This window comes from Devosia ginsengisoli (assembly GCF_024707105.1).
Lineage (GTDB): Bacteria > Pseudomonadota > Alphaproteobacteria > Rhizobiales > Devosiaceae > Devosia > Devosia ginsengisoli_A.
In genome coordinates this window covers 168722-226392 of sequence record NZ_JANQAJ010000005.1, presented here as the reverse complement: position 1 = coordinate 226392, position 57671 = coordinate 168722, and the positions used below count along the sequence as shown (strand labels likewise).

50 protein-coding genes and 2 pseudogenes (2 of these 52 running past the window's edge) are annotated in these 57671 nt (G+C 64.1%); 20 read left to right on the top strand and 32 right to left on the bottom strand.

Annotated elements, in window-relative coordinates:
- From NVV79_RS02535 to NVV79_RS02445, 19 genes are all read right to left on the bottom strand, one after another.
- On the bottom strand, positions 1 to 370 hold the 5' portion of the coding sequence (locus tag NVV79_RS02535; RefSeq protein ID WP_303985950.1) for a hypothetical protein. Its footprint begins 11 nt before the window's first position; 370 of the gene's 381 nt are visible here — the first part of the coding sequence; the start codon lies at positions 368 to 370; the stop codon falls past the left edge of the window.
- Between the two features lie 74 nt (positions 371 to 444).
- Positions 445 to 1356: a LysR family transcriptional regulator gene (locus NVV79_RS02530; protein ID WP_303985947.1), complete on the bottom strand. Its 912-nt coding sequence runs from the start codon at positions 1354 to 1356 to the stop codon at positions 445 to 447.
- Positions 1357 to 1391: 35 nt separating this feature from the next.
- Positions 1392 to 2129 (bottom strand): TSUP family transporter, encoded by a 738-nt coding sequence (locus tag NVV79_RS02525; RefSeq protein ID WP_303985945.1) that lies wholly within the window; start codon positions 2127 to 2129, stop codon positions 1392 to 1394.
- Between the two features lie 260 nt (positions 2130 to 2389).
- On the bottom strand, positions 2390 to 4288 hold the full coding sequence (locus tag NVV79_RS02520) for an ABC transporter ATP-binding protein (RefSeq protein ID WP_303985943.1): 1899 nt from the start codon (positions 4286 to 4288) through the stop codon (positions 2390 to 2392).
- Positions 4285 to 6141 (bottom strand): ABC transporter ATP-binding protein, encoded by a 1857-nt coding sequence (locus tag NVV79_RS02515; RefSeq protein ID WP_303985941.1) that lies wholly within the window; start codon positions 6139 to 6141, stop codon positions 4285 to 4287. Before NVV79_RS02515 ends, NVV79_RS02520 begins: the two co-directional genes overlap by 4 nt.
- A gap of 219 nt (positions 6142 to 6360) precedes the next feature.
- The gene (locus NVV79_RS02510) at positions 6361 to 7341 is read right to left on the bottom strand and encodes a heparan-alpha-glucosaminide N-acetyltransferase (RefSeq protein WP_303985939.1); all 981 of its coding nucleotides are present in this window, start codon (positions 7339 to 7341) and stop codon (positions 6361 to 6363) included.
- Positions 7341 to 9149, bottom strand: a complete 1809-nt coding sequence (recQ, locus tag NVV79_RS02505; protein ID WP_303986390.1) for a DNA helicase RecQ — start codon at positions 9147 to 9149, stop codon at positions 7341 to 7343. Before recQ ends, NVV79_RS02510 begins: the two co-directional genes overlap by 1 nt.
- Positions 9150 to 9257: 108 nt before the next feature.
- Positions 9258 to 10121, bottom strand: coding sequence for an SDR family oxidoreductase (locus NVV79_RS02500; protein WP_303985938.1), 864 nt, complete (start codon positions 10119 to 10121; stop codon positions 9258 to 9260).
- Between the two features lie 10 nt (positions 10122 to 10131).
- Positions 10132 to 10449 carry a plasmid stabilization protein gene (locus NVV79_RS02495; protein WP_303985936.1) on the bottom strand — a complete coding sequence of 106 codons (318 nt, stop codon included), beginning with the start codon at positions 10447 to 10449 and terminating at the stop codon, positions 10132 to 10134.
- 206 nt (positions 10450 to 10655) lie between these two features.
- A complete protein-coding gene (locus NVV79_RS02490; protein ID WP_303985934.1) occupies positions 10656 to 11204 on the bottom strand; it encodes a DNA-3-methyladenine glycosylase in 549 nt (182 codons plus the stop codon).
- A 74-nt stretch (positions 11205 to 11278) separates the two neighbouring features.
- Positions 11279 to 12289: an ABC transporter ATP-binding protein gene (locus tag NVV79_RS02485; RefSeq protein ID WP_303985930.1), complete on the bottom strand. Its 1011-nt coding sequence runs from the start codon at positions 12287 to 12289 to the stop codon at positions 11279 to 11281.
- The gene (locus NVV79_RS02480) at positions 12271 to 13242 is read right to left on the bottom strand and encodes an ABC transporter ATP-binding protein (protein WP_303985929.1); all 972 of its coding nucleotides are present in this window, start codon (positions 13240 to 13242) and stop codon (positions 12271 to 12273) included. Before NVV79_RS02480 ends, NVV79_RS02485 begins: the two co-directional genes overlap by 19 nt.
- Positions 13232 to 14176: an ABC transporter permease gene (locus NVV79_RS02475; RefSeq protein WP_303986388.1), complete on the bottom strand. Its 945-nt coding sequence runs from the start codon at positions 14174 to 14176 to the stop codon at positions 13232 to 13234. The genes NVV79_RS02480 and NVV79_RS02475 overlap by 11 nt, the downstream gene beginning before the upstream one ends.
- A gap of 107 nt (positions 14177 to 14283) precedes the next feature.
- Positions 14284 to 15255 carry an ABC transporter permease gene (locus NVV79_RS02470; protein ID WP_303985926.1) on the bottom strand — a complete coding sequence of 324 codons (972 nt, stop codon included), beginning with the start codon at positions 15253 to 15255 and terminating at the stop codon, positions 14284 to 14286.
- Positions 15256 to 15339: 84 nt separating this feature from the next.
- Complete coding sequence (locus NVV79_RS02465; RefSeq protein WP_303985924.1) at positions 15340 to 17016, bottom strand: ABC transporter substrate-binding protein; 1677 nt, start codon at positions 17014 to 17016, stop codon at positions 15340 to 15342.
- A 170-nt stretch (positions 17017 to 17186) separates the two neighbouring features.
- Positions 17187 to 18194: a LacI family DNA-binding transcriptional regulator gene (locus NVV79_RS02460; RefSeq protein WP_303985921.1), complete on the bottom strand. Its 1008-nt coding sequence runs from the start codon at positions 18192 to 18194 to the stop codon at positions 17187 to 17189.
- 266 nt (positions 18195 to 18460) lie between these two features.
- Complete coding sequence (locus tag NVV79_RS02455) at positions 18461 to 19522, bottom strand: D-TA family PLP-dependent enzyme (RefSeq protein ID WP_303985919.1); 1062 nt, start codon at positions 19520 to 19522, stop codon at positions 18461 to 18463.
- A complete protein-coding gene (locus tag NVV79_RS02450) occupies positions 19519 to 20298 on the bottom strand; it encodes an SDR family oxidoreductase (RefSeq protein WP_303985917.1) in 780 nt (259 codons plus the stop codon). The genes NVV79_RS02455 and NVV79_RS02450 overlap by 4 nt, the downstream gene beginning before the upstream one ends.
- A gap of 150 nt (positions 20299 to 20448) precedes the next feature.
- Positions 20449 to 20832, bottom strand: coding sequence for a RidA family protein (locus tag NVV79_RS02445; protein WP_303985915.1), 384 nt, complete (start codon positions 20830 to 20832; stop codon positions 20449 to 20451).
- Between the two features lie 193 nt (positions 20833 to 21025).
- Here NVV79_RS02445 and NVV79_RS02440 point away from each other — a divergent pair.
- The 3 genes and pseudogenes from NVV79_RS02440 (at position 21026) to NVV79_RS02430 (ending at position 25103) form a co-directional block, all read left to right on the top strand.
- Positions 21026 to 22484 (top strand): annotated as a pseudogene (locus tag NVV79_RS02440) (M81 family metallopeptidase).
- A 142-nt stretch (positions 22485 to 22626) separates the two neighbouring features.
- Entirely contained in the window at positions 22627 to 23361 is a 735-nt protein-coding gene (locus tag NVV79_RS02435; protein WP_303985913.1) for a GntR family transcriptional regulator, read from the top strand.
- A 329-nt stretch (positions 23362 to 23690) separates the two neighbouring features.
- A complete protein-coding gene (locus NVV79_RS02430) occupies positions 23691 to 25103 on the top strand; it encodes an aminomethyltransferase family protein (RefSeq protein ID WP_303985911.1) in 1413 nt (470 codons plus the stop codon).
- A gap of 192 nt (positions 25104 to 25295) precedes the next feature.
- Here the strand turns inward: NVV79_RS02430 and NVV79_RS02425 are convergent, their stop codons facing one another.
- Positions 25296 to 26087 (bottom strand): crotonase/enoyl-CoA hydratase family protein, encoded by a 792-nt coding sequence (locus NVV79_RS02425; protein ID WP_303985910.1) that lies wholly within the window; start codon positions 26085 to 26087, stop codon positions 25296 to 25298.
- Positions 26088 to 26181: 94 nt separating this feature from the next.
- On the opposite strand from NVV79_RS02425, the gene NVV79_RS02420 reads away from it, so the two are divergent.
- The 8 genes and pseudogenes from NVV79_RS02420 to NVV79_RS02385 all read left to right on the top strand — a co-directional run bounded on the left by NVV79_RS02420 (position 26182) and on the right by NVV79_RS02385 (position 35327).
- Complete coding sequence (locus NVV79_RS02420) at positions 26182 to 28035, top strand: feruloyl-CoA synthase (protein ID WP_303985908.1); 1854 nt, start codon at positions 26182 to 26184, stop codon at positions 28033 to 28035.
- Positions 28032 to 28791 (top strand): annotated as a pseudogene (locus tag NVV79_RS02415) (SDR family NAD(P)-dependent oxidoreductase). The gene NVV79_RS02420 and the pseudogene NVV79_RS02415 overlap by 4 nt, the downstream one beginning before the upstream one ends.
- Positions 28788 to 30395: an acyl-CoA dehydrogenase family protein gene (locus tag NVV79_RS02410; RefSeq protein WP_369684694.1), complete on the top strand. Its 1608-nt coding sequence runs from the start codon at positions 28788 to 28790 to the stop codon at positions 30393 to 30395. The pseudogene NVV79_RS02415 and the gene NVV79_RS02410 overlap by 4 nt, the downstream one beginning before the upstream one ends.
- Before the next feature lie 494 nt (positions 30396 to 30889).
- On the top strand, positions 30890 to 31381 hold the full coding sequence (locus NVV79_RS02405; protein ID WP_303985906.1) for a MarR family winged helix-turn-helix transcriptional regulator: 492 nt from the start codon (positions 30890 to 30892) through the stop codon (positions 31379 to 31381).
- Entirely contained in the window at positions 31381 to 32259 is an 879-nt protein-coding gene (locus tag NVV79_RS02400) for an amidohydrolase family protein (RefSeq protein WP_303985904.1), read from the top strand. The genes NVV79_RS02405 and NVV79_RS02400 overlap by 1 nt, the downstream gene beginning before the upstream one ends.
- Positions 32260 to 32339: 80 nt before the next feature.
- Positions 32340 to 33461, top strand: coding sequence for a C4-dicarboxylate TRAP transporter substrate-binding protein (locus tag NVV79_RS02395; protein ID WP_303985903.1), 1122 nt, complete (start codon positions 32340 to 32342; stop codon positions 33459 to 33461).
- Positions 33462 to 33528: 67 nt separating this feature from the next.
- Positions 33529 to 34026, top strand: a complete 498-nt coding sequence (locus tag NVV79_RS02390; RefSeq protein ID WP_303985902.1) for a TRAP transporter small permease — start codon at positions 33529 to 33531, stop codon at positions 34024 to 34026.
- Positions 34023 to 35327: a TRAP transporter large permease gene (locus NVV79_RS02385; protein ID WP_303985900.1), complete on the top strand. Its 1305-nt coding sequence runs from the start codon at positions 34023 to 34025 to the stop codon at positions 35325 to 35327. The genes NVV79_RS02390 and NVV79_RS02385 overlap by 4 nt, the downstream gene beginning before the upstream one ends.
- Before the next feature lie 64 nt (positions 35328 to 35391).
- Here the strand turns inward: NVV79_RS02385 and NVV79_RS02380 are convergent, their stop codons facing one another.
- The 4 genes from NVV79_RS02380 to NVV79_RS02365 form a co-directional block, all read right to left on the bottom strand.
- Positions 35392 to 36171: an SDR family NAD(P)-dependent oxidoreductase gene (locus NVV79_RS02380; protein WP_303985898.1), complete on the bottom strand. Its 780-nt coding sequence runs from the start codon at positions 36169 to 36171 to the stop codon at positions 35392 to 35394.
- Between the two features lie 53 nt (positions 36172 to 36224).
- A complete protein-coding gene (locus NVV79_RS02375) occupies positions 36225 to 37655 on the bottom strand; it encodes a M81 family metallopeptidase (RefSeq protein WP_303985895.1) in 1431 nt (476 codons plus the stop codon).
- A complete protein-coding gene (locus NVV79_RS02370) occupies positions 37655 to 38842 on the bottom strand; it encodes an MFS transporter (protein ID WP_303985893.1) in 1188 nt (395 codons plus the stop codon). The genes NVV79_RS02375 and NVV79_RS02370 overlap by 1 nt, the downstream gene beginning before the upstream one ends.
- 197 nt (positions 38843 to 39039) lie before the next feature.
- The gene (locus NVV79_RS02365) at positions 39040 to 39522 is read right to left on the bottom strand and encodes a hypothetical protein (RefSeq protein WP_303985890.1); all 483 of its coding nucleotides are present in this window, start codon (positions 39520 to 39522) and stop codon (positions 39040 to 39042) included.
- A gap of 376 nt (positions 39523 to 39898) precedes the next feature.
- Between NVV79_RS02365 and NVV79_RS02360 the strand changes: the two genes are divergently transcribed.
- The 7 genes from NVV79_RS02360 to NVV79_RS02330 all read left to right on the top strand — a co-directional run bounded on the left by NVV79_RS02360 (position 39899) and on the right by NVV79_RS02330 (position 48402).
- A complete protein-coding gene (locus NVV79_RS02360; RefSeq protein ID WP_303985887.1) occupies positions 39899 to 41053 on the top strand; it encodes a Gfo/Idh/MocA family protein in 1155 nt (384 codons plus the stop codon).
- Positions 41054 to 41064: 11 nt separating this feature from the next.
- Positions 41065 to 41952 (top strand): carbohydrate ABC transporter permease, encoded by an 888-nt coding sequence (locus NVV79_RS02355; RefSeq protein WP_303985885.1) that lies wholly within the window; start codon positions 41065 to 41067, stop codon positions 41950 to 41952.
- Between the two features lie 107 nt (positions 41953 to 42059).
- A complete protein-coding gene (locus NVV79_RS02350; protein ID WP_303986385.1) occupies positions 42060 to 42902 on the top strand; it encodes a carbohydrate ABC transporter permease in 843 nt (280 codons plus the stop codon).
- An 83-nt stretch (positions 42903 to 42985) separates the two neighbouring features.
- Entirely contained in the window at positions 42986 to 44194 is a 1209-nt protein-coding gene (locus NVV79_RS02345) for an ABC transporter substrate-binding protein (protein ID WP_303986383.1), read from the top strand.
- Positions 44195 to 44283: 89 nt separating this feature from the next.
- Positions 44284 to 45366: an ABC transporter ATP-binding protein gene (locus NVV79_RS02340; protein WP_303985882.1), complete on the top strand. Its 1083-nt coding sequence runs from the start codon at positions 44284 to 44286 to the stop codon at positions 45364 to 45366.
- Between the two features lie 28 nt (positions 45367 to 45394).
- Entirely contained in the window at positions 45395 to 46261 is an 867-nt protein-coding gene (locus NVV79_RS02335) for a MurR/RpiR family transcriptional regulator (RefSeq protein WP_303985879.1), read from the top strand.
- Between the two features lie 218 nt (positions 46262 to 46479).
- A complete protein-coding gene (locus NVV79_RS02330; protein WP_303985876.1) occupies positions 46480 to 48402 on the top strand; it encodes a beta-N-acetylhexosaminidase in 1923 nt (640 codons plus the stop codon).
- Positions 48403 to 48412: 10 nt separating this feature from the next.
- Here NVV79_RS02330 and NVV79_RS02325 read toward each other — a convergent pair whose 3' ends face one another.
- From NVV79_RS02325 to NVV79_RS02315, 3 genes are read right to left on the bottom strand one after another with little or no spacing between them, the layout of a single operon-like run.
- Positions 48413 to 49264 (bottom strand): NAD(P)-dependent oxidoreductase, encoded by an 852-nt coding sequence (locus NVV79_RS02325; protein WP_303985873.1) that lies wholly within the window; start codon positions 49262 to 49264, stop codon positions 48413 to 48415.
- A gap of 12 nt (positions 49265 to 49276) precedes the next feature.
- Positions 49277 to 50134, bottom strand: coding sequence for a formyltetrahydrofolate deformylase (gene purU, locus NVV79_RS02320; RefSeq protein WP_303986381.1), 858 nt, complete (start codon positions 50132 to 50134; stop codon positions 49277 to 49279).
- A complete protein-coding gene (locus NVV79_RS02315; protein ID WP_303986379.1) occupies positions 50131 to 51090 on the bottom strand; it encodes a VOC family protein in 960 nt (319 codons plus the stop codon). The genes purU and NVV79_RS02315 overlap by 4 nt, the downstream gene beginning before the upstream one ends.
- A 225-nt stretch (positions 51091 to 51315) precedes the next feature.
- Here NVV79_RS02315 and NVV79_RS02310 point away from each other — a divergent pair, with 225 nt between their 5' ends.
- Positions 51316 to 52236 carry a methylenetetrahydrofolate reductase gene (locus tag NVV79_RS02310; protein WP_303985870.1) on the top strand — a complete coding sequence of 307 codons (921 nt, stop codon included), beginning with the start codon at positions 51316 to 51318 and terminating at the stop codon, positions 52234 to 52236.
- A 71-nt stretch (positions 52237 to 52307) separates the two neighbouring features.
- Positions 52308 to 53474 (top strand): 5-methyltetrahydropteroyltriglutamate--homocysteine S-methyltransferase, encoded by a 1167-nt coding sequence (locus NVV79_RS02305; protein ID WP_303985867.1) that lies wholly within the window; start codon positions 52308 to 52310, stop codon positions 53472 to 53474.
- A 154-nt stretch (positions 53475 to 53628) separates the two neighbouring features.
- Here the strand turns inward: NVV79_RS02305 and NVV79_RS02300 are convergent, their stop codons facing one another.
- From NVV79_RS02300 to NVV79_RS02280, 5 genes are all read right to left on the bottom strand, one after another.
- Positions 53629 to 54342 (bottom strand): ABC transporter ATP-binding protein, encoded by a 714-nt coding sequence (locus NVV79_RS02300; protein WP_303985864.1) that lies wholly within the window; start codon positions 54340 to 54342, stop codon positions 53629 to 53631.
- Positions 54335 to 55093 carry an ABC transporter ATP-binding protein gene (locus tag NVV79_RS02295; protein ID WP_303985862.1) on the bottom strand — a complete coding sequence of 253 codons (759 nt, stop codon included), beginning with the start codon at positions 55091 to 55093 and terminating at the stop codon, positions 54335 to 54337. Before NVV79_RS02295 ends, NVV79_RS02300 begins: the two co-directional genes overlap by 8 nt.
- Positions 55093 to 55992 (bottom strand): branched-chain amino acid ABC transporter permease, encoded by a 900-nt coding sequence (locus NVV79_RS02290; protein WP_303986377.1) that lies wholly within the window; start codon positions 55990 to 55992, stop codon positions 55093 to 55095. The genes NVV79_RS02295 and NVV79_RS02290 overlap by 1 nt, the downstream gene beginning before the upstream one ends.
- A gap of 99 nt (positions 55993 to 56091) precedes the next feature.
- On the bottom strand, positions 56092 to 56955 hold the full coding sequence (locus tag NVV79_RS02285) for a branched-chain amino acid ABC transporter permease (RefSeq protein WP_303985859.1): 864 nt from the start codon (positions 56953 to 56955) through the stop codon (positions 56092 to 56094).
- 295 nt (positions 56956 to 57250) lie between these two features.
- Positions 57251 to 57671 carry the 3' portion of an ABC transporter substrate-binding protein gene (locus NVV79_RS02280; protein ID WP_303985857.1) on the bottom strand. The gene runs 758 nt beyond the window's last position, so only the last 421 of its 1179 coding nucleotides appear in the window; the start codon falls outside the window, past its right edge — the gene reads right to left on this strand; it ends in the stop codon at positions 57251 to 57253.

Sequence of the window (57671 nt, the reverse complement as noted above, 5' to 3'; positions counted from 1 at the left end):
CCGGAGGGCCGCGCGGGCCGGATGGCGGCGCGATGGCACGCGGCAGGAAGGCGGGGAACGTCGTGGCGAGCGGGGCGGCCAGTGCGATCTGATGGCTGACCGGCACGGCGTCGAGCAGTGGCAGGACCAGGTCGGTCTTGCCGACGCCGGTTGCCGGGCATTTGGCGACGAGGACGTCATTTTCCTGGCCATTGGTGCCCGATGGCGTGCAGAGGACCCAGCTCGCCTGTGTCGTGGCGTAGCCCAGCTCTTCGAAGGCGAGCTGGCTGGCGCGGGCATGATGCATCGGCGCCAGCACCGTCAGCAGATAGATGGCCAGCACGGCAAAAGCCGTCCCGATCTCCCTGCCGATGCTGCGCGAAGTGCTCATGGCGCCATTCCTAGGGGCGATCGATGCGTCGCTCAAGCACCGATATGTCGCAGATGGTTGATCGGGGCAAAAGACTACACGCTCGGCACATAGGTTTCGCTGCAGAGGGCGATGAAGCTCTTCATGGCCGCCGACAAAGGCGAGGTCTTGCGGCGGGCGACGAGCAGTTGCCGCAGGGCCCAGGGCTCGGCCAGGGGCGCGCAGACGAGGTCGGTGCCGGCCAGCAGATGCAGGCTGGTGGAGCGCAGGAAGCCGATGCCGAAGCCGGCTTCGACCATGCGCACCAGAGCCGGGAAGCTCTCGACACGGACGCTTTCGGCGAGCGGCTTGCCGGCCTTGCGCGCCGCCTCGGCCACCAGCCGATCGAGCGAGCCGGCCTGGTGGATGCCGACGATGGGATAGTCGATGACGGTATCGAAGCCGATATCCTTGCGCGGCTCGATCTGCCCGGCCAGGGGATGGTCGGGCGGGGCCAGCACCCAGACACGATCATCCTCGAAGGCTTTGATCTCGAAACGGGTGAAATCGTAATTGTCGGAGACGATGGCGATATCCGCCCTGCCCTCGTCCAGCGCCAGCAGCGCCTTGGCAGCGCCCATTTCCTGGATGTCGAGAACGATGCCGTCATGCTTGGCGGCGTAGCGGGCCAGCAGCTCCGGCAGGCGGCCGGTGAGGGCCGAGCTGGTGCAGGCCAGGCGCAGGCTGCCGCGCAGGCCGGCGCCGAAATCGGCCATGACGGCATCGAGATCGGCGATGGCACGCAGCACGGTACGGCAACCTTCGGCATAGGATTCACCGGCATTGGTGAGCCTGACGCCATGGGCCGAACGATCGAACAGCACGACGCCCAGCCGGCTTTCGAGATCGGAGACGCGCCGGCTCACGGCCGAGGAGGCAATGCCCTCGCGCTCGGCGGCGCGGCCGATGGAGCCGGTTTCGGCCAGCAAAAGAATAAGGCGCGCCGTGACGCTGTCGAATGGTGCCATGTCGTCTCCCTGAAAAGGCACCATACTCATCGGCGTCAGATCAGCAAGAAGATGCCGCGCAGCAGGTAATAAATACCGATGGCGGTGACCAGCAGGCGCGTCCAGGATTTGAAATTGGCATCGGTCAGGCGCTGCAGCACCCAGTAGCCGGCGCTGGTGCCTGCTACGGCGAAGGGTGCGGCGAGCGCGACGGCACCCCATTCCCAACCCGTCAGCACCATGGTCGCGTTCCAGTAGAAGGCGATCTTGCCGGCATGGTTGACCACCTGGGCGGCCGCCTTGGTGGCGATGATGGTGCGCCGGTCCATGGCGGTGCGGATGAAGAACATGTCGATGGTGGGGCCGGCGACGCCCACGGCCAGGTTGATGCCGCCGCCCATGAAGCCGCAGATGAAGGCGTGATGCGGCTTGCTGGCATCGAGCGACAGCCAGGATTGCGGAATCCACAGGAGGATGGGCAGGAGGCCGATGACAATGCAGACGGTGGCCAGATCGGGCACATAGCGCAGGATGAAAAGCAGGATGCCGGCAGTGACGAGGCCCATGGTCATGATGGCGAGCACGCGCCAGTCGATGAAGGCGCGGGAGAACCAGGCGCGCGAGCCATTGGCGATGATCTGGATGGCGCCCTGCACGGCAATGGCCGTGCCAACAGGCAGGATGAAGAGCAGGATGCCCAGCAGCACCAGCCCGCCCGCCATGCCGAAAATGCCCGACAGCATGGAGGTGAGGAACACCACCACCAGCAGACCGGCGGCAACCAGAAGACTCATGTGATTTTCCCCAACATGGAGGTGTCATGCGCCTATCGGCGGGATGGCGCCATGACGGATGCGGCAAGAGGGGGTGCCGAGCGGGCGTTGGCGTTTGCGGCGGCATACCCCCACCCTCATTCCCTCCCCACAGGGGGAGGGAGGCGCCAGATCGACCTTCAAGGGTCATCTCAAATATCCAAGCCGTTGCGGAGAAGGCTTCCCTCCCCCTTGTGGGGAGGGAATGAGGGTGGGGGTATCACGTGCACCGCATTCGGAGCCTAAGTAGAGGCCGCCCGTGCATTGACCTGCGCCACCAGTTCGTCCGGGATGTCGTCGAAGCTGGCATAGTTCATGTTGTAGAGCTTGGCGTAGAGGCCGTTCTTTTCCATGAGCTGGTCGTGGTTGCCAGTTTCGATCAGCTCGCCATTCTGCAGCACGATGATGCGGTCGGCGCCTCGGATCGTGGCGAGGCGGTGGGCAATGACCATGCCGGTGCGGCCTTCGAGCAGGGTCAGCAAGGCCTTCTGGATCTGGCGTTCGGTGTAGCTGTCGATATTGGCCGTAGCTTCGTCGAGCACCAGAATCTTGGCATCGGCCACCAGCGCGCGGGCGAAGCTCAGGAGCTGACGCTGGCCGAGCGACAGGTTGGAGCCGCGCTGTTCCAGCATGCCGTCATAGCCGCCCGGCAGGCGGGTGATGAAGTCATGCGCGCCGACGGCCTTGGCGGCCGCGATGACATCCTCGCGGGTGGCCGAAGCCTTGTTGTAGCGGATGTTTTCAAAGACCGTACCGGTGAAGAGAAACGGCTCCTGCAACACCATGGCGACCTGTTCGCCCAGCGATTCCTGGGTGACGTCGCGCACGTCGTGACCACCGACCAGCACCGCGCCGGACTGGACCTCGTAGAAGCGGTGGACCAGCGACATGGCCGATGTCTTGCCCGAGCCGGTGGGGCCGACCAAAGCGACGGTTTCGCCCGGATTGACCTTGAAGCTGACATTCTTCAGCACCGGGCGATCGGCGGCATAGCCGAAGACCACGTCGCGGAATTCGACCGAGCCATCCATATCGCCCGTCAGGGTGACGGCATCCGGCTTGTCGTTGATCGAAGCCGGAATATCGAGCACTTCGGTGATGCGACGGCCCGAGGTCATGGCGCGCTGCATGATGGAATATTGCATGGTCAGCGAGCGGATCGGATCGAAGAAGCGCTGGATATAGAAGATGAACGTCACGATGACGCCGATCTCCAGGCTCCCATTGAGCACCAGCGAGCCACCCACTACCACGACGATGGCCATGGCGATGCCGGTGAGGCTATCGACGATGGGCACCATGACCTGGGCATAACGCGAGCCGGTGAGCTGGGTCTGCAGGTTGGTATAAGCCTTGTCGTCATAGAGGTCGAAATTGACCTTCTGGCGATCGAGATTCTGCACGGTGCGGACGCCGTTGATGCCTTCGGCCATGGCGCCGGCGGTGATCGAATTGGTTTCATGCGCCGCCCAGAAGGCGCGCTTGGCCGGGGGCAGCCAGAAGATGCGCACCACGAACAGCACCGGCATGGTGGAGAGCGTCAGCAGGCCCAGGCGGAAATCGAGCGAGAGCAGCACGAAGACGATGCCGGCCAGCAGCACCATGTCGCCGACCGAGATCACCGAGGTTTCGAGGAATTCCTGCATGGAATTGACGTCGCCCTGCAAGCGGCTCATCAGCCGGCCGACTTCGGTCTTGTCCATGAAGCTCAATGAGACGCGCTGGAGCTGGGCGAACATGGCGCGGCGCATGTCGAACAGCACATTCTCGGCCACCTGCCCCACCTGGCTTTCCTGAATCCAGGAAGCGGCGTAGTTGACCAGAACGGCGACGGCGAAGCCGGCCACGGCCCAGGCCAGGTTGGTCGAATTGCCGCCCTCGGTCATGCCGCTATCGATGGCGCGGCCGATGATGAGCGGTATGGCGAGCTGGCTGGCGGTGAAGACCAGGACGGCGGCCACCGACAGGTAGATCTTCATGCGGTAGGGTCGCACGAAGGCCCAGATGCGGCGCACGGTCCTGGGGTCATAGGCCTTGCCGAAGATTTCCTCTTCGATGCGGTGGCTGCCGACGCTGGCGCGTGGCGGGCGCTGGCCCGGAAAGGCGGCGACTTCGCGGTCGTCCTCTTCGATGGCGCTCATTGGGCGGCGCTCCCGATTTCGATATCTTCGGTGGGGCGGGTCTGCAGGTCATAGAGCGCGCGATAGCGTCCGCCCTGGGCCAGCAATTCCTCGTGGCTGCCCTGCTCGACAATCTTGCCGTCCTCGAGGAAGAGGATGGTATCGGCGTGAAGGAGAGAGCTCAGCCGGTGGGAGATGACCAAAGTCACCCGGTTGCTGGCATAGCGGCGGATGGCGCTGCGGATGCGGTGTTCGGTGCCGGCATCGATGGCGGCGGTGGAATCGTCGAACACCATGACGGCGGGCTTGAGCACGAGGCTGCGGGCGATGGAGAGACGCTGGCGCTGGCCGCCGGACAGCGACACGCCGCGCTCGCCGACCACCGTGCCGTAACCCGAAGGCAGGCCCATGATGTAGTTGTGCAGTTGCGCGCTTTCGGCAGCCTTTTCGATCTTGGTTTCCTTGGACCACGGATCGCCATAGGCGATGTTGTTTTCGATCGTGGTGGTGAAGAGGAAGCTGTCCTGCTGCACCACGGCCACGGCGCGGCGCAAGGATTGCAGGGACACCTCGCTCACATCCTGCCCGTCGATGGTGATGCGACCGCTCGTGACGTCGTAGAAGCGCGGGATGAGGTGGGCCAGGGTCGACTTGCCGCTGCCCGGGGCGCCGACAATGCCGACGGTCTGGCCGGCGCGCGCCTCGAAGCTCACGCCATCGAGCGTGGGATGGGTGGCGCCCTCATAGGTGAAGTGGACATCCTCGAAGCGCAGGGTGCCCTCGGTGACCTTGAGGTCGGGCACGCCGGGCGCATCCTCGATGGCCAGGGGTTGGTCGAGGAAGGCGTAGAAGCGCTCGCCACAGGTGGAGGCGCGGGCATAGGAGTTGACCATCAGTCCGAGCTGGCGCACCGGCATCTGCAATATGGTCATGAAGGTCAAAAAGCTGGCCAGCGTGCCGACGCTCATTTCGCCGGCAATGACCTTGTTGCCGCCGAACCATAGCACCAGGCCCATGGCGGCAAAGAAAGAGAAGGTCATGGCGCTGGTATTGCGCACCCGCACATGCACGCGCTGATGGGACAGCTCCAGGGCTTCCTTGCTGGCCGCATCGAACTTGGCGAGCTCGAAATCCTGCCCGGCAAAGGCGCGCACCACGCGGATGCCGCCCAGGTTTTCCTCCATAACGCGGCTCAGGGCCGAGAGCTTCTTCTGCAGCACCAGCCAGGTGGCGCGCAGGGTCAGTTGCGCCACCGAGGAGCGCCAGGCAACGAAAGGCACGAAGCTCAGTGCCAGCAGGCCCAGCAGGACATCGGTGGTGAGCAGCATATAGGCGCCAACCCCGATCAGCACGGCCAGCAGGATGGTGCGCACAAGGCCGGTGGAGAAGAACATCCGCACGCCATCGAGATCGAGCAGGCCGATGGTGATCAGATCGCCGGTATGGACCTTGTCATGGTAGGAATAGGACAGGCGCTGCACCTTGTCGTAAAAGGCCAGCCGCAGTTCGTAGCCGACATGGTGGCCCACCGATTCCGAATAATAGTTCTGCACCAGGGTGAAGAAGCCGCGCGCCACCGAGACGGCCAGCAGGGTCATGGCGCTCCAGAACAGGGCCTGTTCGGCGCCTTCCATGCCGCTGCCGAGAATATCCTGGGCCTGGTCGACCGCGTGGCCCAATAGCCGCGGGATCAGCAATTGCAGCACCGAGGCGATGACGGTGGCGCCGATCGCGGCGGCCGCCTGCCAGGGGTGGCGGAGGGAATAGAGGGCAATCCGCGTCAGCGGCCCACGCCCCTTGCCGGCGTGAGCGGCGGCCACATGAGCCAGAGCATCGCCGCGTGAATGGACGCGGCCAGCCGTGTCGGTGGTCAAGGAAGTATCCAGACTTCAATATGTGTGGGGTCCGAACGGCGGGAGCCAACCTTCGGACCAACCGCCCTTCAGCTCAGGCTGAGCCGAATGGCGACCAATCCTAGCCGAAGCTCGGACAAATCAACTCGCAGTGATTAATGAACGCTCATTCGCGCTGCCATTCAAGATCGATTTTGCGCAAAAACCGCAAATAGTAACGTTCCAATGCAACCTATGGGCTCATTGAGCCAAATTCAGCTCCGGGTAGATCAGGACCGAGCATTGCCGGTTCTGCGCATCGAGCAGGGCCTGTTCGGATGCGGTGACCATGCCGGTCTCGATGGCGTTCCAGAGATCGTTGGTCTTCACGCCTTCAAGGCCGCACTGGCAATAGGTGACGCACATATCGGCAGAGGTGCCGCCGGCTTCACAGGTGCTCTGGCAGGAGCGCAGGAAATCGGTGTCGCGCATGGCGACTTGCGGCTGCAGCCAGGCGGCGGCGGGATAGACCAGCCCGAGCAGGATGGGCTGGTGCAGCAGATAGATCAGCAGGCTCCAGCGGCCGAGAAAGGCCAGCAGGCGTGGCAGCCGGCCTGGCGGCGCGATAGCAGCGAGGCGCGCGGAGAGATTCGAGGCCAGCACGAGGCGCGTGGCGATGATGCCCAGCAGTACGGCGCCGAACCAGGGGAAGACGGGCACGAGATCATTGGTCGGCGGCGGCACCTGCCAGAAGCCGAGCCAGGACCAGACCTTTTCGTTGAACAGCGGATCGGAATGGAAGAATGGCAGGGCGATGACGACGACAGCGACCACGACGGACAGCCAGAGCGGGGTGCGCACGAAGGCCAGACCGAGCAGGCTGAACAGGGCAATGGCGTGCAGCACGCCGAAATAGACGAAGCTTTGCGGGAAGACGAAATATGTGGCGACGGTGATGATCAGCGCACCGGCGACCACGAAGACCCAGCGGCGCCAGAAGCTGCGCCAGCGGATGCCATTGCCATGGCCCAGCACGAGGCCGATACCGACGAGGAACAGGAAAACCGCAAGAATGGAGCGGGCGATGAACACCCATTGCGGGTCGTAGCCGACATCGGCTGGTATGAAGCGGAAATAGCTCAGGTCCCAGCACAGGTGGTAGGCCACCATGGCGATGATGGCGACGCCACGGGCGATATCGACGATGGCGAAGCGGGGGCGGGAAGTTGAGGTTGCCGACATCAACCCGCCACCTGCGCCCGCACCACGGCGAGGAAATCCTCGCCGTAGCGGTCCAGCTTGGCCTGGCCGACGCCGGGCAGGTTCAGCATGTCATGCGGTTGCGTGGGCCGGGCGAGCGCCATGGCCTTGAGCGTACTGTCGTGGAAAATGACATAGGGCGGCACGCCCTGGGCCTTGGCCAGGTGCAACCGCGCCTCGCGCAGCGCTTCGAAGAGTGGGCGGGCATGCTCGGGAACTTCGGTGGACCGCGCCAGAGCGCGTCGCACCTCGACCGATTTCCGGGGCCGGTCCTTGCGCAGCGTCACCACCCGTTCCCGCTTGAACACGGCATGCGCCGCTTCAGCCAGGGTCAGCGCGCCGTGATTGGCATGGTCGACCACGATCAGGCCCATGGCGGTCAACTGGCGGATGACGGACTGCCAGACCTTGGCGTCGAGATCGGCGCCCTGCCCGAAGACCTTCTGGTGCTGGTGGCCGAAGCGCTCCACCTTTTCAGTTTCCTTGCCCATCAGCACGTCGATGACATGGGCGGCGCCGAAGCGCATGCCGGTGCGATAGATGGCGGCCAGCACCTTGATGGCGGCCTCGGTGCCGTCCCAGGTTTCGACGGGGGAGCGGCAGGTGTCGCAATTGCCGCAATTGCCGGCATGGGCCTCGCCGAAATGGTTGAGGATGGCCTTGCGACGGCATTCGGCAGTTTCGCAGACGCCGAGCAGGGCATTGAGCTTGCCGTGTTCGAGGCGCTTGACCTCGTCGGGGGCATTGCCCTCGTCGATCATGCGGCGGCGCTGCACCACATCGGCCATGCCGTAGCTCATCCAGGCATCGGCCGGCTGCCCGTCGCGCCCGGCGCGGCCGGTTTCCTGGTAATAGGCCTCGATGGAGGCCGGCAGGTCCATATGGGCGACATAGCGCACATCGGGCTTGTCGATGCCCATGCCGAAGGCGACGGTGGCCACCATGCAGATGTTCTCTTCCTTGAGGAAGGCATCCTGATTGGCGCTGCGGCGTTCGGCGGAAAGGCCGGCATGATAGGGCAAGGCGGGGATGCCCTTGCCGCTCAACCAGTCGGCCGTGTCCTCGACCTTGGCGCGGGAGAGGCAATAGACGATGCCCGAACTGCCCTTGTGCGCGGCGAGGAAGGCCAGCAACTGGTCGCGCGCCTTGTCGCGCTCGACGATGGAATAGGAGATGTTGGAGCGATCGAAGCTTGATGTGAAGACCTGCGCCTGTTCGAGCCCCAGCCGCTCGATAATGTCTTCGCGCGTGGTCGGGTCGGCCGTGGCGGTCAGCGCGATGCGCGGGACGCCGGGGAAGAGCTCGACCAGATGGATCAGCTCGCGATATTCGGGCCGGAAATCGTGGCCCCACTGGCTCACGCAATGGGCCTCGTCGATGGCGAAGAGCGCGATATCGATGCCTGACAGCATATTGGCGAAGCCCGGCGTCGCCACCCGTTCGGGTGCGACATAGAGCAGGTCGAGCTGGCCATTGCGCAGCTTGCGGCGGACGTCAGCGGATTCCTCCGATGTCTGGGACGAGTTGAGCGCCGCGGCGGCGACGCCGGCCTGCTTGAGCGCCTCGACCTGGTCGCGCATCAGCGCAATGAGCGGGGAGATGACGATGCCCACGCCCGGCCGGCAGATGGCGGGGATCTGGTAGCACATGGACTTGCCAGCGCCGGTAGGGAACAGCACGACGGCGTCGCCCCCGCCCACCACATGATCGACCACGTCGCTCTGCTGCCCGCGGAAGCTCTTGTGGCCGAAGACGTCGCGCAACACGACCAGCGGGTCGCGCGGCGCCATCCGCGGGCCCGTACCGAACAGATCAAGGCTCGATTCAACAGTGCTCACCCCGCCCTTGGATCACAGGGGCGGGGTGAGCCGCAAGGCGGCAAAAATCACAGCCCGGCGCTATCCACCGGTGATCTCACCGCCATTCGGGTGCAGCACCTGCCCGGAAAGGTACGAGCTTTCGTCGCAAGCCAGGAACAGATGGCAGGTGGCCACTTCATTGGGTTGGCCGGGCCGCTTCATCGGCTGGTCCGAGCCGAATTCGGCAACCTTTTCGGCATCGAAGGTGGCCGGAATGAGCGGCGTCCAGATCGGGCCGGGCGCCACCGCATTCACGCGGATGCCCTTGTCGACCAGATTGCCGGCAAGCGCGCGGGTGAAGGACACGATTGCGCCCTTGGTAGCGGAATAGTCGAGCAGGGTGGGCGAGCCACGATAGGCGGTGACCGAGGTGGTGTTGACGATGGCGGCACCCTTGCCGAGATGGGGCATGGCGGCCTGGGTCAGGTAGAAATAACCGAAGAGGTTGGTCTCGAAAGTCTGCTGCAACTGCTCGGCGGAAATGTCGGTGATCTCGTCCTGCGGATGCTGCTCAGCAGCGTTGTTCACCAGCACGTCGAGTTTGCCGAATTCCTCGATCACCTTGTCGACGACAGCGTCGCAAAAGGCCTTGTCGCCCACATCGCCACGCAGCAGCAAAGCCTGCTTGCCTTCGGCCCGGACGGCGCCGGCGGTGATGCTGGCATCCTCGGATTCCTCGAGATAGACCAGCGCCACTTCGGCACCCTCGCGGGCGAAGAGTACGGCGCAGGCGCGGCCGATGCCGCTATCGCCGCCAGTGATGATGGCGACCTTGCCGGCCAGCCGGCCATTGCCGGGGAATTTCGGCATATAGTCGGGCTTGGGATGCATCTCGGTTTCCCGCCCCGGCTGATGATCCTGCTGCTGGGGCGGATTGATCCTGTTTGCTGCCGAACCGTCCATTTGGTGGCTCCTAGTGGTGCGCGTGGTGCTCGGCATTGCGCTTGCGGGTGGCGGCAGCCTTTTTCGCCGAGGCGGAGCGTTCGGCAGCAGAGCGGCTGGCAGATGCCTCGCCACCTTTCCTGCCGCCTTTGTGAGCGGCGGGATTGCCGGTCTCCTTGCCGCGGCCGGAGCCGGATTTATTGCCGCCGCCATCGTCCTTGTTGACCGTGGCCCAGGCGCGGCGTTCGGCTTCGTCGTGGGACACGCCGCGATCCTCGTAGCCTTGCTCGATATGCTCGGCCTTGCGTTTCTGCTTGTCGGTATAGGCGGATTTGTCACCCTGGGGCATGGCACGTCTCCTTTATACGGACGAGGCCGGTACGGGTGGGACAAGGGCTCGGCTGCCATTTCGTTGGCCGGACCGGGAAACCGGAAAAACCAGCCCGTTCCCCATACCACCATGTCCGGTTGACGCGGACCGGCCTCTTTGGGGCCAATCGCTTGGGGCGGGATTTGGTTCCTTCACAACGCGCGGTCGGGCGGCAAGATTGATCGCTATTTCAGCGGCTTGCTGAGGAAGGGCGAGCCGCGGCGCACGAAGCGCCATGGGGTTTCGACGCCCTTGGTGATGCCGATGCGCGGGCCGGTGGCGATATCGTGGCTCTGCTCGGCCGGCAGCAGGTCGAACGGGGCGGCATCGAGCGGCAAAGCATTGTGGGCGATGGTGACGCCCAGGGCCTGGCAGAGCTTGCCGGGGCCGGAACAGAGCTGGCGGTCGGGGAGACCCCCGCGGCGCTCCTGCATCCGGAGCAGGCCATGCTGGGGTTCGAGGGCACGGATCAGCACGGCGCTGCCGGGCTGGCAGACGAAGTTGAGGCACCAGTGAATGCCGTAAATCTTATAGACATAGGCATGCCCCGGCGGCCCGAACATCGCCGCGTTGCGCGGCGTGGGGCCGTTGAAGCTGTGCGAAGCCGGATCGGACTGGTCATAGGCCTCCACCTCGACCAGCGGGCCGCCGACGCCATCGACCAGCAGGGTCATGCCGATGAGATCGGGGGCGACTTCGGTGGCGGGGCGGGCGAAGAAGGCAGGTGGGATCATGAGTCGGACATCTACCATGCCACGCCCTCGTGGTTCGAGGCGCTGAAGAAGCGCACCTCACCATGAGGGCGTGTCTAGATATGATGGCACCGCACCATATGGGCCGACCCGACCGGCGTGGGGGCGGGCATGACCTCCTTGCAGATGGCGGTGATGCGGGGGCAGCGGGAGACGAAGGGGCAGCCTTTGCTCTGGGCGGTCCAGAGGGGGATATCCACCGCGCGGCGGGTGCGGGTGGTGGATATCTTGCGGGCGGGATTGGGCACGGCTTCGATCAGCAACTGCGTATAGGGGTGCTGGGGGCGCTCGGTGATTTCCTCGCTCGGCCCCTGCTCCACCAGATGGCCGGCATAGAGCACGGCCGTGTCTTCGGCGAAGTAGCGGGCGGTGGCGATGTCGTGGGTGATGTAGAGCGCAGCGAGCTGGCGCTGCACCTTCATGTCTTCGAGCAGATTGAGAATGCCCAGCCGCACCGAGACGTCGAGCATGGAGGTCGGCTCGTCGGCCAGCAGGACCACGGGCTGCACGGACAAAGCGCGGGCAATGGCGACGCGCTGGCGCTGGCCGCCGGAGAGTTCATGCGGGCGGCGCTTGAGGTAGTCAGCCGCGGGACGCAGGCCGACGCGATCGAGCAGGGCCAGCATTTCCTGTTGCACGGCCTTGCCTGACAGGTCGGGGCGGTGGAGTCGCAAAGGACGTTCGAGATGGTAGCCGATGGACTGGGTGGGGTTGAGCGAACCGAACGGGTCCTGGAACACCATCTGTACGTCGGAGCGATAGCGGTCGAGCCGCTTGCCGGTGAATTTGGTGACGTCCTCGCCCTCGAAGGTGATGGTGCCGCGGGTGGGTGTATAGACGCGGGCCAGCATGCGGGCACAGGTGGATTTGCCGGAACCCGATTCCCCCACCAGCGCCAGAGCGCGGCCGCTAACCAGCTTGAGCGAGACGCCGGACAGAGCCCGCAGCACGGTCTGGTTGAAGAAGGTGCCACCCAGGACAAAGTCCTTGTCGACGCTGTCCATCTCGACAACGGTGCGGCCGGTAGTGGCGGCGACGCCTGTGCTTTCTAGTTCAGCAAGTGACATGCCGCCTCGCTTTCATGCTCGGGGTAGAAGCGCAGTTCGGGCGCGGTTTGGGCGCAGAGTGCCATGGCGTGGGGGCAGCGCGGCGAGAAGCGGCAGCCTTGCGGCAGGGCCCGCAGGTCGGGCGGGGAGCCGGCAATGCCTTCGAGGCGCTGGCGCGGGCCTGACAGCGGCGGAAAGCTGCTGCCCAGGGCGCGGGTATAGGGATGCTGGGGATTGGTGAGGATGGAGCTGGCGGGGGCGACCTCCACCAGTTCGCCGGAATACATGACGCCGATGCGGTCGCAGAATTCGATCATCAGGCCCAGATCGTGGGTGATGAACAGGACCGAGAAGCCGAGACGGGACTTGAGCTCAACGATCTGCTCGATGATGTCGCGCTGCACTACCACGTCGAGCGCGGTGGTCGGCTCGTCCATGATGATGAGGCGCGGATTGAGCGCCAAAGCGATGGCGATGCAGATGCGCTGGCGCATGCCGCCGGAAAACTGGTGGGGGAAATCGTCCAGCCGCTGTGGCGGGATGCCGACCAGTTCGAACATTTCGACGGCGCGGGCGCGGGCGCCCTTTTCGCCCAGTTCGGGATTGTGGGTTTCGATAACGTCCATGATCTGCTCGGAAACCGGGATCACCGGATTGAGCGCATTCATGGCCGACTGGAAGACGAAGCTTACCTCGCGCCAGCGATAGGCCTTGAGGCGGGCCTTTTCGAAGCTCAGCACTTCCTCGCCCTGGAAGCGGACCGAACCGCCCGAGACCAGGCCCGGCAGGCGGGTCAAGCGGGCCAGGGCGAAGGCGACGGTGCTCTTGCCGCAGCCGCTTTCCCCTGCCAGGCCGAAGGCCTCGCCCTCGCGAATGTCGAAGTCGATGCCGTTGACGGCGCGGGCGATGGAGTTGTCGCCGACGTAATCCACCGTGAGGTTGCGGACCTCGAGCAGGACGCGATCAGAAGACATCGGCGCTTCTCCCGCGACGGCTGAGGAAGCGCCTGATGCGACCGATCTTGCGGCTGGCCTTGAGCTGGGGATTGGTAATTTCGTCCACGGCGAAATTGATCAGCACCAAGGCCGCACCGGTCAGCATGATGGCGATGCAGGGCGGCCAGATTTCCCACCAGGCGCCGCTTTGCAGGGCCAGGTTCTTCTGGCCCCAATAGAGCATGGTGCCCCAGGTGACGGCATTGGGATCGCCCAGGCCAATGAATTCGAGCGCGGCTTCCGCCAGGATGGCGGCGATGGTGCCCAGCACCAGGCCGCCCATGACGAAGCTGAGCATATTGGGGAAGATTTCGATCAGGATGATGCGCCACTTCTTTTCGCCCATCAGCTCGGCCGCCAGCACGAATTCGCGGGCGCGCAGGGCCAGGGTCTGGGTTCTGATGGTGCGCGCCGCCCAGCCCCATCCGGTCAGCGCCAATACGAGGCCGATGACCATGGGGCCGGCGGTTTCGACCATGGTGGCGATGACGATGATGAGTGGCAGTCCGGGCAGCACCAGCACCACATTGACGAAGAAAGTGATGACGTCGTCGGTGCGGCCGCCGAAATAGCCGGCGGAAATGCCCAGAGCCAGGCCGATCATGGCCGCCGCGAGGCCGGCACCCATGCCCACGGCAAGGCTGACGCGGCCGCCATAGACGAGCTGGGTGAAGACATCCTTGCCCATGCGGGTCGTGCCCATGACATGCTCGTAGCCGGGCTGGACATGGGGTTTGCCGGCGCGGCGATTGGGGTCGTAGCTGGTCAACAGCGGGGCGAACAGCGCCGTGAGGATCAGCGCCAGCAGGATGATGACGCCGACCATGCCCTTGCCATTGGTGACGAAGGCGGCGAGGCCGGAAGGCAGGCGGCTGGTCCAGCCGGGGCGCGACTTGAGGCCGAGTTCGGCCATCAGTTCGGCCTGGCTGGGCGGATGGAAGCCATAGGCGGCGCTTTCGGCGCGCAGAGGTTGCGACAAAGCCGGCGTTTGGGTGAGTTCACTCATCTGTCGGACCTCTCTCAGGTTCGCAGGCGTGGATCAAGGATGACATTGGCGATGTCGGACAGGAGGTTCGCCACCAGCACCGAGGCGGTGAGCAGCAGCAACTGGCCCTGGATGAAGGAGTAGTCGCGGCTGCCGATGGCGGTGAAGGTGAACTTGCCCAAGCCCGGATAGTTGAACACCTGCTCGGTCACCAGCGCGCCGCCCAGCAGAAAGCCGATGGACAGGGCCAAAGCGGTGATCTGCGGCAGGATGGCGTTGCGCGCGACATAGCGATAGCGCACGCGGCGGTCGGACAGCCCCTTGGCCTTGGCGAGGATGACGAAATCCTCATTGAGCAGGTTGATCATCACATTGCGCATGCCCAGGTGCCAGCCGCCGAAACTGACCAGGAAGATGGAGAGGACCGGCAGGGTGGCGTGGTAGAGCACGTTGCCGATGAATTCGAAGGACAAAGCCGGCGAGATCGAGGTGCTGTGCGCCCGGCCCAGCGGGAACCACTGCAATTGCAGGGAGAAGGCATAGAAGAGCAGCAGGGCGACGATGGCCGGGGTGAAGGCATTCAGCATCACATTGATGGGCGTGAAGAAGCTGTCGAAGAAGCCGCCGCGATGCCAGGCGGCGTGAATGCCCATGAAGCTGCCGATGATGAAGGCGAAGAAGATGGCCAGGCCGACCAGGACCAGCGTCCAGGTGGCGCCGTAGAAGAGCAGCGAGGCGGTGGGCTCGGGGAATTGCACGGTCGAGATGCCGAAATCGAGCCGCAGGATCGAGCCGACATAGGTGATGTATTGCTCCCAGAGGGAACCGGTGAGGCCATAGGATTTGCGGATGGCTTCCACCTGGGATTCGTTCAGCCGCCCCTGGAAGGAGGCGATGATGCGCGCCGACGGATCGCCGGGCATCAGCCGCGGAATGAAGAAATTGAAGGTGACCGCCAGGAAGAAGGCACCGATGTAAAAGGCGATGCGCCGCGCCAGGAAGATCATGTCGGCTCCTTTCCGTCGCCCTTCGCAGGGAGAAGAAATGACCGGCGGGCCCAGAGTGGCAGGTCCGCCGGCCTTCTCGGGAGGTTACTCGATGGGCTGCAGCGAGAGAGCGTGCAGCACGCGCTCGCGGGTGCCGTCATGCACCTGCGGGCGGAAACGCGGATCCGCCTCGGTCACCCAGCCGGTGAAGCGGCGGGTGGAATATTCATACCAGATCGGGTTGGCGAAGAGCGAGATGACCGGCACATTCTCGGCCACGAGCTGGTGCACCTTGGCCATATCGGCGAGCTGCGCGCCGCGATCCGAGGTGCTCTTGAAGGCGGTCAATGCGTCTTCGATTTCCGGGATCTGCATCTGGTGCATGGCCTGGAAGTCGATCCGGCCGGGCACCATCTGGCGCGGGTTGAACATGGGCTGATACTGGCTGAACGGGGTGGCGCCGCCATTGGTCCACATGACGTAGACGTCGAAATTGCCCTGCGGCACGGCATCGAACCAGGCGCCCTCGTCCATGGTCTTGAGGCTGGCATTGATGCCGACATCCTGCAGGTTCTCGGCCACGGTCTGGCCGGTATTGACCCAGTCGGTCCAGCCCGACGGCATGGCGATGCCGAACTGGATGGGGGTGCCATCGAGATTGTCGCGCCAGCCGTCGCCGTCGGCATCGACAAAGCCGGCGGCATCGAGCAGTTCCTCGGCCTTTTCGGGTGTGTATTGCATGAGCCAGGTATAGGGCTCGAGCGCGGCTTCGTCGTACCAGGTGTTGAACATTTCACCGGTGCCGATGGGGAAGCGGGTATGGGTGGTGAGGCCGAAGGTGGAAATGTCGACCAGGGTATCGCGGTCGATGGCCACCGACATGGCCTTGCGGAATTCGAGATTGTCGAATGGCGCCTTGGTGGTGTTGAGCTGCAGGTTCACGTCGGAGCCGGCGGGCAGCCAGTAATTGTTGAATTCGGACTGCGGCAGGAAGGTGATATCCGGATCGGTGAGGCCATCGCCAAGCCAGTCGAGATCGCCGGCCGAAAGGGCGGCCACGGTCTGCTCGTTGCCGTTCATCTGCGGGAAGCTCAGGCAGTCGATCTTGTTGTCGGCATTGTAATGGCTCAGCTCGTTGCGGCAGATTTCGTAGCCGCTGCGCGAGAAATTGCGCACTTCGGTCCAGGGGCCGGTGGCGACGGGGGTGGTATTGGCGAAATTCTTGGGATCGTCCACCGTGCTCCAGATATGCTCGGGCAGCGGGTAGATCTGGCCCAGGCCGTAGCGAGCCAGGGAATCGGGCTCGTGCAGGTTGAAGCGGACGGTCAGGTCGTCGATCTTTTCGGCGCTTTCGACGTTACCGGTGCCGGCTTCGGCGCTGTAGACGTCGATGCCCATCGGATAGTCGGGGTGCGCCTTGGCGTATTCGAAGGTGAACACGACATCATCGGCGGTGAAGGGCTCGCCGTCGCTCCATTTGGTATCGGGGCGCAGATGCCAGGTGACGCTCTTGAGGTCCTCGGCAATGTCGTAGGACAAGGCGAGGCCCGGCACGTCAGCGTCCGGGTTCCAGACATTCTCGATCCAGAGAGGCTCATAGGTGAAGTCGCGGGTGCGCTGCTGCGGGCCGGTGGGATTGTTGGGGTTGAAATTCTCCACCATGGCATCGGTGTGATAGGGCAAAAGGCGCAAAATCACCTCTTCCTGCCCGACGGCCGGCACGATGGCGCTGGTGGTCAGCAAGACGCCGGCCAGCACGGTCAATAGTCCGATCTTATGCAAGGTCTTTCCTCCTGTGGCGGGCCACTCACACTCCCATGTGAGATCGATCCCATAATTTCCCTGTTGCGGCCTCGGCAGCGCCGGTGGCCTGGCTGTTCGTCCCACTGTTACGGCTGGTGCTCCTTCACCGGCCGGCGAGACCGCCGTCCCTCCTCCCTCGCCTCCTTTCGCTAATGCCTGGCGGGGCCGACGCTGTCGCGCACGACGAGCGAGGTCCCGATGATGTTCTGCAGCGCCGCCGAGCCCGGCTCGCCCAGCAGTTGCAGCAGCAGATTTGCCGCGGTCTCGCCGATCTCGTCGACCGGCTGCCTGATGGTGGTGAGCGGTGGCCAGAGGTGGCGCGCGTGAAATGTATCGTCGAAGCCGATGACCGAAACATCCGATGGCACCGACTTGCCGGCGTGGCGCAAGGCCAGCAGCACGCCGGCCGCCATATCGTCGTCGCCGGCGAAGATGGCGGTGAAATCGTGTTGTTCGTCGAGCAGAGCCATGGTGGCGGAATAGCCGAATTCCTGGCTGAACTCGCCGTTAACGACGCGGATATCGGCCATGGACATGCCGTGGTCGGCCAGCGCAGCGGCGATGCCTTCGAGGCGAGCGACGGTATCGCCGAAATCGGCCTGGCCGGAGAGGTGGACAATTCTGCGATGGCCCTGTTCGAGCAGGAAATTGACGGCATCGCGGGCGCCGCCGAAATTGTCGAGCTGCACCGAACCGCGGGCGACCTCGCTGCCCATGCGGCCGATCATGACGACCGGGATGCGGGCGGCGCGGATGATCTCGACCACGTCGGGCCGGAGCGGGCGCTCGAGATAGAGCAGGATGCCATCGCAGGAGCGGTCGACCAGTTCGATGATGGCGCGGGCTTCCTCATCCTGGTCGGCATAGCCGGAGGAGACCATCAGCGCCTTACCGGCCTTGCGGGTGGCGCGCTGCAGGCCATAGACCATATTGGCGAAATAGGGCGTGCCCACATCGACCACCACGGCGCCGATCATGTTGGAGCGGTTGGAGCGCAGAGCCTGGGCCAGGGTGTTGGGACGGTAGCCGAGTTCGGCAATGGCCTTCTGGATAGCGCGGCGTTTTTCCTCCGAGACATAGCCGTTGTCGGCTACGACCCGGGATACGGTGGAGCGGGATACGCCCGCCCGTTTCGACACATCATCGATGGTCGCCATGCCGTCCCGCTCTCCTCCGCCGGTCTCTTGTGGGACCGATCCCACATGGTGAAATCGTTTGCGGGACAGAGTCAAGAAGACCACTTGCAGCCAGTGCGAATTTGATCTGGCTGTGCGAAACCACCGCCGGATGCGGGTTTGGGCGGCGCTAAGTGGCTAGAGCAGAAGCGGTTTTAGGCTAAGACGAAAGTATGAGACTGGTCGCGATAGGTATTAGAAACGGGGCGAAGTGGTTATAAAGTGGTATTAGTTTTGGGGATAAGTTTTCAATCCACCCTGCCCCGCGCATCCACGGCGACCGTCTCGACCACCCTATCATTGGAGATCAGTGTCACCCGATCGAACAGGTTGGAGACCACGCAGGCGTGGTTGGGGATGATGCGGAGCTTGTCGCCGATCCTGGGCTTGCTGGTGCAGGCGGAGAGATCGATGGTGCCGTGCTCTTCGCTCAACCCGGTGATAACGGCATCGGGATAGGCCTCGATGAGGCCGAAGCAGGTCATGCCGAGCGTATCGCTGGTCAGCGCCTTGGAGCCGGCATCGATGATGGCGCGATCCTCGGTGGGGCGGCTGACCACGGTGGCGAGCACCGTAAGGGCGCAATCGTCGAATGTGCCGACGCCTTTGGCGACCTGGTAGCGGTCCATATAGATATAGGTGCCCGGGCGATGCTCGGTGGCGGCGGCAACCTCGTGGGCGCGCCAGATGTCGGGGGTGCCGCCATTGGAGACAATGGCTGGCGGCAGGCCGGCCTCGGTCAGGGCGTGCTTGGCGGCGGCGAGCCAGGCGGCATTGGCTTCCACCTGTCCGGCGGCGGGATAGGTCATCAAACCACCTAAGGCCAGGCCGGGTGAATTGGCGATCTTTTCGGCGAGTGCGAGGGCGGCGGCGGGACTCTGCACGCCGCAGCGGCCCATGCCGGTATCGCATTCGACCAGCACTGTCAGCGGGGTGGCCGAACCGGCAAAAGTGCGCGAGAGGCCTTCGATGGTTTCGGCGCTGTCAGCAGTGACGGCGATGCGGATACGGCCATGCAGGGCCTTGAGGCGGGCCAGCTTGGCGGGGCCGATAATGTTGTAGGGCAGGAAGATATCGGTGATGCCGGCATCGGCGAAGACTTCCGCCTCGCCCAGTTTCTGCACGGTGATGCCGACCGCGCCCAGCGCGATGGCGCGTTTGGCGAAACGGGGCAGTTTGTGGGTCTTGATATGGGGGCGGAGCTTCAGGCCATGGCTATCTGCATAGACCTGCACGCGCTTGAGATTGGCCTCGACGCGGTCGAGATCGATAAGCACGGCGGGGGTATCGAGTTCGTTGATATCGGTCATTTGCCCCTCAATACTTCATCGACGAAACGCAGATTGCCTGATGTAAGCCCGGCATCGACCGGCAGCACCGTGCCCGTTATGCCCGAGGCCGCGTCTGAGCAGTAGAATACTGCGGCATTGGCGACCTCCGATGGCAATACCATACGCCCCAGCGGGTAGTGGGGGAGAACATTGTCGAGCAGGGTCGGATCGGCTTCCAGCCGATGGTCCCAGGCCGGGGTGCGCACCGAGCCGGGGCAGATGACATTGGCGCGGATGCCCTCGGCACCGCGCTCGACGGCGATGGCTTTGGCATAGGCGATCAGGCCCGCCTTTGCAGCGGAATAGGCCGGGTTGCCGAAATGGGAGAGGGCATTGACCGAGGAGATGAAGACCAGACTCCCCCTGCCCCGCGCGGCCATGGCCGAGACAACAGGGTCGGTCATGGCATAGGCGCCGTTGAGGTTGATCGACAGTTCGGCGGCCCAGACATCGTCATCGACCTGGCCGAAATGCTCGGCACGGGTGAAGCCGGCATTGGAGACCACGGCATCGGGGACGCCGTGGGTGTCGAGGTGGGCCGTAATGGCCGCGCGGGTGGCTTTGGGGTCGGCCTGATCGAAGAGGACGGTGCCGACGAGATCGAGTCCGTCCAGCATGGCGGCTTCGCGGTCGGCGCCGATGACGCTGGCGCCGGCCTCGCGGAAAGCCTTGACCAGCGACTGGCCGATGCCGCCGCCGGCGCCGGATATGAGGACGGTCTTGCCATCGAGGCGGAAGGGAGAATGGTCTGTCATTTCGTAATCCTCTGGCTCCCACCCCCACCCTCACTCCCTCCCCACAAGGGGGAGGGAAGCCTGATCGAGTCCCGCTGAACCATCAGTCGTCTCCCTCCCCTCGATGGGGAGGGATCAAGGGTGGGTGTGGCCGCTTGCGCGACGCTATGATCAAGGCCCCTTATAGGCCACGCAGTCGATCTCGACCTTGCAATCGACCATCATGTGGCTCTGGACGCAGGCGCGGGCGGGCGGATGCTCGCCGAAATAGCTTTTGTAGACGGCGTTGAAGCTCCAGAAATCTCTCGGGTCATCGAGCCAGACGCCGCAGCGCACGACATGTTCGAGACCGTAGCCGGCCTCTTCGAGGATGGCGATGATGTTCTGGATGGTGAGGTGGGTCTGCTCGACAATGCCGCCATGGACGATCTCGCCGTCCTTCATGGCGACCTGGCCGGATACATAGAGAAAACCACCGGCTTCCACGGCTCGGGCGAAGGGCAGGTTCTGGCCACCGGCGCCCGACTTTTCGGCACCATAACGTTTGATCGGCATAGGGACCCTCCTCGGTGGTTTCTGAAAGCCAATTTCGTAATTCTGGATCATAGCGAGGGTAAACGGCGATTTCCTCTGCAATTTCCGGTCACAAATGTAAATTTCTTACGTGATTGCCGCGCACCGCCTGTGCTAGCCTGATCCATGGGCGCCCTTCCCTGCCCCTGCCCGATGCTGACAATGCGAGTTCGCCTTGCGCCTGTTCACTGCCGCCCTGGCCACCGAAACCAATACATTCTCGCCGATAGCGATCGACAAGCGGGCCTTCGAGGCCTCGCTCTATGCCGGGCCGGGGGGCGCATCCGGCGACCCCGACCCTGTGCACCGCACCGATCACCGTGGGTCGCGAAGTCTGTGCGCGGGAGGGCTGGGAGCTGATCGAGGGCAGCGCCAGTTGGGCCGATCCGGCGGGGCTGGTGGCGCGGGCGACCTATGAGGAACTGCGCGACGAAATTCTCGAGCAGTTACAGGCGGCTATGCCTTTGGATGGCGTGGTGCTGGGGCTGCATGGGGCCATGGTGGCGCAGGGCTATGACGACCCGGAGGGGGACCTGCTGAGCCGGGTGCGGGAGATTGTCGGGCCGGATGTGCTGGTCTGCGCCGAGCTCGATCCGCACAGTCATCTGACGGAGAAGCGCGTGGCAGCGGCCAATTTCTTCGTTGTTTTCAAGGAGTTTCCGCATATCGACTTTGTCGACCGGGCGCGGGACCTGTGGGCTATCGCGGTGCGGGCGCTGAAGGGCGAGGTCAGTCCTGTGATGAGCGTGTTCGACTGCCGGATGATCGACGTGTTCCCGACCAGCAAGCAGCCGATGCGCGGCTTCGTGGATAAGCTGTATAGAATGGAAAAGTCAGAACCTGATGTGCTGAGCCTGTCGGTCATCCATGGCTTCATGGCCGGGGACGTGCCGGAAATGGGCACGAAAGTCATTGCCGTGACCGACGGGGATAAGTCGAAGGGCGACGGGCTGGCGGAAGAGCTGGGGCGGGAATTGTTCTCCATGCGCGGCACTTTCATGGTGCGCCAGGTGGACGAGAAGGTCGCGGTGGATGCGGCCGTAGCGGCGCCCAAGGGGCCGGTGGTCATCGCCGATGTGTGGGACAATCCCGGGGGCGGCACGGCGGGCGATGCGACGGTCATTCTGGCAGAGCTGATCGGGCGGGGGATAAGTGACGTGGCGGTGGGCACGATCTGGGACCCGATCGCGGTGCAGATCTGTTTCGCGGCGGGGGAAGGCGCGGAAATTCCGCTGCGTTTCGGGGCCAAATCGGCGCCCGATACAGGCAATCCGATCGACAAGCTGGTGACGGTCAAACGCCTGGTACACAATGCGGAAATGCGGTTTGGGGAGAGCTTTGCGCCCTTCGGGGATGCGGCGTGGATCAGCTTTGACGGGATCGACGTGATCCTCAATTCGACGCGGGCGCAGAGCTTCGATCCGAGCCTGTTTTCGGTGATGGGGATAGAGCCGACAGAGCGGAAAATCCTGCTGATCAAATCGACCAACCACTTCTATGACAGCTTCAGCAGGATCGCCGCGGAGATCGTTTATTGCGCGGCGGGGAAGCCCTATCCCAATACGCCGGCGACGACGCCGTATCGGAAAGCACGGCGGGATATCTGGCCGATGGTGGACGACCCCTGGGCTTAATTTGCGGTAGCAGATGGGTCGAATTGGGTAACGCATTGTCAGCATCGACGCGCTGAACGCGTGAATGCGGGCGGCCATGTATACAACGCTTTTGCGCGGTGACGGGGCGGTGCTATAGGATGGGCCGGAACAGGGAACGCCCATGAAGAGCAGTGAAGTCGCCACCCATGGCCGCCGCGCCGTCATCGAATTGCGCGAAAAGATCATTAATGGCGAATTGCCGGGTGGCATGCGGCTGTTCGAGGTGTCGCTGGCCGAGGCGCTGCAGATTTCACGCACGCCGGTGCGCGAGGCGCTGTCGCGGCTGGCCGAGGAAGGTTTGCTGGACCGGCTGCCCAATGGTGGCTTCGTGGTGCGCCGCTTCGGCTTTGCCGATGTGGTCGACGCCATCGAATTGCGCGGGGTGATGGAGGGGACGGCGGCGCGGCTGGCGGCGGAACGCGGCGTGGCGCCCGAAGCGCTGGCGCGGATCGAAGCTATCGTGACCCAGCTCGATGGCTGTTTCGGGCCGCATGAGGACGATGTGGATTTCGACGCCTATGCCGACCTCAATGCGGCGTTTCACTTCGAGCTGGCTGGGCTATCGGGCAGCGAGATCGTGCGGCGCGAGGTGGAGCGGGCGACGGCCTTGCCCTTCGCCTCGCCCTCGGCCTTCCTGCCCAACAAGATGGACATCGCTGCCTTCCGCCGTTCGCTGCGCACAGCGCAGGAGCAGCATCACGCCATGCTCAATGCCATTGCCGCGCGCGAAGGCACGCGGGCCGAATTCATCGCCCGCGAACATGCCCGCACGGCGCGGGGGAACCTCGAATATATCTTCAGCCAGGACCCTGAATTGCTGCGGAAGATTCCGGGACTGGCGCTGATCCGGCATTAGGGGTCGCCTCATTCTCAAACCCGGCCAACCCCTCCACTTGTGGGAGAGGGTGGAAATCCGCGTCCAGCGGATTTCCGCGTCATCCCATGCCTTAATGTCGGGGGTTAGCTCGGCACCCCCTCATCCGCCCTTCGGGCACCTTCTCCCACGAGGGGAGAAGGGGAAAGAGCCCAGACATCTGAAGGGAGCACCCCGCGACATGGGCACCGGCGACAGCCGCTGAGAATCCCCCAGCTTCCGTCCGCCATGGCCTGAAACGCTCTTGCAATCCCGTCTGCCTTCAGCGCATTATGTATACATCAATAGCAGTAAATGCGGGAGGAACGACCATGGTGGCATCCAGTCTTGGCGACATTTTAAGAGAAAATCCGGATATTGTGGGCCGGCTGCGCAATTCGCAGATCGGGATGTATGTATACCCGGTGGTGACGCCCGAATTCAGCAACTGGCGCACCGAGCAGGCCGCCTGGCGCCATTCGGCCGTGTTGTTCGACCAGTCGCACCATATGGACGAGTTGACCGTGGAAGGGCCGGATGCGGAGAAATTCCTGTCGCATCACGGCATCAATTCCTTCGCCAATTTCGACCTCAACCGCGCCAAGCATTTCGTGCCGGTGACGCCCAATGGCCACATTATCGGCGACCACATCATCTTCCGCGAGCGCGAGGACAAGTTCGTGCTGGTGGGCCGGGCGCCGACATCAAACTGGCTGATGTTCTGCGCCGCCAATGGCAAGTGGAACATCCGCGTCAAGCACGACCCGCGCTCCACCTCGCGACCCGAGGGCGAGCGCGTGCTGCGCACGCATTACCGCTACCAGATCCAGGGGCCGGAAGCGCCGAAGATCTTCGAGAAGATGCATGGCGGGCCAGTGCCCGACATCAAGTTCTTCCACACCGATTTCATCAATGTGGGCTCGAAGAAGGTGCGGGCTTTGCGCCACGGCATGTCGGGCGCGCCGGGGCTGGAAATCTGGGGTCCCTATGAGGACAAGAGCTACATCCTCAACTGCATCCTCGAAGCGGCGCGCGCTGCCAATGTCGACCTGGTGCGCTGCGGTAGCCGGGCCTATTCCACCAACACGCTGGAATCGGGCTGGATCCCCTCCCCGCTCCCCGGCATCTATACCGGCGACGGCATGCTGGCGGAATATCGTGATTGGCTCGCGACCGACGCCTATGAATCCATCGGCGCCATCGGCGGCAGCTTCGTCTCCGACAATATCGAGGACTATTACGTCCACCCGTTCGAATTGGGCTACGACTTCTATATCGGCTGGAAGAAGGACGACTTCGTCGGCAAGGCGGCGCTGGAAAAGATGAAGACCGGCAAGAACCGCAAGAAGGTGACCTTCGAGTGGAATGCCGAGGATGTGGTCGACGTCATCGCCTCGGCCTTCCGGCCCGGGGAAGATCACTACAAGTGGATCGACTTCCCGCAGCCCAACTATGCCTCGACCAGCGCCGACATGGTGCTGCGCGACGGCAAAATGGTCGGTATGTCGATGTTCAACGGCTATTCCTACAATGAGCGCTGCATGCTTTCGCTCGGCGTGGTGGACGCCGATGTGCAGGTGGGCGACGTGCTGACGCTGGTCTGGGGCGAGCCCGATGGCGGCACGAAGAAGACGTCCACGGAACGGCACAAGCAGGCGGAAATCCGCGTGCGGGTGTCGCCGACGCCTTATGCGGCCGAAGCGCGCGAGAACTATGCGGATAGCTGGCGCAGCAAGAAGCGCTAGTTTTACCAGCAGGTGGTCCGGTTCGTGTGACTCACCCCCACCCTCATTCCCTCCCCACAAGGGGAGGGAAGCCCGCTCCATGACTGGGGTGATATCCGGGACGACCCTTGAAGGCCGGCCCATCGCCTCCCTCCCCTTGATGGGGAGGGATTGAGGCTGGGGTGGAGTCATACGCACGGGGCTCCGAGGAGCCTACTCCGCGTCAGGCGCCTTGATCCTTGCCACGCGCTTTTCCAGGAAGGCGCGCAGTCTTTCCTCAGCCTCCGGGCTGGTGGCGGTGAAGGAGGCGATGAAGGATTCGACGAAGAGGCCGTCTTCCTTGGCCATGTCCTGGATGCGGGGCAGCGCATTGATGATGGCGTAGTTGGAAATTTCGGCATTGGTGGCCATGACTTCGGCCAGAGCATGCGCCTTGTCGCGTGCCTCGCCGGTCTCGACCACATATTGCACGAGGTTCCAGCGCTCGGCTTCGTCGGGGGAAATGACGCGGCCGGTCAGCATCATGTCGCTCATGCGGGCCACGCCGAGCAGGCGGGCGATGCGGACCGAGCCGCCACCGCCGACAAAAATGCCGCGCTGGCCCTCGGGCAAAGCGAAGAAGGAAGAGCGGTCGGAGACGCGAATATGGGTGGCGGCGGCCAGTTCCATGCCGCCGCCGATGACGCCGCCATGCAAAGCCGAGACCCAGGGAATGGTGCCATGCTGCATGCCCGCGGTGACGGCGTGCCAGCGGCGCGAGCCGCGGACGCCTTCGAAGGGAGTCTTTTCGACGTGTTCGGCAAGGTCGAGGCCGGCGCAGAAATGGTCGCCATGGCCGAAGAGGACCGCAGCCTTGGCCTCGTTCTCGGCGCGGGCAATGGCCTCGGCGAGCATATCGACGAAACGGTCGTTCATGGCATTGCGCTTTTCGGGGCGGTTGAGCCCGATATGGGCCACCGCGCCCTTGAGCTCATAGGTCACGAATGCGCTCGTCTCCGCAGCCATGGCAGCGTCCCCCCGGAAAACCATGCTTGATCGTTTACAGGTAGATAGTTTCCTTGTAAACAAATTTGGAAAGACTGACCGGGAGGGGAAGGTCATGGCCGAAAAGGCTGCGCGCAAGGTCAGGGTGTGGTCGCCAAAGCTCGCCTGGGAGGAACGGGCGAATGGCGAATTCATCATCTGGCGCGAGGACCCACTCGGGCCTTATCCGCGGCGGCTCAATGAGCGGCTGATCCACTGGGCGCAGGTGGCGCCCGATCGCGTGTGGATGGCGGACCGGGCGGGCGATGGCCCGTGGCGCGAAGTGCGCTATGGCGAGGCGCTGGACCTGGTGCGGCGCATCGGCACTTTCCTGCTCGCTGCGGGGCTTTCGGCGGAGAGGCCGCTGGTGATCCTGTCGGAAAATTCCATCGAACATGCGTTGATGGCGCTGGGCGCGCAGCATGTCGGCGTGCCTTCGGCCGCCATCGCGCCGGCCTATGCCAGCGCCGCGTCGGGTTTTGCCAAGCTGCGCGAGATTGCCGGGCAGATCGTGCCGGGCATGGTGTTTGCCGATGACGGGACGGCTTTCGCCCCGGCGGTCGATGCGGTGTTCGGCAGGGATATGCCGCTGGCCGCGCAACGCAACCTGCCTGATGGCCGCGGCAATACACACACGTTCGAGTCCATTGTCGCCACCCAGCCCACCGAGGCGGTGGATGCGGCTTTTGCCGCGACCGGGCCGGATACGGTGGCCAAATTCCTCTTCACTTCGGGCACGACGGGGGCGCCCAAGGCGGTGATCCAGACGCAGCGCATGCTGTGTTCCAACCAGGAGATGATCGCCGATTGCTATGCCTTCATGCGCGACGAGCCGCCTGTCGTGGTGGACTGGGCGCCGTGGAACCATACGGCGAGCGGCAACAAGGTGTTCAACCTCACGATCTATAATGGCGGCAGCTATTATATCGATCGCGGCAAGCCCAGCCCGGCACTGATCGGCCAGACCATCGCCAATCTGCGCGAGATTGCGCCGACCTGGTATTTCAACGTGCCGGCGGGCTTCGAGATGCTGATCGGCGCCATGCGCGAGGACGAGCAGTTGCGGCGCAGCTTCTTTTCGCGGCTCAACATGCTGATGTATGCCGGGGCGGGACTGGCGCAGCATAGCTGGGGCGCGCTGGTGGAACTGTCCGAACAGACGCTGGGCGAGCGCGTGCCCATGACCACGGGGCTGGGCTCGACCGAAACCGGCCCCTTTGCCCTCTATTGCACCGAGCCACAAGATGGGCCGGGCAATATCGGCATTCCGGCCCAGGGCGTCACCGTCAAGCTGGTGCCGGTAGGCGACAAATACGAGCTGCGGCTTAGGGGGCCCAATGTCACGCCGGGTTACTGGAACAATCCCAGGCTGACGGCGGAGGCGTTCGATGCGGAGGGGTTTTACCGGATCGGGGATGCGGTGAAATTCGCGACGCCGGGCGATCCTCGCGGGGGCTTTTATTTCGATGGCCGCACGGCGGAGAATTTCAAGCTCAATACCGGGACCTGGGTGGCGGTGGGCGTATTGCGGGCGCAGGTGGTCAACCAGTTCGGCGGGCTGATCCGCGATGCGGTCATTACCGGGGAGAACCGGGCCGAGCTGGGGGCGCTGGTGGTGCCCTTCATGCCGGCTCTGCGCGAGCTGGTGGGGGAGCCGGAGCTTGATGATGCCGACGTGCTGGAGCATCCGCGCGTGCGGGCAGCTTTGGCCGAGCGGCTGGCGGCGCATCAGCACGCGGCCAATGGGTCGGCGACGCGGATCCGACGGATATTGGTGATGCGCGAGCCGTTGCGCTTCGAGAAGGGCGAGGTGACGGACAAGGGGTCGATCAACCAGCGCGCGGTGCTGGCGCAGCGGGGCGAGCTGGTCGAGGCGCTTTATGCCGGCGGGCCGGACATCATCCAGGCAGACGGGGAGATTGCGGCATGAGGATCGAAGGCGCGAGCGCCGTGGTGACGGGGGGTGGATCGGGGCTCGGGGCGGCCACGGCGCGGCTGCTGGCACGGCATGGCGCGGTGGTGCATGTGTTCGACCGCAACCGGGAGGCGGCCGAGGCCGTGGCCGGCGAGATCGGCGGGGTGGCGCTGTTGGGCGATGTGACCAGCGAGGGCGATGTGGTGGCGGCGCTCGATGTGGCCAATGCGGCGGGAGATGGCTTGCGCATTCTGGTCAATTGCGCGGGCATCGGGGTGGCCGGGCGAATTCTCGGCAAAGCCGGGACGATGCCGCTGGCGGATTTCGAGACGGTGATCCGCGTCAACCTGGTGGGCACGTTCAATATGCTCAGGCTGGCAGCCGAGCGCATGGCGGGGCTGGGCGAGCGCGAGGATGGAGCGCGCGGCGTTATCGTCAATACCGCCTCGGTCGCGGCCTTCGAGGGGCAGATCGGACAGGCGGCCTATGCCGCGTCCAAGGGGGATCGTGTCGATGGCGCTGCCGGCGGCGCGGGAATTCGCCCGCTTCGGTATTCGCGTCAATACGGTGGCGCCGGGCATTTTCATGACGCCTTTGCTGGAAAACCTGCCGCAGGAAGCGCAGGAGAGCCTGGCGGCGGCTATCCCCTACCCTGCCCGGCTCGGCGACCCTGCCGAATTCGCCGATGTGGTGCGCTTCATCATCGAGAACCAGTATATCAATGGCGAGGTCATCAGGCTCGACGGCGCCATTCGCATGCAGCCGAAATGAGCTTTTCCGACCAGGCCCAGCGCACACTGTCCGCCTTGGCGCTGACGCCGGGCTGGCGGCGGATTCAGGCGCTGCGGCCCGATTGTGACGATGTGATCGTCGCTACCATGCTCGAGGCGGCGGCGGGATTTGCAGAGAGCGTGCTGGCGCCGCTCAATCCGGTGGGCGACCGGGTGGGCGCGCAGGTGGTCGACGGGCGGGTGAAGCTGCCGCCGGGCTTTGCCGAGGGATTCCGGCAATATGCCGAAGCGGGCTGGCTGGGGATCGATGCGCCGGCGGAATTCGGCGGGCAGGATATTCCGCTGACCTTGCAGGCGGCGTGCGGGCCGCTATTCGACCGCGGCTGCATGGCGCTGATGATGGCGGCGGGGGCGGTGCGCGGAGCCATTCATCTGCTGGCGGAGACGGCCGATGCGGCCACCGCCGCGGAATGGGGGCCGAAGCTGGTCGCGGGCGAATGGGTGGCGACGATCTGCATTTCCGAGCCGGAAGCGGGATCGGATATCGGGCGCATCCGGACGCGGGCGGAGTGGCGCGATGGGGCGTGGCTGATCAGCGGGCAGAAAATCTGGATTTCCTTTGGCGACCACGACATGGCCGGACGGATCGGCCATTGCCTGCTGGCACGCAGCAATGAGCAGCCGGGAACGCGGGGGCTCAGCCTGTTCCTGGTACCCGACCATGTGGATGGCGTGCCCAATGGGGTGGTGGTCGAGCGGATCGAGGAGAAGCTGGGGCTGCATGGCTCGCCGACCTGCGCCATGCGCTTTTGCGAAGCAAGGGGCATGTTGCTGGGGGCGGAAGGCCGGGGGCTGTCGCAGCTTTTTGCCATGATCGAGCCGATGCGGCTGCACACCGGCTGCCAGGGGCTGGGTCTTGCCTCGGCTGCTGCGGATATTGCCGAAGATTATGCGGGCCAGCGCCGGCAGGGCGGGCGGCCGGATATGGCACCGCCAAGCATTGCCAGCCATCCGGATGTGATCAGGCAATTGCACGATATCCGGTCTGCCACGGAAATCCTGCGCGCCGCCGTACTGGAGCTGGCGACGGTGATGGACCTGGCGCGGCTGGAGGGCGATGCGGGGCTGGGGGATCTGGCGGCCTGGATGTTGCCGCTGATCAAGACCTTCGGGGCCGAAACCGGGTTCGATACGGCCCATGCCGCCATGCAGGTGCTGGGCGGGGCCGGCTACACGCGGGATTACCCGCTGGAGCAATATCTGCGCGATGCGCGCGTCATGGCGATCTATGAGGGCACGACCGGCATGCAGGGGTTGGATTTTCTCACTCGCCGGCTGTGGCGCGATGAAGGGCGGGGATTGGCGGTGTTCCTGCGGCGGGCGCGGGCGGAGGTCGCGGCCGGGGCGGCGGCGCGAGGGGATGAGGCCCGAGCTGTGGGCGCCCTGCTCGATGGGTTCGAGGCGTTGAGCGAGCGGATGATGGCGATGCAGGCCGATGCCGAGGCGGGTCTCTATCGGGCCGACAGTTATATGCGCGCCGGTTGGGCGGCCGTATCGGGCGTGATGGCTTTTCGCATCGGGGCAGCGGAAGCGTTGCAGATGCAGGCGGCACGCTATGCGCTGCATGCCGCCCGCTGCGCGTGAGTGTCGGCTTTCCGGGGGGATCACTTCGGAGTTCCGTGGCTCCCGTCACCCCACCCTCAATCCCTCCCCATCAAGGGGAGGGAGGCGCCAGCTCGGAGGCCAGTGTTCATCGTCTCCCTCCCCCTTGTGGGGAGGGATCAAGGGTGGGGGTAAGCCACAAACACCGGATGCCCGCAGAAGATCGACATAAGCAGCGCGGTTTTCCGGGCATGGTATCGATTTCCCACTTGACGGCGGATTGTTTATTTCAGAATAATTTGAAAATGAACAATGTCGAGCCGTATGAAAGCCGGGGTTGGGGGACACCGGAGCGCGACGCCGACAAGGGGCAGATTTTTCGAACAGCCTAATCCGCGACCACCCTTGGGGTTGCCGCCGGATCGCGATGAGCGCGGCGACGGGTCGGCTGGTCTTTGCCGATATGGGTGTCGTAACTGTCGAAGCCCCGTGCCGGGCCTGCCGGCATCTATGAGTGAACCTGGAGAAGTGAAGTGATGGCGGTCCGTAAGCTCGACGAAGAGGACGTGGATGGCGCGGTCGGCAAGGCCGCCGTCTCGCTGGGCGAGCTCGAGAAGTCGGGCGGCTTCGTGCTGCGCATTGCCCAGCTCTCCGCCTTCGAGCGCTTCTTCACCGTGTTCGGCGAGAGCGAGATCCGGATTTCCGAATTCACCGTGCTGCTGGCTTTGTCGGAAAATCCGGGCATCCGCCAGGGCGTGCTGGCCGATGTGCTCAAGATCAAGTGGTCCAACATGACCAAGCTGGTGCGGGCGCTGGAGGATCGGGGCCTGATCGCCCGGCACATTCCGCATGACGACCGCCGCTCGGTGGTGCTCAGCGTGACCGAGGCCGGCAAGAAGCAGATCGATGCCACGGCGGAGAAGATGTACCGCTCGGACCGGGAAGCGCTGTCCATGCTCGATGACGAGGAGCATGCCCAGCTCATTGCCCTGTCGCGCAAGATTGCCGGCTGGCCGGAGGTCAAGTGATGGGGGCTAAGCTGAACCTCGACGACATGGTGGCGATCGACTTCCACACCCATGCCGAGGAAGCCTGCGGCATGCATGCCGATGACGGCTATGACGATCTGCAGCAGGCCATGGCGCAGTATTTCCACTCGCCCTTCAAGGCGCCGCCGACCATTCCGGAAACGGCCGAGTATTATCGGCAGCGCCGCATCGCGGCGGTGATCTTCCATGTCGATGCGGAGGCGGCCACGGGCCATCGCCGCTACAATAATGAAGAGATTGCCACGCTGGCGGCCGAGCATTCCGACGTGCTCATACCCTTCGCCTCCATCGATCCGGCCAAGGGCAAGATGGGGGTGCGCGAAGCGCGCCGGCTGATCAGCGATTTCGGTGTGCGGGGCTTCAAGTTCCACCCCACTTACCAGGCCTTCTATCCCAATGACCGCGCGGCCTACCCGCTCTACGAGGTGATCCAGGAGGCTGGCCTGCCCGCCCTGTTCCATACCGGCCAGACGGGCGTGGGCGCGGGCATGCGCGGCGGCTATGGCCTGCGGCTCAAATATTCCAATCCGATGTGCATCGACGATGTGGCAGCGGACTTTCCCGACCTCAAGATCATCATGGCCCACCCCTCCTTCCCCTGGCAGGAGGAGGCGCTGGCCGTGGCCACGCACAAGCCCAATGTCTACATCGACCTCAGCGGCTGGTCGCCGAAATACTTCCCGCCGATTCTGATCAAATACGCCAACAGCCTGCTCAAGGACCGCATGCTGTTCGGTTCGGACTGGCCCGCCATCATGCCCGATCGCTGGCTCGCCGACTTCGAGAAACTCGACATAAAGCCGGAGGTTCGTCCGTTGATCCTCAAGGAGAACGCACGCCGCCTGCTCGGTATCTAACCCAAGAAGACCGCGAAAAAGCGGCTCGAGACTAGAAACCAAGAGAGTGCGGCCGGACACCCGGCCGCGGGAGGACATAGATGAATAACCTGACCAGACTGCTTGCAGTTGCGTCGCTGGCGGCGCTTGCCGCCGGCACCGCGGAGGCGCGCGAATTGCGTCTCGCCTCGGGGGCGCCGCCGGCCCATCCGGCGACCGACCCGATGTATAACAGTTTCATGGAATTCCTGCCCGAGGAGACCGGTGGCGAGCTGACGGGCCTGATGATCGGCCCCGAAGTGGTTGGCATCGTCGCCGTCAAGCAGGCCCTGCAATCCTCGCTGGCCGAAGTGGGCAATGTGCTGCCGCTGTTCGCGGCGGGCGACCTGCCCAATACGGTGCTGACGGCCGACCTGGCCTTCCTGGCCACCACGCCCCATGCCATGGGCGCGGCGGTGACCGAATATGTCGTGACCTGCGAAGAATGCCAGGCCGAGTTCAAGGCCATGGGCGGCGTGTTCGTCGGGGCCGGCTCGTCCGACATCTATGTGCTGCTGACCACCAAGCCGGTCCATTCGCTGGCCGACCTGCAGGGGCTACGGCTGCGTTCGGGTGGCACGCCCTATGCCCGCTGGGCCGAAGCGCTCGGTGCGGCGCCGGCGCAGGTGCCGGTGAGCGACACGTTCGAATCCATGTCGCAGGGCGTGCTCGACGGCACCATGGCTTCGGTCTCGGACCTGATCTCGTATCGCCTGGTGGATGTGGCCAAATATATTATCGACGTGCCGCTCGGCACCTATCACACCACGTCCAACTTCACCGTGGCCGGCGGAGCCTGGGCCGAGCTGACACCGGAATTGCGGGCCGACTTCGCCCGCGCTGCTAACCGGTCCAGTGCGCTGTTCACCCAGAGCTGGGGCTATGACCGGGCCGCCGACGCCCGGCAGGCCGCACTGGATGCCGGTATCGAAATCATCCAGCCCGACCAGGACCTGCTCGACGCCACCAATGCGTTCCGCTTCAGCGATGTCGCCGATGCGGTCTCGGTGGCCGAAAGCCAGCTCGGGGTGACCGGCGCGGCCGACAAGATCGCCCGCTTCCAGGCGCTGGTGGAAAAGTGGACCGCCATCACCGATGCCGCCAATGGCGATGTCGATGCCATCGCCGCCGCGGTGCAGACGGAAGTCTGGGACAAGGTGGACTGGTCCACCTACGGCCTCTGAGCCACTGGCCCGCGGGGTGCTGACCCTGCCCGCGGGCTTCCTTGCCATCCGAGCGTGGAGTGAAGCGATGCGCGAGAGTCTCGACCGGCTCGTCGTCCGGATAAGCGACGGCCTGGCGCTGGTGGGCGCCATCGGCGTGGTGGCCATGCTGGTGCATATCACCGCCTATGTCATCACGCGGCAGTTCAGCCATGCGCCGGTTCCGGCCACCGTGGAGATCGTGTCCTATTATTACATGATCCTCATCGCCTTCCTGCCCCTTGCCTGGGCGGAGCGGCGCGGCGACATGATCTCGATCGAAATCTTCGCCTTTCTGATGAAGGGCCGCGTGGGCCGCATCAACGAAATCTTCGTGGCCCTGGTGACAGCAGGCGTCTATGCGATGCTCACCTACACGACGTGGCTGGTGGCGATGCGCGAATTTTCCGCCCGCAGCTTCGTCATTTCGCTCAGCGTCGCCATCCCGGTCTGGCCCAGCTATTTCGTGCTGCCGATCGGCTTCGGGCTCGCGGCCGTGGTCACGCTCTATCGGGGCCTGATGCCCAAGCAAGGAACAGCGAAATGAACCTGACACTGGGCCTTGCCGGCCTCGCCTTCCTGTTCGTGCTGCTGGCGCTGCAGGTGCCGATCGCCATCGCCATGATGGCCATAGCCTTTGTCGGGGTATGGGCCATGCTGGGGCTGGCGCCGGCCATCGGCGTGCTGGCCAATACGCCTTATGAATTCATCGCCAGCTGGACGCTGTCGGCGGTGCCGATGTTCCTGCTGATGGGGTTCATCGCCTATCACGGCGGGCTCACATCGGGCCTGTTCGATGCGGCCAAGCTGGGGCTACGCAAGGTGCCGGGCGGGCTGGGCATCGCCGCGATCGTCGCCTGTTCGGGATTTGCCTCGGTCTGCGGATCGAGCCTGGCCACCGCCGCCTCGCTCGGGCGTATCGCCATCCCCGAAATGGTGCGGGCCGGCTACAAGCCGAGCTTCGCCACCGGGGCGTTGGCCGCCGGCGGCACGATCGGTGCGCTGATCCCGCCGTCGATCCTGATGATCATCTATGGCGTCTTCGCCGAGACGTCGGTGACCAGCGTGTTCATGGGCGGGGTTTCGGTGGGGCTGCTCACCGCCGCGAGTTACATCATCGTCATCATGCTCATCGCCTGGCTGCGCAAGGACATCATTCCGGCCCGAGCGGTGGGGATCGACGATCTCGACGGCCGCAAGGTCATGCTGGCGGTCTGGCCGATCCTGGTGCTCATCGTCCTGGTGTTCGGCGGGCTGTTCTCGGGATTGTTCACCGCCACGGAGGCGGGGGCCGTGGGCGCGGCGGGCGCCATCGGGCTCGTGGCCATTACCGGGCGGCTGAACTGGCATGTACTGCGCCAGTCGATCCTCGAAACGCTGGGCACCTGTGCTTCGCTGTTCATCATCGGCGTCGGCGCGGTGATGTTTACCCGCTTCCTCGGGCTCAGCGGCGTGGCGGGACTGATCAGCGGCGCGGTGCAGGGATTCGAGCTCAATTATTTCGAACTGATGTTCGTCATCGTGGTGATCTACCTGATCCTGGGCATGTTCATGGAGCCGTTCGGCGCCATGCTGGTGACCCTGCCGGTGCTGATGCCGGTGCTCGACGCGCAGAATATCAACATGGTCTGGTTCGGCGTGTTCCTGGTGAAGCTCCTCGAAATCGGCATGATCACGCCGCCATTGGGGATGAATGTCTTCGTCATCCGAAACGTCGCCGGCGAATATGCCTCGCTGACCGACGTGTTCAAGGGTGTCACGCTGTTCCTGCTGGCGGACCTGGTGGTGGTGACCGCCATCGTGGCCTTCCCCGATATCGTGCTCTTCCTGCCGAATATGCTGCGGTAGGGGCGTGGTGCCACGCCCTCGTGGTTCGACGGGCTCACCATGAGGGCTACTCAGACCATTGGGCCTAGCGCAACAGGGACTGGCCGCCGTCGATATAGACGGGCACGCCGGTGACGTGGCGGGCAGCGTCGGAGGCGAGGAAGGCGATGACGTCGGCGACGTCTTCGGGGCGGCCGGGCTTGCCACCGGTAATGGGAATCTGCCCCTCGGGCCATTTGACCGGAATGGCCACGGATTCGACATTGCGCTTGTCGGTATTGTCCCAGATTTCGGTGTCGATGGCGCCGGGACAGACGGCATTGACGCGAATGCGGTGCTTGCCCAGTTCCAGCGCCAGTTGCTTGGTCATGGCGAGCTGGGCGGCCTTGGTGGCCGAATAGGCGGTGGCGCCGGCCGTGGTGAAGGTGCGGTTGCCATTGATCGAAGAGACGATGACCACGGCGCCGCCTTCGCGCCGGAGATGCGGCACGGCGAAATGCAGCGTCAGATAGGTGCCGCGCAGGTTGACATGCATGGTCTGGTCCCACTCGTCGGGGGTCAGTTCATCGATGGGCGCCCACATGCCGTTGATGCCGGCATTGGCCACGACGATATCGAGCCGGTTATAGGCGGCGATGGTGCGCTCGATAGCGGTCTGCATTTCCTTGGTGTCGGACACATCGGCCGTGACCGCCAGGGCCGTGCCGCCGGCGCCGACGATCTGGTCGCGGGTGGCTTCGATTTCGTCGGCGGTGCGGCTGAGCACGACGACGCGAGCGCCACCCGCGGCCAGCCGCAGGGCCGTCGCCTTGCCGATGCCCGATCCGGCGCCGGTCACCAGCGCCACCTTGCCTGGGAATTCCATTGCATGCTCCCGATGATTTCGTCCCTGCCGGAACGCATCGGGGGGCGATTAGGTTACGCGCGTTTTGACCACAGCACCTGCGGGGTGAAGGCAAAATCGGTGTCGAACGGATATTGCGGCACGGATTTATGCCTGCGCTCCAGCCGCTCGACGAACTGATCCACCACGCCAGGCGACAGGGCCATGAGGCTGGGATTGGCGATGGGGCCGAGATCGGGCGAGAGATAGCCTGACTTGACCGCGACGATTTTGGCAGCTCGCGGATCGAGGCCGAGGCGGGTGAAATCCGCCATATTGTGGAAGGGGCGCCGACGGGCGGTCAGGACCAGATCGATGCCACCGATGCGCACGACGGCTTCGCGCAGCAGGGCATTGTCGGTTTCGAGCAGGAAGCGGACTTCGGCCTGGGCCTCGACCGGCTTGCTCGATGTGTCGAGGCTCGCGCCGATGTGGAGGGGGAGCGATTTGCCCAGGCCAGCGGCATAGGCGGCGTCGGTCGCGGCGCGGTCGGCAATGCCGGCAAAGACCACGCCCTGCGCGTTGCGGGCGATCAGTTCGGCCAGCACTTCGGCGCGGTCGCCGACGCCGCCGCCGGTGGGGTTGTCGCCCGATTCCGCCAATACGGCGGGACCGGTGCCTGATGCCATGGCCCAGGCGACGCATTCCTCGATCGAGCCGACTTTCGTGCCGAAGACGAAGCCTTCGTGGATATTCCAGTAGTCCTGCGCCAAGTGGCGGGCGGCTGCTGCCATGGCGGCGCGGTCGGTGCCGGTGACGACGGCACAGGCGGTGGCGCGGGGTTCGTCGGCCCAGACATAGCCGACCTGGAAGGAGGCATCCCAGATGCCGGTCGGGTCTTCGACCGCCTGCAACTGGGAGTAGAAGCTGCGCGCCGGCTCGTCCTGGGTGCAGGTGCGTTCGCCCGGCAGCAGGACGGGTACGGGGGCCCAGGCGAGGACCGGCTTCTGCCCGGTGCGCAGGGCGCGGACCAGCATGGTGACGGCGCGGCGCATCGTATCGGGCACGTCGATATGGGGGGCGGTGCGATAGGTCGAAAAGATATCGAGATTATCGATGATGGCCTGGCTGATATTGCCGTGCAGGTCATAGCTGGCGGCGATCAGTACATCGGGGCCGACGACCGCGCGCACCGCGGCGATGAAATCGCCTTCGGCGTCGAACATGTTCTCGACGAACATGGCGCCATGCATGGCGAGATAGACGCCGTCGAGCGGCAGGGCGGCCTTCAGCCCATCGAGGATTTCCGCCTTCCAGCGCTCGTAGATATCCCGCTCGACCGGGCCGCCGGCAATAGCGCGGGCGTGGAGCACGGTGATGAACTCGGCCGGGAAATGGGTCAGGAAATCGAAATAGGCATCCTTGAGCATGGCGGGGCCGCGCAGGACGCGGAAATCGGCTTCGCGGGCAAGGACGGGATTGTAGGTGCTGCATTCGGTATGCAGCCCGGCAACGGCGATGCGCATCAGAGCACTCCGGGAATTTCGGCTTCGGGATTGGCTGTTGGGGCAGGCTTTCTGGTCGCCAGCCGGCCTGTCAGCAGCAGGCTGACCAGCAGCACCGGCACGAGGCAGGCAATGCCCAGCCGCATGTCGAAATGTTCGGCGACGAAGCCGATGACCGGCGGGCCGACGAGAAAGCCCAGCAGGGCGACGAAGCTGAGGATGGCCACATTGGCCGAGGCGGTGCGATCGGTGAGGCTGGCCGCAGCCGTGACGGCCAGCGGGAAGCCGACGGAGACGCCGAGGCCGATGATGGCGAAGCCGAACAAGGCAACCGGCGTATTGGGTGAAATGAAGAGGATCGCCGCGCCGGCGACCGCCAGCACGCCGCAGATGCGGGCCGTATTGACCGCGCCGAAGCGCCGCTTGAGCGTATCGCCGCCGAAGCGGCCGGCTGCCACCATCATGGCGAAGACCGAATAGCCCAGCCCGACAATGCCGCTTTCGGCGCCCAGCGCGTCGCGCAGGAAAATCGCCGACCAGTCGGCCATGGCGCCCTCGGTCATGGTGATGCCGAAGACGAAGAAGCAGATGCCGAGGAGAGCCCAACTGGGGAAAGCCCAGACCGAGCGCTGGTGCTCGCTTTTGGGCGCCTCGGGCGCCAGGACCGGCAGGGCATTGGACACGATGAGCGCCACTGGCAGTACGACAACGGCCACGAGCATAATGGCCCATTTCGCTTCGAGGCCAAGGGCGGCGAGGCCGGAGCCGATCAGGCTGCCGACCATGATGCCGACTGACCAGAAGCCGTGCGAAGTGGTCATGATGACGGAGCCAGTGGCTTTTTCCACCGCGTCGGCCTGCACGTTGAGGCCCAGTTCCACGAAGGAAATGGTCGATCCCGCCAGCATCAGGGCGACGAAGAGCATGACCGGGTTCATGGCGAAGGCCGGCAGGCTGGCGGCGATGGAATAGAGCACGAAGCCGGCGAGGATCGCCATGCGCGGACCGATCTTGCCGACCAGTGGACCGGCAAAGGGGAGGGTCAGCAAGGTGCCGCAAGGCAGGCCGAGCAGGGCGATGGCCAGCCCCTGCGGGCCCAGGCCCAGCGCCTGCTGCACATCGGGAATGCGCGGCAGCCAGGAGCCGAAAGCAATCGGCTGCAGGAAGAAGACCAGCATGGTGAGGCGTTGGGGGGAGAGGAGGGACATCGGGGTGGCTCGGTGTTTCGGTTTGGCAATCTTCCCTTCTCCCCTCGTGGGAGAAGGTGCCCGAAGGGCGGATGAGGGGGGCGCTGAGCCTTCCGTCAACATTGAAGCATGGGTGGGCGCAGCCCCCCTCACCCCTCGAAAATCCTCTGAACGAGGATTTCCTATCCCTCTCCCACAAGGGGAGAGGGAGACTCCACTCAGGCCTTCCCCATCGGATAGGGCAGATAGCCGGCAAAGCCGGTGAGTTTCCACACGCCATCAACCTTGCGGCAGAAGTAGAGGGTCTGCCAGTTGAGGGTGTCCTTGCCGCCGTCGCTCAGGGCGATGGAGCCGTCGAACTTCTTGTGGGCGATGGCGATGTCGCCGCTGATCTCGATCTCGGTGAGACTGGTGGCGCGGTGGATGCCCTCAAGCACGTCCTCGGCATAGTCGAGTTTCTGGCTCTCCCTGGCCTGGCGAATCCAGTCGTCGCGATAGGCTTCCAGCGTGGGAAAGCTGATGCGCCAGTCGTCGGGATTGCCGGATTTTCCGCCATTGATGCCCAGGAAGCCCTCCCTGATGAAATCGCCATCGACCATGCTCCAGTCGGCGGCGACGAAGGCGGCGATGTCGCGCTCCACCAGCATGGTCCAGATGGCACCCCGGTCGGGATCGTTGGGGAAAGGATTGGTGCTGCTCATGAAAGCTCTCGTGGGGTTCCGATCCGGCGGCGACTCCGCGTCCCCGCCAATAGGGCCGTATTTGTGTTCCAAATTTTCATTGATGTCATCAGTGTGAAAGCGCCGATTAGAAGCCAGATGAATACCAATTTCGACATGCTGCCCGTTTTATCGGCGCTTGTCCACATCGGAAGAATCAATGAACTCGATATAAACGCCCGGAAATTCGGCAGAATGACGCTATTTTGCACAAATCGCGGGGGTGGCTTAAATTGGTATTGAATGTGTGACGAATTCGTGTTGACATTACTTTCGGAACGATCCTAATCTTGAAAATCGTTTACAGAATTCCCGACCGATCCGAAAGAGATTGGCGGCATTACAGGGCAGGAAATTCATGCGGGTAGGCATTATCGGCCTCGGCTATCGTTTGGGCTATCTGGCGCGGGTCTTCTCCGCCGCCCGGCCGGATTTTGCCATTGCCGGCTATGTCGATCCGGCTCCGGCCGGCCTGCCCTATGCCACCGAACACGGCATTTCCGTCGGCAAGCAATATGACTCGCTCGACGCGCTGCTCGACAATGAAGAGCTGGACCTGCTGATGGTGGGTTCGCCCAACCATCTCCATCTCGAGCACATCCGCATCGGCCTCGATCGCGGCATGAAGATCTTCACCGAAAAGCCTGTCGTGACCACGGTCGAGGAGACCATGGAACTGGCCCGGCTCATCGCCCAATACGGCTCGGACAATCTCATGGTGGGCCTGGTGCTGCGCTATGCGCCGCTCTATGTCGACCTGCGCAAGGCCCAGGCCGACGGCATGCTGGGCGATATTACCGCCATCGAGGCGTCAGAGCATATTCCGCCCTATCACGGCGCCTTCTTCATGCGCGACTGGCGCCGCTACGAGCGCTATTCAGGCAGCTTCATGCTGGAAAAGTGCTGCCACGACCTCGACCTCTATAACGGGGTCATGGGCTGCCGGCCGCGCTATGTGTCGAGCTTCGGCGGCCGCCGCACCTTCGTGCCCAAGAATGCCCCGGCCGCGTCAGGCATCAACGACATGGAAGTCTATCACCGCAAGCCGAGTGGCTGGATGGGGAGCGAGAAGGTGTTCGACAGCGATGGCGACATCATCGATTTCCAGACGGCCATGGTGCAGTACGAAAACGGCGCGGCGCTGACCTTCCACACCAATCTCAACGTGCCCGACGACTTCCGGCGCTTTGCCGTGATGGGCGCGCAGGGCATGGCCGAGGGCGACTTCATCCGCAATTTCTTCCGCGTCACCGACAGCCGCACCTCCGAGCGGCTGATCGACGCCACCTACAAGACCGGCGGGTTGAGCCAGCATTACGGTGCGGACGAGCAGATGGCCGAGGATATCCTCAAGCACATGATCGAGGGCGCGGCGCTGCCGGTATCGGTCACCGATGCACTGGAGGCGGGGCTGCTGGCCCTGACCATGGACCAGGCGATGCGGACCCGCTCCGTTATCGACATGGCCCCGATCTGGCAGCAATTCGATGTTGCCCTCGGGCGAGCGAACTGAGGAGAAGAGAGATGACCGGCACCCGCAGCGCTTCCCTCTTCGCACTGGCCCTCCTGGCTCCGGCTCTCATCTATATCCTGATCATCGTCGCCTATCCGCTGTTCGATACGGTGGTGCTCAGCTTCACCAATGCGGCTTTGCGCCCAACCTATGATTTCGTCGGCTGGGCCAATTACGAGCGCATTTTCGGGGCCGGCAACTTCACCGAAATCATCCTGCGCACCTTCATCTGGACCTTCTTTTCGGTCGCCGCCAAAATGATCATCGGCACGTTGGGCGCCTCGCTGCTCAATGCCGCCATTCCCGGACAATCGGTGTTCCGCATCCTCACCATGCCGCCCTGGATCGTGCCCATGGCGATCGGCATCTATATGTGGGCGTGGATGTATAACGGCCAGTTCGGCATGATTTCGGGGCTGATGCAGAATTTCGGCCTGCTCAGCAAACCCTGGCCCATCCTGGCCTATGGCGACAGCGCCTTCTGGGCCACCATCGTCACCGACGTGTGGATCGGCGTGCCCATGGTCACAATCTATATGCTGGCCGCCATGCAATCGGTGCCCAAGGACCTTTACGAGGCCGCCTGGACCGATGGCGCCGGCCGCTTCTACCGCTTCCGCAAGATCACCCTGCCCTTGCTGGTGCCGGCGCTGCTGACCATGAGCCTGCTCTCGCTCATCGCCACCTTCAATTCCTTCGATATCATCTACATCCTGACCCGCGGCGGCCCCTCCGGTTCGACCACCACGATGATCATCGACACCTACAACACCGCCATGGGCAGCCGCAAATATGGCGAGGGCGCCGCGCGCGCCGTGGTCATCTCACTCTTCGTCACGCTGTTCTGCATCGTCTATTTCCGCGCCGTCCGCAGGCTGCAGCAGGGAGAAGCCAAATGAGCGATGTCGCCCGCACCACCGAAGCCGCGGCGGGGACCTCGTCCCTGTCTGCCACCACGCAGGCCATGGCCAGGACCGCCCCGCGCGGGCGCCGCTCCGGCAGGCCGATGATCGACCGCTACAAGTGGTACGAGATCGTGCTGCTCTATGCCGGCATGGCGGTATTCCTCTTCTTCGTGCTGGCGCCATTCATCGAAGGCTTCCTGGTGTCGCTGAAGCCGCTGAGCCAGCTCTTCTCCACGCCCTACAACTTCATCCCGCAAAACGGCTCGTTCGACGCCTATTTCACCATGTGGCAATCGGTGCCCATGCTGGCGCTCTACATCTTCAATTCGTTCTTCATCTCGACCGTGGTCACGCTGATCGTCATCGCCGTCGTGGTGCCGGCCGCCTATGCCTTCGCCCGCTTCCAGTTCGGCGGGTCGGGGATCCTGCTGGGCGGGTTCCTGGCGGTCAACATGTTCTCGGGCGCGGTGCTGCTCATCCCACTGTTCCGCCTGATGCGGACCATGGGCCTGCTCAATACCTATTGGGCGATGATCGTGCCGGGCGCCGCCTTCCTCATCCCGTCATCCATCTGGCTGCTGCGCACCTATATGATGCGCATTCCGCGGGAGCTGGACGAGGCGGCGTGGGTCGATGGCGCCAGCCGGCTCTATACCCTGCGCCGCGTGGTACTGCCGCTGGCCATGCCCGGCATCGTGGTGGTCGCCATCATGACCTTCATCGGCGCCTATGCGCAGCAGTTCATCTTCGCCCTGACCTTCAACTCGCGCAGCGAGTTCATGCCGCTGCCCATCGGCCTGTTCGCCTTCTTCGGCAAGCAGGAAGTGATCTGGAACGAGCTGATGGCAGCCAGCTTCATCGGAATCCTGCCGGTCATGATCGTCATCGTGTTCCTGCAGCGCTATCTCGTCGCCGGCCTCACAGCCGGTGCCGTGAAGCAGTAGTGCCTTCACGGCCGGGGCTATGATCCCGGCCGGGGACAGCGTCTTCGGACGCGCAATCAAGGGAGACTAACGTGAAAAAAACTATCGGACTGACGGCGGTATCGCTTCTGGCCCTGGCCAGTGCGACCCCCGCTACCTTTGCCCAGGACCAGGTGATCAGCTTCATCAACTGCGGTGACACGCTGACGGCCGGCTACGAGGATTACATCGCCGAGTGGGAAGCGGCCAATCCCGGCTTCGACGTCCAGCCCGAAATCGTCGGCTGGGGCCAGTGCCAGGACAAGGTGACCACCCTCGCCGCCGCCGGCACGCCGGTCTCGCTGGCCTATGTCGGCTCGCGTACCCTCAAGCAATTCGCCCTCAACGACCTCATCGTTCCCATTCCGATGACCGATGAGGAAAAGGCCGGCTACTACAATTACGTTCCCGAGACCGTGACCTTCGACGGCACGCAGTGGGGCATTCCGGTCGCGTTCTCGACCAAGGCCCTGTTCTGGAACAAGGACGTGTTCGAAGCCGCCGGCCTCGACCCCGAAGTTCCCCCCACCACCTGGGAAGAAGAGATCGCCTTCGCCAAGCAGATCGAAGACAATACCGATTTCGACGGGTTCGGTGTGGTCGCCAAGACCTTCGACAACACCATGCACCAGTTCCTCCACTGGGTTTACACCAATGACGGCCTGGTGATCGATGCCGACGGCAATATCGTGCTCGACAGCCCGCAGAACCTGGAAGCCCTGACCGCCCTGCGCGACATCTCGGCCTATTCGGAAGAAGGCCCGACCGCCTACGAACAGAACGAAGTCCGCGCCATCTGGCTCGACGGTACGCTGGGCATGATCCATGCCTCGTTCAACGCGGGCAACCTCGCCAATGAAGCCGGCATGAACTGGGGCGTCGCCCCGCTGCCGCTCGGCCCGTCGGCCAAGGGTCCCGGCACGCTGCTGATCACCGACTCGCTGGCCGTGTTCAAGGGCACGGGCGTCGAAGAGCAGGCCATCAGCCTGGCCAAGTACATCACCGAAGGCACCCGCCAGTGGGATGCGGAAATGGCCCAGGGCCTGACCCCGCTGCGTCCGCTGCAGCCGCAGACTGATGAGCTGATCGCCTCGGATGCCGCCTGGAAGCCCTTCCTCGACGGTATCGAATTCGGTGGTCCCGAGCCGCTACTGACCGACTATGTCGGCCTGCAGAACGTGATGATCGAAATGGTCCAGTCCGTCGTGACCGGTACCGCCGAGCCTGCCGCCGCCCTCACCAAGGCTGCCGGCGAACTCGAGCAGTACAAGTAGGATCCTCCCGCCGTCGCCGTCCTCCGGGATGGCGGCGGCACCCTGATTTTGCCTGCCCGCGGGACAGCCCCGCCGACCGGAGACGAAGAATGGCCGAACTCAGCCTCAAGCGCGTGGAAAAGTCCTTCAACGAGGCCCATATCATCAAGGGTATCGACCTCGAGGTTTCCGAAGGCGAGTTCGTGGTCTTTGTCGGCCCGTCCGGCTGCGGCAAGTCCACTTTGCTGCGCATGATTGCGGGCCTCGAAGAGGTCAGCGCCGGCGAGATCGAGATCGGCGGCCGCATCGTCAACGACCTGCCCCCGGTGCAGCGCGGCATCGCCATGGTGTTCCAGAGCTACGCGCTCTACCCGCATATGACCGTCTACGAAAACATCGCCTTTCCGCTGCGCGTCGAGCGCCTGCCCCAGGCCGAGGTCGACAAACGCGTCGATGCCGCGGCCAAGGTGCTGCAGCTCGAATCCCGCCTGCAGCAGCGCCCCGGCACGCTTTCGGGCGGCCAGCGCCAGCGCGTCGCCATCGGCCGCGCCATCGTGCGCCAGCCGCGGATTTTCCTGTTCGACGAGCCTTTGTCCAATCTCGATGCCGCACTCCGTTCGGAGATGCGCATCGAATTGATGGAGCTGCACAAAAGGCTCGGCTCGACCATGATCTACGTCACCCATGACCAGGTCGAGGCCATGACCATGGCCGACAAGATCGTGGTGCTCGATGCCGGCACGATTTCCCAGATCGGCTCGCCCCTCCAACTCTACCACAAGCCCGACAACCTGTTCGTTGCCGGCTTTATCGGCTCGCCCAAGATGGACTTCATCAACGGTACTGTCAGCTCGGCCGATGGCACGACCGCCGTGGTCGACCTGGGCGAACTGGGGACGATCAGCCTGCCGCGCCAGTCCAAGGCCATTGCGGGCCAGACCGTCACTATCGGCATTCGCCCCGAGCACCTGAACCTGGACCGGCGCGAGGGCGAATTCACCCTGTCGGTGACGCCCAATATCGTCGAACAGCTCGGCATCCATACGGTCACCTATTCGACGCTGCCGGGTGGCGAGAATTTCATCGGCCTGTTCGAGGGCGACCCCAGCGTGCCCGAGGGCCAGAAGCTCGATATTAGCTTCGCGCTGGATCAGGTCCACCTCTTTGACCAGGCGGGGCTGGCGGTCTACTGAGCCATCGCGACCGCCACGGAGGGGAATCATGCTGGACATTGTCGGCCTGCTGCAGACCGAGAAAAACGAGTTCACCCGCTCCGAACGCGCCCTGACCGAAATCGTGCTGGCCGATGTCGACAGCGTGCTCAAGATGAGCATTGTCGACCTGGCGGCGCAGGCCGATGTGTCCCCGCCCACGGTCACCCGGTTCTGCCGGCGCCTGGGCTGCGACTCTTATGCCGATTTCAAGGTGCGGCTGGCCCAGTCGCGCTTTGTCGGCCAGCGCTATTTCGCCCCGGCCGCCGGCCCGTCCAGCGTGCGGGAAATCGCGCAGGGCGTGGTCAACGGCATCCAGTCGACCATCTACGAGACCTTCGACCATCTCGATTTCGATGCGGTGGAGCGCGCTGCCGAGAGCATCGTCAAGGCGGGTTTCGTGCTGGCTTTCGGCTCGGGCGGCTCATCATCCATGGTGGCGACCGAAACCGAGGTTCGCCTGTTCCGGCTGGGCCTCAAGATCGCCTCATCCACCGACCACCAGGTGCAGATGATGCGGGCGGCCTCCTCGCCGTCGGGGACGGCCATCCTGGCTTTCTCGCTTTCGGGCAACAACCTGCCGCTGGTGCGGGCGATGAGCGTGGCCGGTGAATATGGCCATACGCGCATCGTCATCACGCGCTCGCATTCATCCATGGCCGAACAGGCCGATATTCTGCTGCCCATCGACCGGCGCGATAATCCGGACATATTGCGGCCGACGCCCGGCCGCTATGCGCTGCTCGCCGCGGTGGACATTCTCGCCCAGACCGTCGCCACGCGGCTGGGTTCGCCCGCCATTGCCAGCATGCGCCGCATCAAGCACCAGCTCGTCGTCAACCGCGACGGCGACGACGCCCAGCCGCTGGGGGATTAGCGACCGGCCTTCCCATCCTAGACCTCATGGTGAGCTTGTCGAACCACGAGGTCGCAGCCCGATCCTGCCACGGCCTCGTCCTTCGACAAGCTCAGGATGAGCCCTACCGATAGAACGAGTTTTCCCCATGACCATCGCCTTTTCCCTCGTCACCACCTGGACCCCTGCCAAGGATGGCGAACCGCTCGGTTATGGGATCGAGCTGACCAATACCGGCGATGCAGCGGTCCGCGATTTCCAGCTCGGCTTTTTCGGGGCCGGCGCGCATCGATCCGCATGCGACGCTGGAAAATGGCAAGCTGCTCAAGCGCCTGTCCAACCACACGTTGATCGCCCCGCCCGACGGTTTCGTGCTGGAGCCGGGCCAGACCTGGAAATCCACCGCGCGTGGGCTGTCCTATGGACTGCGCCACTGGAGCGACGGAGCCAATAGCGGCTATGTGGCGCTGGCCGATGGCACGATCGTGACGCTGGCGACGGCGCCGACCCAGGCCAAGGGGCACAATTCGCCTTTGCTCAAGGGCGCGGCCAAATTCCCGGTGCCGGCCAAGGCGCCGGTGCCGGTTTCGATCATTCCCTGGCCGAAATCGGTGGCCACGACGGGTGCTCGTGTGGCGCCTCCGGGTCTCGACCTCAAGCCGGAAAGCAGCGATGCCGGGAAAGCCGCGGCGGCCTTTACCAAGCTCGTTGCCGATCTGTTTGCGGTGGAGGGGCTGGTCCGTCCGGCCTCGGAAGCCGGCATGCCGGTGGCCATCCGCCACAAGGCAGGGCTGGGCGCGGAAGCCTATGAGCTGAGCTTTGCCGAGAATGGCGCCACGGTGGAAGCCAGCACGCGGCAGGGCATGTTCTATGGGCTGGTGACGCTCGGGCACGTCCTGCGTGGGGCCAGGCAATATCCGCAGACTTTCGTTTTTCCGACCGGCGGCGTGATTGCCGACGAGCCGGGCTTTGCCTATCGCGGTTGCCATCTCGACGTGGCGCGCCAGTTCTATTCGGGCGCCGAGGTCAGCCGGCTCATTCAGTTGATGGCGTGGAACAAGCTCAACAAATTCCACTGGCACCTGAGCGAGGACGAGGCGTGGCGCGTCGAGATCGATGCCTATCCGCAACTCACGGAAATCGGTGCGTGGCGCGGCCATGGCAAGGCGCTGCCGCCGCTGCTGGGCTCGGGGCCACATCCGACGGGCGGCTATTATTCCAAGGCCGTCATCCGCGAGATCGTGGCCTTGGCCGACAGCCTCGCCATCTCGGTCATCCCCGAAATCGATATGCCGGGTCACTTCTATGCGGCGCTGCAGGCGCTGCCGGAATTGCGCGACCCCAACGAGACCGGCGAATACCAGTCGGTGCAGGGCTTTCCCAATAACAGCCTGAATCCGGCGCATGAGCCGGTCTATGCCTTCGTCGAAAAGGTGGTCGACGAAGTGCTGGAGCTGTTCCCGGCGGGGATATTCCATCTCGGGGCCGACGAGGTGCCGCTGGCCGCCTGGTCGGGATCGCCGCTGGCGCTCGACATGATCGAGAAGCTCGGCGGCATCGAGATGCGCAAGAAGCATGAGCGCCAGTTCAACCAGCTCGGCAATCATGGCGGGGCCGACGAGATCGAGGGTTCGCCCACGGCGCTGATCCAGGCCGCCTTCATCCGCCGCGTGCATGAGATCATCAAGAAGAAGGGCGCCATTACCGGCGGCTGGGAAGAGGCCGCGCATGGCGACGCCGTGGACAAGGACAAGGCCTTCGTCATCGGCTGGCGCAATGTGGAGATCAATGCCGAACTGGCCGAGCGGGGCTATGACATCGTGGTGTCGCCCGGCCAGCGCTATTACCTCGACATGGCCAATGGCGTGGCCTGGGCCGAACCGGGCGCTGGCTGGGCCGGCTGGTCGGGCCCGCAGGAAACCTATGAATTCGAGAGCCGCGAGGGCATGTCGGAACAAGGGCTCAAGCATCTGCTGGGCGTCCAGGCCTGTATCTGGAGCGAGAGCATGACCGATCGGGCCATTTTCGACCGGCTGGTGTTCCCGCGCCTGTCGGCGGTGGCCGAGGCGGGCTGGACCTTGCCCGAGCGCAAGAGCTGGAGCCGCTTCAAGGCGCTCGTGGGCACCATGCCGATCATGTATGGCAACTGGGCGGCGGACTGACCGCGGAGACTCAGCCGCCCTGCCCTGCCCGCTTGTCGAGCACGGATTGTACCGTTTCGGCAAGCGGCGCGTCGTGACCGGGGCCGGCTTGGCCCATGGCGTCCTGCACGGCGGCGATTTCGCGGGCCAGGGCGCCGTGCAGGCCCAGCGCATCGAGCGTAAAACCGCTTTCGCGCATTTCGGCGGCGCGGCGGCGGCCGTGGCGCGTGGTGCGCTCGAACTGGTAGGCTGAGAAGCGGGGCCAGTCGAGGCCCGGATAGGATGCAGAGAGCGAGGCGTAAATCTCGTCAAAGCAACCGGAGGCGTGGGCGGCCAGCAGGGTTTCGACGGTGATGGCTTCGAGCCCTTTGACGAAGAGCGAGCGCACCATCTTGATGGCGGTGGCCGCGCCAGGCTCGGGCCCGACCACGCTGGCGGAAAAGTCCAGAGCCTGCAATTGCGGCAGCAGGGTTTCGGCGGGCGCGCCGGCCAGCAGAACCGGCGTCGCGTGCTTTTTGGGATGGACCGGGGCCATGACGGCCATGTCGAGATAATGCGCGCCGGCCGCTTCGACCGCCGCTGCCGTTTCGCGCTTGCGGCCGGGGGACACGGAGTTGATGTCGATGAGGACCTGGCCCTGCCGGAGGTGGGGCAGCAGTGGTTCGACGGCCAACAGGCTCTGGTCGGCGGTGACGGCGCTGAAGATCCAATCGGCTTCGGCGAGGCCAGCGATGGCGACGGGCGCGGCGCCGCGCAGCTTCATCGCTTCGCGCATGGCGCCGTCGTCGTTATCGAGCAGGATGTCATAGGCCAGCACTGACCGGGCCAGGCCATCGTGAAAGGCCCGTGCCGCTTCGCCATATCCGAGGAATCCAATCTTCACCTGCGCCTCCTGCTAGCGCTGGAATACCACAGTCTTGTGCTTGTTGATCAGCACGCGATCTTCAAGGTGCCAGGTGACGGCGCGGGCGAGGACGCGGCGTTCGATATCGCGGCCCTTGCGCACCAGATCGTCGGGCGTATCGGCATGGCTGACCGGTTCGACATCCTGGCAGATGATCGGGCCTTCATCGAGGTCTGCGGTAACGTAATGCGCGGTGGCGCCGATCATCTTGACGCCGCGCTCATGGGCCTGGTGATAGGGCTTTGCCCCCTTGAAGCCGGGCAGGAAGGAATGGTGGATGTTGATGCAGCGACCGGCGAGATACGAGGAAAAATCGTCGGAAAGGATCTGCATGTAGCGGGCCAGCACGACCAGTTCGGCCCCGGTCTGCTCAATGATGGCTTTGACCCAGGCTTCGTGTTCGGCCTTGGTCTCTTTCGTCACCGGGCGATGGTGATAGGGAATACCTTCCATCAGGGTAAGGTTCAGGGCCTCGCGTGGATGGTTGCTGACGATGCCCACCGCCTCGATATGCAGCTCGCCGATGCGCATGCGGTAAAGCAGGTCGCCCAGGCAGTGGTCGAATTTGGAGACGAGGAACAGGACCTTGCGCTTCTGGCCGGCCGGGCGCAGCGAGAAATCGAGCTTGAGGCTGGCTACTTCGGCGGCAATGCCGGCGCGGAAATCGGCCTCGGGCGCGAGCATGGAAAAGCCGACGCGCATGAAGAACATGCCAGTGGCCGGATCGTCGAACTGGTGCGCCTCGAAAATATCGCCGCCATGGCTGGCGATGCGCGCGGCCACGGCCGCCACGATGCCGCTGCGATTGCTGCATCGCAGGGTGAGAATGTAGTCGGTCACTGCGGTCAGCCCTTCCTGCCCACCGGGGGCGTGCCATGGGTGTGGAAGGTGTCGATGGTCTTGAGGCCCCAGGCCTGGCCCTTCTTCCGCTCGGTTTCGGTCCAAGTCACGGTGGGCCAATCGGGCCGCAGGATCAGCCGCGCTCCGGCATTGGCCAGTTCGACACGGTTGCCCGCCGGCTCCCAGACATAAAGGAAGAAAGTGCCCTGGATGGCGTGCTTGTGCGGGCCGGTTTCGATATGGACGCCATTTTCGAGGAAGATATCGGCGGCGCGGAGGATGTCCTCGCGCTGATCCACGGCATAGGTGACGTGGTGGAAGCGGCCGGTTTCGCCGGTGTGATCTTCCGAATAGGCGACGTCATAGCTCTTGTTGTTGACGGTGAACCAGCAGCCGCCCAGGCGCCCGTTGTCGAGCAGGATTTCTTCGGTGACGCGACTGCCCAAAGCCTCGGTCATGAAGGCTTTGATGGCGCGCACATCCTTGGCGAGCAGGTTGAAATGATCGAGCCGGCGGGGCGAGCAGCCGCGGCCGTGATAGCGCTGGGCGATATTCTTGAGCGCCGGGCGCTCGTCGGGCGGCGCCTCATAGACGCGCGTGTCGTAGTAGAGCTCGAAAATGTGGCCATCGGGATCGGTGAAGCGGAAGGCGCGGCCGTGGCCGTGATCGCCATCGACCCAGCCGATGGCGCAGCCCATCTTTTCGATCACCTTGACTCGCCGCTCCAGCGCCTCGGGCGACGATGTGCGGTAGCCGACATGGCCGATGCCGGTCGTGTGGTGGCGGGTGAGCTTGAGCGTGTGGAACTCGTAATCGTCGAAGGCGCGCAGCCAGGCGACGCCGGGCTCGATGAGGCTGGGTGTCAGCCCATAGACGCGGGTGAAGAAATCGAGGCTTTCCTCGAACCGGTCGGTATAGAGCTCGATATGGCCGAGATGGGCGACATCGAAACACGGCTCGACCATGCGGTTTTCCTCCCTCTGCTCCCCACGTCGCCAATGCAGCGGCCCGCCCTTTTCGGCGTGTTCCGCTTCGCTCATGCGCGGGTTTGTGTATGCACTATGCGATATCGCATCAGGGGTTGCAACGGCTGTTTGTGGCGTAATTTGCTGAATATCGGCAGTTTTTCGACTCTTCTTGATTCGACTCGCAATCACTATGTATACATGATGATGACGAGGAGGGTCGGTATGGCATTGCTGAATTTCGACATGCGCCGGGATGTGCCGGCATCGCAGACGCGCATTGCCGGGGCGATGGCGGGCTGGTCCATCGAGGTCATGCCGCGCACCGCGGCCAAGGTGGAGAGCTTCCGCGCGCTGCTGCCCGAGGGCACGCTGGTCTATATCGCCCACATTGCCGGCACTGATATCGAGGACATGGTGGCGACGGCGCGGCGGCTGCATGAAGAGGGCTTTGCGGTGATGCCGCATTTTCCCGCGCGCGGCATTGCCGACAAGGCGATGCTGGAAGACTGGATCAGGCGCTATCGCGACGAGGCGGGCGTCAGCCGGGCGCTGCTGTTAGGCGGGGGCAATGCCGAGCCGGCGGGGGATTTCGACTCCTCCATCCAGTTGATCGAGACCGGGCTGTTCGACCGTTTCGGCTTTACCCGGTTGCATGTGGCGGGACACCCGGAGGGTAACAGGGATATCGATCGGAACGGGGGTACTGACAATGTGGACAGTGCCCTGATGTTCAAGCAGGATTTTTCGGCGCGGACCGATGCTGACATGGCCATCGTGACGCAATTCGCCTTCGATACGCAGGCGGTGACATCATGGGCCGAGCGCATTGCCGATATGGGCGTGACGCTGCCTATTCATGCCGGGATTGCGGGACCGGCGAAATTGCAGACGCTGATCCAGTTTGCGCTGAGCTGCGGAGTGGGCCCGTCGGTCAGCGTGTTGCAGAAGCGCGCGCGCGACGTGACGCGGCTGCTGATGCCCTATGAACCGACCGAGGTGGTGGCCGGGTTTGCCGACTATATGGCGCGCCATCCCCATGGGCTGATCAGCCAGTTGCATGTGTTTCCGCTGGGCGGGATCAAGGTGGCGGCCGAGTGGATGAACCGCCATGCGCCAGCCGAAGCGGCGCTGGAAGCCAATTGAGGGCAACGTATACATTCGCTGCGGATTGAGGGGTGAGGCGGCGTTGATACTTGCCGAGCAGGCCCTCGCCTGTGTACACGAACAGGCAGGACTGCCGCATCAGGAGACTCAGCGATGACCACTGCCCGCCCCCTTTCCGTGCCGACCATGTCGGATCGCTGCTGCGCAGTTCGGCGGTGAAAGAGGCGCGGCACCGCTATTATGACGAGAAGGCCATTCCGCGCGAGGAACTGGCTGAAGTGGAAGACGCGGCGATCCGCGACGCCATCAAGCTGCAGCAGGATGTGGGCCTGCCTGTGGTGACCGACGGGGAAATCCGCCGCTCGTTCTGGCATTACGATTTCATGCAGGACCTCGATGGCTTCAAGTTCGTCGAGCGCGACGTGGCCACCGGCCACAATTTCAAGGGCGCCAATACCAGGCCGATCTTCCCCACCATTACCGGGCCGGTGGATTTTCCCGCCGACCACCCGATGCTCGAGCATTTCAAGTTCGTCGCGGCCAATACCAGCGTGATGCCGAAGATTTCGATCCCGGGGCCGAGCTGCTGCCATTTCCGCGTGGCCAATGACGATATCGGCCACAAGCCCTATCGCGACGATCTCGAGCTGCTGTTTGCCGACCTGTCCAAGGCCTACAAGAAGGCGGTTCAGGCGTTCTACGATGCCGGTTGCCGGTATTTGCAGATGGACGACATCTTCTTCGCCTATCTGTGCGACCCCAAGATCCGCGCCGAGAAGCAGGCGCAGGGGCTCGATCCGGACTGGCTGATCGAGCACTATGCCAAGATGATGCATGACGCGATCGACGGGCGGCCGGACGACATGGTGATCGGCATGCATATGTGCCGGGGCAATTTCAAATCGACCTGGATCGCCGAAGGCGCCTATGACCCGGCGGCCGATGCCGTGTTCAACCAGACCGGCGTCGATATCTATTTCATGGAATATGATACCGAGCGCGCCGGCGGGCTCGATCCGCTGCGGCTGCTGCCCAAGGGCAGCAAGCGCGTCATGCCCGGCTTCATCACCACCAAGGTGGGCGAACTCGAAGACATCGACAGCCTGCGCCGCAAATTCGACGAGGCGGGCAAATTCGCCGATATCGAGCAGATGGGCATCGCGCCGCAATGCGGGTTCTCGTCCACGGAAGAGGGCAATGCGATCACGGTGGATGACCAGAAGCGCAAGCTGGAACTGGTGGTGAAGACGGCCGAGGCGATCTGGGGTTCGGTGTAAGCCGACGCTGGACGTCACCCAACCACCGCGCGTCACCCTCGGGCTTGACCCGAGGGGTCTGCACTTGCGGAACGTTGAGTAAGTCCAGTGCCCTCGGGTCAAGCCCGAGGGTGACGATCGCGTGTGGGGTGAGTGCGGGAGACAGGTGAATAGCCTAAGCCCCCAGCTTCAACCCCAGATACCGCTCCAGCGTCGCATTATCCCGCAGCAGGTCGGCTGACTTTGCGCGATGGGCGATCATGCCGCGTTCGAGGATGATGGCGTCCTGCGTCAGGCGCAGGGCGACTTCGGCGTGCTGTTCGACCAGCACCAGGGCGATGCCCTCGTCGGCGGCCATCTGGCGGACGGCGGCGGTGAGTTCCTCGACGATGATAGGGGCGAGCCCCTCGAAGGGCTCATCGAGCAGCAGCACGGCGGGGTTGGTCATCAGCGTGCGGGCGATAGCCAGCATCTGCTGTTCACCGCCCGAGAGCTGGTTGCCCATATTGGTGCGGCGATCGGCGAGGCGCGGGAAGAGGGCGTAGATGGCGGTGAGGGTCCAGCGGCCGGGGCGGGCGATGACGGTGAGGTTTTCCTCGACCGACAAAGAGGGGAAGATATCGCGTTCCTGCGCCACCCAGCCCAGGCCGAGCCGGGCGCGTTTATGCGGAGCGAGCCGGGAAATGTCCTGGCCGCGCCAATGGATTGAGCCGCGGGCCAGGCTGACGAAGCCCATGGCGGTGAGCAGCAAAGTGGTCTTGCCGACGCCGTTGCGGCCGAGGAGAGCGAGGCTGCCATTGGCCGGCAGGGCGAAGGAAATGCCGTCGAGCACGACGGCTTCGCCATAGCCGGAGCGGACATCGCGGAATTCCAGCAGCGGCTCAGCCATGCCCATGCCCCAGATAGACTTCGCGCACCCTGACATCGCTGCGCACGGTTTCGGGATCGGCCTCGAGCAACACGCCGCCGCCCACCAGCACAATGATGCGGGTGGCGAATTTGAAGACGATATCCATGTCGTGCTCGATGAAGAGCACGGAAATATCCGATGGCAGCGCCGATATCACCGAGAACAGGGCCGCGCTTTCATCCTTGGGTACGCCGGCCGCGGGCTCGTCGAGCAGCAGGACGCGCGGGCGGGTGGCGAGGGCCAGGGCGATTTCGAGCAGGCGCTGCTGGCCGTAGGGCAGAGTGCGGGTGGTGCGGGTGGCTACATCGGCCAGGCCGAGCTGGGAGAGGATGGTGAAGCTCTCCTCGATGGCGTCGCCATGGGCAGCGAGCCGCTTCCAGAACTGGCCGGCGGTCCGCTCGCGCTCCATCACCGCCAGGGTGACCGCCTCGATGGGGGTAAGGTCGGGGAAGAGCGTATTGATCTGGAAGGTGCGGCTGAGGCCGCGCCGCACGCGATGGGCGGGGGCGAGGCTGGTGATATCGCCGCCTTCGAGCTCGATGCGGCCGGCATCGGGCTTCAACTGGCCGGTGAGCAGGTTGATCAGCGTGGTCTTGCCGGCGCCATTAGGGCCGATCAGCGCGTGGCGGGCGCCGCGCGGCAAAGCCAGGGCCACGTCGCGCGTGACTTCCAGCTTGCCGAAATTCTTCCGGAGCGCTTCGGCGCGCAATACGATGTCTGGCTCGGCCATCAGTTGCGCCTGTCCACGATGCGGGCGAGGAAGCCCAGAATGCCCTTGGGCATGAACAGCACGACCACCATCAGCAGGATGCCGATGCCGAAATACCAGTATTGCGGATTGATGCCGGCCAACTGGTCGCGCGCCACGAGGAAGATGATAGTGCCGAGAATGGCGCCATAGAGCCGCCCGGTGCCGCCCAGGATGAGCATGACGACCACATCGGCCGAGCGCTCGAAGCTCAATGAATCCAGCGCCACCGTATTGGTGGTCTGCGCCATGAGCGCGCCGGCCAGACCGGCGATGGATGCCGAAATGGCGTAGATCAGCCGCAGGTGCCCCTTGTGGTCGGCGCCGATGGCCGGCATGCGCTTGACGTTTTCGCGGATGCCGCGCAGGGCGAGACCGAAGCTGGAATTGACCAGCCGGCGGCTCAGCAGGAAACAGAGGAACAGCACGGCGAGCGCATAGGCATAGCCGGTATAGCCCCACAGATCGAACTTGAACTGGCCGAAAATGGGCCAGGTGCGGATGCCCCGCAACCCATCGGTGCCGCCTGTCAGCCAGGGCATGGCATTGGCCAGTTCATAGGTGAGGAAGCCCAGGCCGAGCGTGACCATGATCAGCGCCAGATGCTGCACGCGGGTGATGAGGAAGCTCACGACATAGCCGATGACGCCGGCAAAGATGCCGGCCATCAGCAGGCCGGAAATGGGCTCACCCCAGCCGCGCACGCTGATGATGCCGGCGAAATAGGCGCCCAGACCGAAGAACATGGCGTGGCCGAGCGTGACGATACCGGCATAGCCCAGGATCAGATCGACCGAAATGGCGAAGAGCGCCGCGATGGCAATCTGGCTGGCCAGCGGCAGATAGGTCGGGAACAGGATGAAGGGCAGCAGGGCTGCCAGCCAGAACAGGATTTCGAAGGGCGACCAGCGACTGCGGCGGCGCAGCCAATCACGAGATCTCGACGGGGGCGGGAGCGGGCGTGGTCATGGTCCCCTCCCCTAGCGCTTGCCGAACAGGCCGAGCGGCCGCACGAGCAGGATGGCGACCAGCAGCAGATAGATGAGGAAGCTGCCGATTTCGGGCCAGAAATACTTGCCGGCCACGTCGCCAATGCCGAGGAGGGCCGCGCCGGCGAAGGAGCCTGATATCGAGCCGAGACCGCCGACTGACACCACGATCAGCACATAGACCAGCATCTGGAAGCCGAAGGAGGGCGAAAGGCCGACGATTTCGACGGCCAGCGCGCCGCCGAGGCCAGCCAGGCCACAGCCCAAAGCGAAGGTAATGGCAAAGACGCGTTCGACATCGAGCCCCAGACCCTGCGCCATGCGCTGGTTATCCACCGCGGCGCGAATCTGTGCGCCGAGCCGCGTGCGCTCCAGCCCGAAGACCAGAAGCGCAGTGATGATGAGCGCCACCAGGATAATGAAGGCGCGATAGATGCCGAAGCGGATGCCGCCGATTTCGACCGAGCCGCGCAGCCAGTCGGGCAGGATAATGACCTGCTGCACGGTGCCGAAGATGAAGGTGGCGGCCGCGGCGGCGACGAAGACCACGCCGATGGTGAACAGCACCTGGTTGAGCTCGCCGGCCTTGTAGAGCCGGCGGAACAGGGTGCGCTCGATCATCACGCTGAGCACGGCCATGGCGATGAAGGCCAGAGGCAGGGCGACGAGGAAGGGCAGGCCGAGCTGGCGCATGACGGTGACGGCGACATAGCCGCCGAACATGCCGAAGGCGCCATGGGCCAGATTGATGAAATTCATCATGCCGAGGGTGACCGACAGGCCCACCGACAGCAGGAACAGCAACATGCCAAAGGCGAAGCCGTCGAACAGGACGATGACAATCTGGCTGATCATGGAGTTGGTCCTACCGGATCATGCTGCATGTTGGACGACGCACCTTACATAGCCTGGGGTGTCTGGACAGGTTTGCCCACTGTTTTCCACCGACGCCTCAGTCGTCTCCCTCCCCCTTGTGGGGAGGGATCAAGGGTGGGGGTGTCGGAGGTTCCGCGAACGCCGAGTTTGCGGGACGCTCGACACCCCCACCCTGCTCGATCACGGACTTAGCAAGCTAAGTCCTATCTCGCTTCCCTCCCCACAAGGGGGAGGGACACACAGATCGGGGCTTTCCGGCTTCAGCGACAGCTAGCTACTGCGCGGCGCCGTGCAGCGGGTCCTTCACATTCGGGATCTCGTGCACGATCACGTTCTGCAGCTCGCCATCCACTTCCTGGACTTCGCGGATATAGACGGTCTGGATGACGTCACGGGTTTCCGGGTCGATGGACATGGGGCCGCGCGGGCTGTCCCAGGCCATGCCCTTGGCGGCCTCGATCAGGGCATCGCCGCTGGTGTCGCCATTGGTGGCCTTCACCGCCTCGTAGATGAGATGCATGCCGTCATAGCCGCCGATGGAGAACAGGTCGGGCTCACGGCCATTATTGGCGGCGGTATAGCCGTCGACATAGGCCTTGTTCAGCGGATCGTCGCGTTCCAGCGTATAGTGGAAGGTGGTGATGATGCCGCGGGCGGTTTCGCCCATGCTTTCCAGCGCCTCGGGGTGAGTCAAT

Coding starts and splice junctions, on each gene's coding strand:
- NVV79_RS02510 (WP_303985939.1), bottom strand. CDS start 7,341: ATGTCGGCAACCTCAACTTCCCGCCCCCGCTTCGCCATCGTCGATATC.
- NVV79_RS02460 (WP_303985921.1), bottom strand. CDS start 18,194: ATGGCGACCATCGATGATGTGTCGAAACGGGCGGGCGTATCCCGCTCC.
- NVV79_RS02530 (WP_303985947.1), bottom strand. CDS start 1,356: ATGGCACCATTCGACAGCGTCACGGCGCGCCTTATTCTTTTGCTGGCC.
- NVV79_RS02340 (WP_303985882.1), top strand. CDS start 44,284: ATGGCCGAACTCAGCCTCAAGCGCGTGGAAAAGTCCTTCAACGAGGCC.
- NVV79_RS02400 (WP_303985904.1), top strand. CDS start 31,381: ATGGGGGCTAAGCTGAACCTCGACGACATGGTGGCGATCGACTTCCAC.
- NVV79_RS02410 (WP_369684694.1), top strand. CDS start 28,788: ATGAGCTTTTCCGACCAGGCCCAGCGCACACTGTCCGCCTTGGCGCTG.
- NVV79_RS02525 (WP_303985945.1), bottom strand. CDS start 2,129: ATGAGTCTTCTGGTTGCCGCCGGTCTGCTGGTGGTGGTGTTCCTCACC.
- NVV79_RS02395 (WP_303985903.1), top strand. CDS start 32,340: ATGAATAACCTGACCAGACTGCTTGCAGTTGCGTCGCTGGCGGCGCTT.
- NVV79_RS02360 (WP_303985887.1), top strand. CDS start 39,899: ATGCGGGTAGGCATTATCGGCCTCGGCTATCGTTTGGGCTATCTGGCG.
- NVV79_RS02285 (WP_303985859.1), bottom strand. CDS start 56,955: ATGATCAGCCAGATTGTCATCGTCCTGTTCGACGGCTTCGCCTTTGGC.
- NVV79_RS02495 (WP_303985936.1), bottom strand. CDS start 10,449: ATGCCCCAGGGTGACAAATCCGCCTATACCGACAAGCAGAAACGCAAG.
- NVV79_RS02450 (WP_303985917.1), bottom strand. CDS start 20,298: ATGACAGACCATTCTCCCTTCCGCCTCGATGGCAAGACCGTCCTCATA.
- NVV79_RS02335 (WP_303985879.1), top strand. CDS start 45,395: ATGCTGGACATTGTCGGCCTGCTGCAGACCGAGAAAAACGAGTTCACC.
- NVV79_RS02420 (WP_303985908.1), top strand. CDS start 26,182: ATGGCCGAAAAGGCTGCGCGCAAGGTCAGGGTGTGGTCGCCAAAGCTC.
- NVV79_RS02470 (WP_303985926.1), bottom strand. CDS start 15,255: ATGATCTTCCTGGCGCGGCGCATCGCCTTTTACATCGGTGCCTTCTTC.
- NVV79_RS02390 (WP_303985902.1), top strand. CDS start 33,529: ATGCGCGAGAGTCTCGACCGGCTCGTCGTCCGGATAAGCGACGGCCTG.
- NVV79_RS02455 (WP_303985919.1), bottom strand. CDS start 19,522: ATGACCGATATCAACGAACTCGATACCCCCGCCGTGCTTATCGATCTC.
- NVV79_RS02295 (WP_303985862.1), bottom strand. CDS start 55,093: ATGGCCGAGCCAGACATCGTATTGCGCGCCGAAGCGCTCCGGAAGAAT.
- recQ (WP_303986390.1), bottom strand. CDS start 9,149: ATGGCGCCGCGCGACCCGCTGGTCGTGTTGCGCGACGTCTTCGGCCAC.
- NVV79_RS02385 (WP_303985900.1), top strand. CDS start 34,023: ATGAACCTGACACTGGGCCTTGCCGGCCTCGCCTTCCTGTTCGTGCTG.
- NVV79_RS02445 (WP_303985915.1), bottom strand. CDS start 20,832: ATGCCGATCAAACGTTATGGTGCCGAAAAGTCGGGCGCCGGTGGCCAG.
- NVV79_RS02310 (WP_303985870.1), top strand. CDS start 51,316: ATGGCATTGCTGAATTTCGACATGCGCCGGGATGTGCCGGCATCGCAG.
- NVV79_RS02370 (WP_303985893.1), bottom strand. CDS start 38,842: ATGTCCCTCCTCTCCCCCCAACGCCTCACCATGCTGGTCTTCTTCCTG.
- NVV79_RS02480 (WP_303985929.1), bottom strand. CDS start 13,242: ATGTCTTCTGATCGCGTCCTGCTCGAGGTCCGCAACCTCACGGTGGAT.
- NVV79_RS02485 (WP_303985930.1), bottom strand. CDS start 12,289: ATGTCACTTGCTGAACTAGAAAGCACAGGCGTCGCCGCCACTACCGGC.
- NVV79_RS02300 (WP_303985864.1), bottom strand. CDS start 54,342: ATGGCTGAGCCGCTGCTGGAATTCCGCGATGTCCGCTCCGGCTATGGC.
- NVV79_RS02355 (WP_303985885.1), top strand. CDS start 41,065: ATGACCGGCACCCGCAGCGCTTCCCTCTTCGCACTGGCCCTCCTGGCT.
- NVV79_RS02425 (WP_303985910.1), bottom strand. CDS start 26,087: ATGGCTGCGGAGACGAGCGCATTCGTGACCTATGAGCTCAAGGGCGCG.
- NVV79_RS02490 (WP_303985934.1), bottom strand. CDS start 11,204: ATGATCCCACCTGCCTTCTTCGCCCGCCCCGCCACCGAAGTCGCCCCC.
- NVV79_RS02380 (WP_303985898.1), bottom strand. CDS start 36,171: ATGGAATTCCCAGGCAAGGTGGCGCTGGTGACCGGCGCCGGATCGGGC.
- NVV79_RS02430 (WP_303985911.1), top strand. CDS start 23,691: ATGGTGGCATCCAGTCTTGGCGACATTTTAAGAGAAAATCCGGATATT.
- NVV79_RS02330 (WP_303985876.1), top strand. CDS start 46,480: ATGCAGCGGTCCGCGATTTCCAGCTCGGCTTTTTCGGGGCCGGCGCGC.
- NVV79_RS02435 (WP_303985913.1), top strand. CDS start 22,627: ATGAAGAGCAGTGAAGTCGCCACCCATGGCCGCCGCGCCGTCATCGAA.
- NVV79_RS02365 (WP_303985890.1), bottom strand. CDS start 39,522: ATGAGCAGCACCAATCCTTTCCCCAACGATCCCGACCGGGGTGCCATC.
- NVV79_RS02405 (WP_303985906.1), top strand. CDS start 30,890: ATGGCGGTCCGTAAGCTCGACGAAGAGGACGTGGATGGCGCGGTCGGC.
- NVV79_RS02520 (WP_303985943.1), bottom strand. CDS start 4,288: ATGAGCGCCATCGAAGAGGACGACCGCGAAGTCGCCGCCTTTCCGGGC.
- NVV79_RS02500 (WP_303985938.1), bottom strand. CDS start 10,121: ATGGACGGTTCGGCAGCAAACAGGATCAATCCGCCCCAGCAGCAGGAT.
- NVV79_RS02350 (WP_303986385.1), top strand. CDS start 42,060: ATGATCGACCGCTACAAGTGGTACGAGATCGTGCTGCTCTATGCCGGC.
- NVV79_RS02315 (WP_303986379.1), bottom strand. CDS start 51,090: ATGGTCGAGCCGTGTTTCGATGTCGCCCATCTCGGCCATATCGAGCTC.
- NVV79_RS02375 (WP_303985895.1), bottom strand. CDS start 37,655: ATGCGCATCGCCGTTGCCGGGCTGCATACCGAATGCAGCACCTACAAT.
- NVV79_RS02475 (WP_303986388.1), bottom strand. CDS start 14,176: ATGGCCGAACTCGGCCTCAAGTCGCGCCCCGGCTGGACCAGCCGCCTG.